52 protein-coding genes (2 of these 52 only partly in view) are annotated in these 57,671 nt (G+C 39.6%); 17 read left to right on the top strand and 35 right to left on the bottom strand.

Features of this window, described 5'->3' with window-relative positions; all coding sequences use genetic code 11:
* The 4 genes in view from FDK13_RS07070 to FDK13_RS07055 are tightly spaced (at most 12 nt apart) and all read left to right on the top strand, a layout consistent with a single transcriptional unit that may run on beyond the window.
* Nucleotides 1–620, top strand: partial view of a peptidase domain-containing ABC transporter gene (locus FDK13_RS07070; protein WP_220417325.1) — the 3' portion only. Its footprint begins 1,279 nt before the window's first position; 620 of the gene's 1,899 nt are visible here — the last part of the coding sequence; its start codon lies off the left edge, out of view; its stop codon occupies nt 618–620.
* Nucleotides 620–1,915 carry an HlyD family secretion protein gene (locus tag FDK13_RS07065; RefSeq protein ID WP_137339264.1) on the top strand — a complete coding sequence of 432 codons (1,296 nt, stop codon included), beginning with the start codon at nt 620–622 and terminating at the stop codon, nt 1,913–1,915. The genes FDK13_RS07070 and FDK13_RS07065 overlap by 1 nt, the downstream gene beginning before the upstream one ends.
* A 12-nt stretch (nt 1,916–1,927) precedes the next feature.
* On the top strand, nt 1,928–2,413 hold the full coding sequence (locus FDK13_RS07060; RefSeq protein WP_137339263.1) for a hypothetical protein: 486 nt from the start codon (nt 1,928–1,930) through the stop codon (nt 2,411–2,413).
* Nucleotides 2,385–3,200 (top strand): tetratricopeptide repeat protein, encoded by an 816-nt coding sequence (locus FDK13_RS07055; RefSeq protein WP_170982733.1) that lies wholly within the window; start codon nt 2,385–2,387, stop codon nt 3,198–3,200. Before FDK13_RS07060 ends, FDK13_RS07055 begins: the two co-directional genes overlap by 29 nt.
* Here the strand turns inward: FDK13_RS07055 and FDK13_RS07050 are convergent.
* From FDK13_RS07050 to accC, 3 genes are all read right to left on the bottom strand, one after another.
* Nucleotides 3,190–3,864, bottom strand: coding sequence for a 2-C-methyl-D-erythritol 4-phosphate cytidylyltransferase (locus FDK13_RS07050; RefSeq protein WP_137339310.1), 675 nt, complete (start codon nt 3,862–3,864; stop codon nt 3,190–3,192). The two genes, FDK13_RS07055 and FDK13_RS07050, sit on opposite strands and share 11 nt — an antisense overlap.
* 99 nt (nt 3,865–3,963) lie before the next feature.
* Nucleotides 3,964–5,013, bottom strand: coding sequence for a tRNA preQ1(34) S-adenosylmethionine ribosyltransferase-isomerase QueA (gene queA, locus FDK13_RS07045; RefSeq protein WP_137339261.1), 1,050 nt, complete (start codon nt 5,011–5,013; stop codon nt 3,964–3,966).
* Nucleotides 5,014–5,289: 276 nt separating this feature from the next.
* Nucleotides 5,290–6,789, bottom strand: coding sequence for an acetyl-CoA carboxylase biotin carboxylase subunit (gene accC / locus FDK13_RS07040; RefSeq protein WP_137339260.1), 1,500 nt, complete (start codon nt 6,787–6,789; stop codon nt 5,290–5,292).
* Nucleotides 6,790–6,978: 189 nt separating this feature from the next.
* On the opposite strand from accC, the gene FDK13_RS07035 reads away from it, so the two are divergent.
* Together FDK13_RS07035 and FDK13_RS07030 are read left to right on the top strand one after the other, a co-directional pair.
* Nucleotides 6,979–8,250, top strand: coding sequence for an aminotransferase class I/II-fold pyridoxal phosphate-dependent enzyme (locus tag FDK13_RS07035; protein ID WP_137339259.1), 1,272 nt, complete (start codon nt 6,979–6,981; stop codon nt 8,248–8,250).
* A gap of 259 nt (nt 8,251–8,509) precedes the next feature.
* Complete coding sequence (locus tag FDK13_RS07030; protein ID WP_137339258.1) at nt 8,510–8,692, top strand: BF3379 family histone-like protein; 183 nt, start codon at nt 8,510–8,512, stop codon at nt 8,690–8,692.
* Nucleotides 8,693–8,749: 57 nt separating this feature from the next.
* Here the strand turns inward: FDK13_RS07030 and FDK13_RS07025 are convergent, their stop codons facing one another.
* The 3 genes from FDK13_RS07025 to FDK13_RS07015 form a co-directional block, all read right to left on the bottom strand.
* On the bottom strand, nt 8,750–9,163 hold the full coding sequence (locus tag FDK13_RS07025) for a MaoC family dehydratase (protein ID WP_137339257.1): 414 nt from the start codon (nt 9,161–9,163) through the stop codon (nt 8,750–8,752).
* A gap of 148 nt (nt 9,164–9,311) precedes the next feature.
* Nucleotides 9,312–9,677, bottom strand: coding sequence for an HPF/RaiA family ribosome-associated protein (locus tag FDK13_RS07020; protein ID WP_310589948.1), 366 nt, complete (start codon nt 9,675–9,677; stop codon nt 9,312–9,314).
* Nucleotides 9,678–9,917: 240 nt separating this feature from the next.
* A complete protein-coding gene (locus tag FDK13_RS07015) occupies nt 9,918–10,220 on the bottom strand; it encodes a DUF4286 family protein (RefSeq protein WP_137339255.1) in 303 nt (100 codons plus the stop codon).
* A gap of 165 nt (nt 10,221–10,385) precedes the next feature.
* On the opposite strand from FDK13_RS07015, the gene FDK13_RS07010 reads away from it, so the two are divergent.
* Nucleotides 10,386–10,805, top strand: a complete 420-nt coding sequence (locus tag FDK13_RS07010) for a cytochrome B (protein ID WP_137339254.1) — start codon at nt 10,386–10,388, stop codon at nt 10,803–10,805.
* Between the two features lie 97 nt (nt 10,806–10,902).
* Here the strand turns inward: FDK13_RS07010 and cysM are convergent, their stop codons facing one another.
* The 11 genes from cysM to FDK13_RS06955 form a co-directional block, all read right to left on the bottom strand.
* A complete protein-coding gene (gene cysM, locus FDK13_RS07005; protein ID WP_137339253.1) occupies nt 10,903–11,775 on the bottom strand; it encodes a cysteine synthase CysM in 873 nt (290 codons plus the stop codon).
* A 171-nt stretch (nt 11,776–11,946) separates the two neighbouring features.
* Complete coding sequence (locus FDK13_RS07000) at nt 11,947–13,149, bottom strand: alpha/beta hydrolase family protein (RefSeq protein ID WP_137339252.1); 1,203 nt, start codon at nt 13,147–13,149, stop codon at nt 11,947–11,949.
* 85 nt (nt 13,150–13,234) lie between these two features.
* Nucleotides 13,235–13,966: an alpha/beta fold hydrolase gene (locus FDK13_RS06995; RefSeq protein WP_229215931.1), complete on the bottom strand. Its 732-nt coding sequence runs from the start codon at nt 13,964–13,966 to the stop codon at nt 13,235–13,237.
* Nucleotides 13,967–14,161: 195 nt separating this feature from the next.
* Nucleotides 14,162–14,389, bottom strand: coding sequence for a PIN domain-containing protein (locus FDK13_RS06990; protein WP_220417324.1), 228 nt, complete (start codon nt 14,387–14,389; stop codon nt 14,162–14,164).
* A gap of 132 nt (nt 14,390–14,521) precedes the next feature.
* Nucleotides 14,522–14,767 carry a hypothetical protein gene (locus FDK13_RS06985; protein ID WP_137339251.1) on the bottom strand — a complete coding sequence of 82 codons (246 nt, stop codon included), beginning with the start codon at nt 14,765–14,767 and terminating at the stop codon, nt 14,522–14,524.
* Between the two features lie 111 nt (nt 14,768–14,878).
* Nucleotides 14,879–16,588 (bottom strand): AMP-binding protein, encoded by a 1,710-nt coding sequence (locus FDK13_RS06980; RefSeq protein ID WP_137339250.1) that lies wholly within the window; start codon nt 16,586–16,588, stop codon nt 14,879–14,881.
* 145 nt (nt 16,589–16,733) lie between these two features.
* A complete protein-coding gene (locus FDK13_RS06975; protein WP_137339249.1) occupies nt 16,734–17,246 on the bottom strand; it encodes a GNAT family N-acetyltransferase in 513 nt (170 codons plus the stop codon).
* 41 nt (nt 17,247–17,287) lie between these two features.
* On the bottom strand, nt 17,288–18,679 hold the full coding sequence (locus FDK13_RS06970; RefSeq protein ID WP_137339248.1) for a hypothetical protein: 1,392 nt from the start codon (nt 18,677–18,679) through the stop codon (nt 17,288–17,290).
* A gap of 43 nt (nt 18,680–18,722) precedes the next feature.
* Nucleotides 18,723–19,862, bottom strand: coding sequence for a hypothetical protein (locus FDK13_RS06965; RefSeq protein WP_137339247.1), 1,140 nt, complete (start codon nt 19,860–19,862; stop codon nt 18,723–18,725).
* Between the two features lie 97 nt (nt 19,863–19,959).
* The gene (locus FDK13_RS06960) at nt 19,960–20,559 is read right to left on the bottom strand and encodes a hypothetical protein (protein ID WP_137339246.1); all 600 of its coding nucleotides are present in this window, start codon (nt 20,557–20,559) and stop codon (nt 19,960–19,962) included.
* Nucleotides 20,560–20,572: 13 nt separating this feature from the next.
* Nucleotides 20,573–21,124: a thermonuclease family protein gene (locus FDK13_RS06955; protein ID WP_229215930.1), complete on the bottom strand. Its 552-nt coding sequence runs from the start codon at nt 21,122–21,124 to the stop codon at nt 20,573–20,575.
* A gap of 116 nt (nt 21,125–21,240) precedes the next feature.
* Here FDK13_RS06955 and FDK13_RS06950 point away from each other — a divergent pair, with 116 nt between their 5' ends.
* Nucleotides 21,241–21,828: a Uma2 family endonuclease gene (locus FDK13_RS06950; protein WP_229215929.1), complete on the top strand. Its 588-nt coding sequence runs from the start codon at nt 21,241–21,243 to the stop codon at nt 21,826–21,828.
* On the opposite strand, the gene FDK13_RS06945 is transcribed toward FDK13_RS06950, so the two are convergent.
* From FDK13_RS06945 to FDK13_RS06920, 6 genes are all read right to left on the bottom strand, one after another.
* Nucleotides 21,829–22,272 (bottom strand): hypothetical protein, encoded by a 444-nt coding sequence (locus FDK13_RS06945; protein WP_137339244.1) that lies wholly within the window; start codon nt 22,270–22,272, stop codon nt 21,829–21,831.
* 10 nt (nt 22,273–22,282) lie between these two features.
* Nucleotides 22,283–23,515, bottom strand: a complete 1,233-nt coding sequence (locus FDK13_RS06940) for a sulfite oxidase (protein ID WP_137339243.1) — start codon at nt 23,513–23,515, stop codon at nt 22,283–22,285.
* 226 nt (nt 23,516–23,741) lie between these two features.
* Nucleotides 23,742–24,527: a ferritin-like domain-containing protein gene (locus tag FDK13_RS06935; protein WP_137339242.1), complete on the bottom strand. Its 786-nt coding sequence runs from the start codon at nt 24,525–24,527 to the stop codon at nt 23,742–23,744.
* A gap of 30 nt (nt 24,528–24,557) precedes the next feature.
* Entirely contained in the window at nt 24,558–25,286 is a 729-nt protein-coding gene (locus tag FDK13_RS06930) for a ferritin-like domain-containing protein (RefSeq protein ID WP_137339241.1), read from the bottom strand.
* 219 nt (nt 25,287–25,505) lie between these two features.
* Nucleotides 25,506–26,528 carry a T9SS type A sorting domain-containing protein gene (locus FDK13_RS06925; protein ID WP_137339240.1) on the bottom strand — a complete coding sequence of 341 codons (1,023 nt, stop codon included), beginning with the start codon at nt 26,526–26,528 and terminating at the stop codon, nt 25,506–25,508.
* An 18-nt stretch (nt 26,529–26,546) separates the two neighbouring features.
* Nucleotides 26,547–31,472: a cadherin-like domain-containing protein gene (locus tag FDK13_RS06920; protein WP_137339239.1), complete on the bottom strand. Its 4,926-nt coding sequence runs from the start codon at nt 31,470–31,472 to the stop codon at nt 26,547–26,549.
* A gap of 1,696 nt (nt 31,473–33,168) precedes the next feature.
* Between FDK13_RS06920 and FDK13_RS06915 the strand changes: the two genes are divergently transcribed.
* A complete protein-coding gene (locus FDK13_RS06915) occupies nt 33,169–33,474 on the top strand; it encodes a hypothetical protein (RefSeq protein ID WP_137339238.1) in 306 nt (101 codons plus the stop codon).
* A 126-nt stretch (nt 33,475–33,600) separates the two neighbouring features.
* Nucleotides 33,601–34,962 carry a sigma-54-dependent transcriptional regulator gene (locus tag FDK13_RS06910; RefSeq protein ID WP_137339237.1) on the top strand — a complete coding sequence of 454 codons (1,362 nt, stop codon included), beginning with the start codon at nt 33,601–33,603 and terminating at the stop codon, nt 34,960–34,962.
* Here FDK13_RS06910 and FDK13_RS06905 read toward each other — a convergent pair.
* The 5 genes from FDK13_RS06905 to FDK13_RS06885 form a co-directional block, all read right to left on the bottom strand.
* On the bottom strand, nt 34,950–37,514 hold the full coding sequence (locus tag FDK13_RS06905; protein WP_137339236.1) for an ATP-binding protein: 2,565 nt from the start codon (nt 37,512–37,514) through the stop codon (nt 34,950–34,952). The genes FDK13_RS06910 and FDK13_RS06905 overlap by 13 nt on opposite strands.
* A gap of 171 nt (nt 37,515–37,685) precedes the next feature.
* Nucleotides 37,686–39,629 (bottom strand): hypothetical protein, encoded by a 1,944-nt coding sequence (locus FDK13_RS06900; RefSeq protein ID WP_137339235.1) that lies wholly within the window; start codon nt 39,627–39,629, stop codon nt 37,686–37,688.
* A gap of 35 nt (nt 39,630–39,664) precedes the next feature.
* A complete protein-coding gene (locus FDK13_RS06895) occupies nt 39,665–41,515 on the bottom strand; it encodes a 3-keto-alpha-glucoside-1,2-lyase-like domain-containing protein (protein WP_229215928.1) in 1,851 nt (616 codons plus the stop codon).
* 425 nt (nt 41,516–41,940) lie between these two features.
* Nucleotides 41,941–42,963 (bottom strand): LacI family DNA-binding transcriptional regulator, encoded by a 1,023-nt coding sequence (locus tag FDK13_RS06890; RefSeq protein ID WP_137339234.1) that lies wholly within the window; start codon nt 42,961–42,963, stop codon nt 41,941–41,943.
* Nucleotides 42,964–43,079: 116 nt separating this feature from the next.
* Nucleotides 43,080–45,407 carry a GH92 family glycosyl hydrolase gene (locus FDK13_RS06885; protein WP_137339233.1) on the bottom strand — a complete coding sequence of 776 codons (2,328 nt, stop codon included), beginning with the start codon at nt 45,405–45,407 and terminating at the stop codon, nt 43,080–43,082.
* A gap of 284 nt (nt 45,408–45,691) precedes the next feature.
* Between FDK13_RS06885 and FDK13_RS06880 the strand changes: the two genes are divergently transcribed.
* The gene (locus FDK13_RS06880; RefSeq protein WP_137339232.1) at nt 45,692–46,456 is read left to right on the top strand and encodes a 3-keto-disaccharide hydrolase; all 765 of its coding nucleotides are present in this window, start codon (nt 45,692–45,694) and stop codon (nt 46,454–46,456) included.
* A 79-nt stretch (nt 46,457–46,535) separates the two neighbouring features.
* On the opposite strand, the gene FDK13_RS06875 is transcribed toward FDK13_RS06880, so the two are convergent.
* Together FDK13_RS06875 and FDK13_RS06870 are read right to left on the bottom strand one after the other, a co-directional pair.
* Nucleotides 46,536–47,237: a hypothetical protein gene (locus tag FDK13_RS06875; protein WP_137339231.1), complete on the bottom strand. Its 702-nt coding sequence runs from the start codon at nt 47,235–47,237 to the stop codon at nt 46,536–46,538.
* A gap of 230 nt (nt 47,238–47,467) precedes the next feature.
* The gene (locus tag FDK13_RS06870) at nt 47,468–48,370 is read right to left on the bottom strand and encodes an EamA family transporter (RefSeq protein ID WP_137339230.1); all 903 of its coding nucleotides are present in this window, start codon (nt 48,368–48,370) and stop codon (nt 47,468–47,470) included.
* A gap of 270 nt (nt 48,371–48,640) precedes the next feature.
* Here FDK13_RS06870 and FDK13_RS06865 point away from each other — a divergent pair, with 270 nt between their 5' ends.
* Nucleotides 48,641–49,837, top strand: coding sequence for a L,D-transpeptidase family protein (locus tag FDK13_RS06865; protein WP_137339229.1), 1,197 nt, complete (start codon nt 48,641–48,643; stop codon nt 49,835–49,837).
* On the opposite strand, the gene FDK13_RS06860 is transcribed toward FDK13_RS06865, so the two are convergent.
* Nucleotides 49,795–50,586 (bottom strand): murein L,D-transpeptidase catalytic domain family protein, encoded by a 792-nt coding sequence (locus FDK13_RS06860; RefSeq protein WP_137339228.1) that lies wholly within the window; start codon nt 50,584–50,586, stop codon nt 49,795–49,797. The two genes, FDK13_RS06865 and FDK13_RS06860, sit on opposite strands and share 43 nt — an antisense overlap.
* A gap of 430 nt (nt 50,587–51,016) precedes the next feature.
* On the opposite strand from FDK13_RS06860, the gene FDK13_RS06855 reads away from it, so the two are divergent.
* Nucleotides 51,017–51,694: a response regulator transcription factor gene (locus FDK13_RS06855; protein ID WP_170982732.1), complete on the top strand. Its 678-nt coding sequence runs from the start codon at nt 51,017–51,019 to the stop codon at nt 51,692–51,694.
* Between the two features lie 77 nt (nt 51,695–51,771).
* Nucleotides 51,772–52,287, top strand: a complete 516-nt coding sequence (locus FDK13_RS06850) for a hypothetical protein (RefSeq protein WP_137339226.1) — start codon at nt 51,772–51,774, stop codon at nt 52,285–52,287.
* An 85-nt stretch (nt 52,288–52,372) separates the two neighbouring features.
* On the opposite strand, the gene FDK13_RS06845 is transcribed toward FDK13_RS06850, so the two are convergent.
* Together FDK13_RS06845 and tnpA are read right to left on the bottom strand one after the other, a co-directional pair.
* Nucleotides 52,373–53,023 (bottom strand): IS3 family transposase, encoded by a 651-nt coding sequence (locus tag FDK13_RS06845; RefSeq protein ID WP_137339225.1) that lies wholly within the window; start codon nt 53,021–53,023, stop codon nt 52,373–52,375.
* A gap of 165 nt (nt 53,024–53,188) precedes the next feature.
* Nucleotides 53,189–53,566, bottom strand: coding sequence for an IS66 family insertion sequence element accessory protein TnpA (gene tnpA / locus FDK13_RS06840; RefSeq protein ID WP_137339224.1), 378 nt, complete (start codon nt 53,564–53,566; stop codon nt 53,189–53,191).
* 165 nt (nt 53,567–53,731) lie between these two features.
* Here tnpA and FDK13_RS06835 point away from each other — a divergent pair, with 165 nt between their 5' ends.
* Nucleotides 53,732–54,493, top strand: coding sequence for a 5'-nucleotidase C-terminal domain-containing protein (locus tag FDK13_RS06835; protein ID WP_137339223.1), 762 nt, complete (start codon nt 53,732–53,734; stop codon nt 54,491–54,493).
* The gene (locus FDK13_RS06830) at nt 54,468–55,403 is read left to right on the top strand and encodes a bifunctional metallophosphatase/5'-nucleotidase (RefSeq protein ID WP_137339222.1); all 936 of its coding nucleotides are present in this window, start codon (nt 54,468–54,470) and stop codon (nt 55,401–55,403) included. Before FDK13_RS06835 ends, FDK13_RS06830 begins: the two co-directional genes overlap by 26 nt.
* 92 nt (nt 55,404–55,495) lie before the next feature.
* Here FDK13_RS06830 and FDK13_RS06825 read toward each other — a convergent pair whose 3' ends face one another.
* The gene (locus tag FDK13_RS06825; protein ID WP_137339221.1) at nt 55,496–55,807 is read right to left on the bottom strand and encodes an EthD family reductase; all 312 of its coding nucleotides are present in this window, start codon (nt 55,805–55,807) and stop codon (nt 55,496–55,498) included.
* Nucleotides 55,808–55,973: 166 nt separating this feature from the next.
* A complete protein-coding gene (locus FDK13_RS06820; RefSeq protein ID WP_137339220.1) occupies nt 55,974–57,203 on the bottom strand; it encodes a multidrug effflux MFS transporter in 1,230 nt (409 codons plus the stop codon).
* Nucleotides 57,204–57,401: 198 nt separating this feature from the next.
* On the opposite strand from FDK13_RS06820, the gene FDK13_RS06815 reads away from it, so the two are divergent.
* Nucleotides 57,402–57,671 carry the 5' portion of an ATP-binding response regulator gene (locus tag FDK13_RS06815; protein ID WP_137339219.1) on the top strand. 1,875 nt of this gene lie beyond the right edge of the window, so the window shows 270 of its 2,145 coding nt (coding positions 1–270); its start codon is at nt 57,402–57,404; the stop codon falls past the right edge of the window.

Here is a 57,671-nt window from a genome sequence, read left to right as displayed (position 1 = left end):
GTGGTAAAACTACCTTGCTAAAATTACTTTTAAAATATCACGATCTCACAGACGGTAAAATAGAAATAGGAAACGGAAATCTCAAAAATTTGAGTTATAATTTCTGGCGCAAGCAGTGTGGCGTTGTGATGCAGGAAGGATATATATTCGCTGATTCAGTGGCCCGTAATATCAGCGAATCAGATGAAAATGGAGGGGTAAACCGTAAAAAACTTGCTCATTCTGTTCATGTTGCCAACATTGGAGATTTTGTAGAGGAACTTCCAAACGGATATAATACAAGAATAGGATCCAGTGGAATGGGTATCAGCGGTGGACAGAAACAGCGTATTCTTATTGCAAGAGCAGTTTATAAAAATCCGGAATATATCTTTTTTGACGAAGCTACCAGTGCATTGGATGCTAATAACGAAGCCGTAATTATGCGTAATCTTGAAGCATTTTTTAAAGGAAAAACGGTGGTTGTTGTTGCGCATCGACTAAGCACTGTTAAAAATGCAGATCAGATCATTGTATTAGATAAAGGAAGTATTATTGAAAAAGGTACGCATGTCGCACTGGTTCAAAGCAAAGGATATTATTATTCTTTGGTGAAAAATCAATTAGAATTAGGTAGCTAATGGAAGAGATTCAGGATGATATAGACCTTAGGAGCGAAGCTGTCCGGGATTTTATGGATCAGCCTCCCAAATGGCTTATCCGATGGGGGACATTGTCATTATGTTTTGTTTTAATGGTGGCTTTTGCCGTTAGCTGGCTAATTCATTACCCCACGATTGTTCGTGCTGATTTTCGACTTATTTCGAATAATCTGCCAAAGCCGGTAGTTCTCAAAATAGATGGGCGCATAGAAGCATTATTTGTCAAGGAAAATCAAAGGGTGAAAGCTGGGGAGATACTGGCTTATGTGGAAAGTACTTCCAGACATCAGGAAATACTTGATCTGGAAAAGGAATTAAATCAAATAAGGAATGTTGTAGAACGGAATAATTTTTCACAACTCGGCGGTATCAAACTAACCAGCTTTGAGCATTTAGGAGAAGTCCAAACTCCATATCAGAATTTTCAACAAGTGTATGTCCAGGTTAGAATGTTATATGCAGACCGGTTTTATGACAGAAAGAAAAAGTTGTTGATGAGCGATATCAAAAGGGCTGAATTAATGGATCAACAACTTAATGAACAACGAAGTATCTATATACGCGATTCAGAGCTGGCCGACCAGGAATACAAAATCAGTAAAAAACTTTATGCAGGGAAAGTCATACCAGATATTGAAATTTACAGAGAGGAAAGCAAAGCCTTAGCCAAATTGCTCCCTGCTAAAAATATAGAAACGTTGCGCATTACGAACGACAATCAGAAGAATACCAAAATAAACGATTTGTTGGAACTGGATCGCACTGTTGAAGAACAAACTGAAAATTTCGGACAGGCACTCAATACACTTAGAAGTGCTATTGAATCGTGGAAGTCCCGCTATTTACTTATTGCACCGCAGGCGGGAAATGTATTTTTTTCTACGACATTACAGGAGAAACAATCTTTTAAAGCAGGAGTAGAAGTTATGTACATTGGTAGCGGAACGAGTCATTACCTGGGAGAAATTCGTATTCCGCAAATTAATTCGGGCAGAGTAAATATTGGTCAACGCGTACTAGTAAAATTTCAAGGTTATCCATTTGAAGAGTATGGAGCCGTAGAGGGAAATGTGACTTCCATTGCCAAGGTTCCGTCTGAGGATAACACCTATTTTCTGGCGACAGTATCTTTGCCTGATGGACTTAAGACAAATTTTAACAAATCACTGGTTTACAAAACCGGAATGGCGGCAGCGGCGGAAATAGTAACCGAGGATTTGAGACTTATTGAAAGGTTATTTTATCAAATCAGACGAATGTTGTTAACACGTTGAACTCTTAATTTTATGAGAATAGTTTTTATTTTCTTTCTAATACTGTCGTCAATAAGTCTGTTTGGACAGAATTATATTATTTCAAAAGGAGAATATATGGATACTACGCTTGTAACCAGTCCCAATTGCAGTCCTCCATATACTATTTATTACTATGATGTTAAAGCGAAATATCCCGTCGGCTCTTTGTCAATTTTAAATGATACGAAGGAATACCTAAAAAAAACTAATAACACATATGACGGAACCGGTTATATCACATTTCGATTTTTTATAAATTGTGAAGGGGTTATAAGTCGTGCGAAGGTTATGCAGACTGATGAAAATTATAAAGCCACACACTTTGAAAAGAAGTTTGTGAATGACCTTTACGGTTTTTTATTGACAATGGGTAAGTGGAAGAAAAAGCCGGAGATTCAGGATATTAAAAATGCAAATTACCTTTCAGTTATTTCATTCAAAATTAAAAATGGTGAAGTCATTGCTATTATTCCTTAGTTTAATACTGACTTTTGAAGCTGTTTCTCAGCCGGTAATGGATTGTAATTCCAAAACAGTTCGGGATAGTTTGGTCGATATTTTTGAGAAAAAAGCTTCTAAATATGGATTTAATCATCCGCATTGGGAAGCGACCTGGGATAGTTTGTTAACAATTTGTCCCAATATTGCGGAAGCATATCATGAAAAAGCGATGCCCTATATCAGGAACGGGGATTATGCAAAGGCATTTGAATTTGAAGAAAAAGCGGTTGACTTGGATCCAAAAAGATGGATTGCTTATTATGCCTTCATGAATTGCATTTTTAGCAAAAACTATGAAAAAGCTTTAATTGAATTCGATCGTGCAGAAAAGCTGGTACCTAATGCAAGTGTGATGGATCATACCTATTCATTTTATCGTGGAATTTCTTATCTGGAATTACAGGAATTTGATAGAGCGGAAGTTGAATTTTTAAAAGATATCCGTCAGCAAAGAAGGGGTAATGAGACTAATGACATCCACTTTAATTCTTTACTCTATCTTGGAATTGTATATAGTGAAATGAAGGAGTTTGATAAGGCGGAAAAGTATTTCAGAGATTGTCTTCAACAATATGAACAATTGCCAGAGGCGAATTATTATCTGGCACTTACGCTGAAAATCGTTGGAAACCGTGATTCTGACTTATATTTTGATAAGGCAAAACAATACTTTTCAGAAGGATATAAAATTAATGAACCAACGGAAATGTTTGTTAATTATCCGCGACAGATTTCTGCACAAGAATTCGCGGTTAAGAATTAAGATAAATCTCAGCCCACCTCAAATCTTCCGGCGTTGTAATCTTAATATTCTCATAAGATCCTTCTGTCAAATAAATCGGGTAACCTTCAAATTCCAGGACACTGGCGCAATCTGTAAATAGCGATTGGTAAGGATTATTAAATGCTTTTTTCATCCAGTCAATTCGAAAAGTCTGTGGGGTTTGAATTAATCTGAAAGCTGAACGGTCCGCAGCCGTATTTTTTTCGGAATTCTCAACAATCCGGATGGAATCTTTTAACGCCACACTTACCACGGCAGTACCAAACTGAGCGGCTTTTTGAAAGCTTTCCAGAATAATTTCTCTACTAATTACCGGACGCACACCATCATGGACTGCAACAAAAGCTTCGTCATTATCAGTAATACTATCCAGACCATTTTTAACCGAATGAAATCTTGTTTCCCCGCCTGGTATAAGTGAATAGGATTCAGAAAATGAAAACTCATTACAAAGTTGATTCCAATACGTAAACTGCGCTTCCGGTAGAACCAGGATTATCTTTAAAGCTTCGGAGTAATTTCTAAATGCTTTAAGCGTATGCATAAGAACGGGTAATCCGTTGACAGGAATAAACTGTTTTGGTATATCACTTTTCATCCGGCTTCCTGAGCCACCTGCTACAATGATGACGTATTCCTGCATAACATAAGTCTTTTGCGTATTCAAAAAAATGTCATTTATCAACACAAAGCTGAGCTCAGATGTTAATAAATGACAAAATTATTTTTATCGATGCTAAGATCAGATGATCAGCATCGCGTCTCCGTAAGTGAAGAATTTATATTTTTCTTTGATTGCCATTTCGTAGGCTTTCATTACCAAATCAAAACCTCCAAAAGCGCAAGCTGACATCAAAAGGATTGATTCAGGAAGCTGGAAGTTTGACAACATGGCGTTGGCAATCTTGAAATCGTAAGGAGGAAAAACGAATTTATCCGTCCATCCTTCTACTGCTTTCAAATGTCCGCTTGCAGAAACAGACGATTCAATTGCTTTCAAAGATGTGGTCCCAATCGCACAAACACGTTTTTTTGTATCCAAAGCAGCATTTACTATGTCTGCACTTGATTGTGGAATACGGTAGTTTTCAGAATCCGTTTTATGTTTTGTCAAATCCTCAACATCAACAGTACGGAATGTACCCAGGCCAACGTGCAAAGTTACAGGAGCAAAGTTAATGCCTTTAATTTCAAGGCGTTTCATCATGGCTTTTGTAAAATGCAAACCAGCTGTTGGAGCAGCTACTGCACCGATATGCTCAGCAAAAATAGTTTGAAAACGTTCACGGTCAGCACTTTCTACTTTACGACGGGAAATGATTTCCGGAGGAAGTGGAGTTTCGCCCAGCTGATCTACCAGTTTCATGAACTCGTCGTTGTCTCCGTCATATAAAAAACGGATAGTACGCCCACGTGATGTAGTATTATCAATAACTTCGGCAACAAGATCGCTGTCGCCAAAATATAATTTATTGCCAACCCGGATTTTACGTGCAGGATCAACCAAAACGTCCCAAAGACGCATTTCACGGTTTAATTCGCGCAACAAAAATACTTCAATTTTAGCTCCTGTTTTTTCCTTTTGACCGTATAAACGGGCCGGGAAAACTTTGGTATCATTAATAGCCATTACGTCTCCTTCATTAAAATAATTAATGAGATCAGGAAACATTTTGTGTTCTATTTCTCCTGTGGCACGGTTTACTACCATAAGGCGGGATTCGCCGCGGTCGGAAGGATGAAGTGCAATCAGGCTTTGAGGGAGATCAAATTTAAATTCGGATAGCTTCATAGCTTGTTAAATCGGTGAAAGTCGATAAGTCGTGGGACAAAAGGGGCGGTCGAAATTTTTATTTTTTTAATATATGACAACTACTGAGTTAACAATTACACTGTATTTATCTGGTCAATAATCATTTATCATATAAAGAATAAATTTTTCAGTTGATACTTAAATATTTTGGTAAAGTATTGCCGAAAATTCTTAATTTTTTATATACTCAAAAATTAAGAGCGCAAAAGTAATGATTTTTTTGTATGAATCCCAATAAAATTCTATTTTTTATAATCAGCTGAGTCGCTGGGTTTTCCATTTTGATTTTGACACCGGTTTAGGATCTTCCTGAACGGATTGTTTTGGTTTTGCATTTTTAATAAAATAGGCACTTAGCAATGCCGCCAATTGTTTGGTATCCCGAGTTTGAGGTATACTCAATAGTTCCGGAGTGAAATGCAGATTCACAAAATTGGTATCGAAACTGCCCGACCGGAAAATATCGTGGTTCATAACAAAACGACAAAATGATAATGTTGTCTGGACGCCGGAAATATGATATTCGTCAATAGCGCGGATCATTTTTTCAAGCGCTTCTTCACGGTTTTGTCCGTAGGTTATCAATTTTGACAACATCGGATCATAATAAATCGGAATTTCCATACCCTGTTCAAAACCATCATCTACGCGTACACCGTTTCCTTGCGGACGGACATAGGTTGTTAATGTACCTACATCAGGCAGGAAACTATTCGCCGGATCTTCTGCATAAACCCTTACTTCAATAGAATGACCTTTTATTTGTAAATCTTCCTGTTTGATCGTCAGCGCTTTTCCTTCTGCGATATAGATCATCTGTTTTACCAGATCCACACCGGTTATGAGTTCAGTTACCGGATGCTCAACCTGAAGTCTGGTATTCATTTCCAGAAAATAAAAGTTTTTATTTTCATCCATAATAAATTCCACGGTGCCTGCTCCATAGTATCCGCAGGATCTGGCTACATCAACTGCACAACGGCCCATTTCTTCACGTATGGCAGGTGTTATGGAAATTGATGGCGCTTCTTCAATTACTTTCTGATGCCGGCGCTGTATGGAACATTCCCGTTCAAACAAATGAATAATATTTCCGTGCTGGTCCCCAAGTACCTGAATTTCGATATGCTTGGGGGAAGTGATATATTTTTCGATGAACACAGCGCCGTCACCAAAGGAAGAAATTGCTTCACTTACAGCGCGGTCCATTTGCTCGTCAAATTCTGTTTCATTTTCAACCACCCGCATACCTTTTCCGCCACCACCGGCACTTGCCTTGATTAATACAGGATATCCAATTTCGGCAGAAACGCGTTTTGCTTCATCACGGTCGTCTATGGCGGATGCCGTTCCCGGGACCATCGGAATATTATAGCTCCCAGCCGCTTCTTTGGCAGCTAGTTTGCTACCCATAACTTCAATGGATTCGGGAGAAGGGCCTATAAAGATTAATCCTGCTTCACGGACTTTTCTCGCAAAACCGGCATTTTCTGACAAAAATCCATACCCGGGATGAATGGCGTCAACATTTAATTGGTGGCAAACTTCCAGAATTTTATCAATATTTAAATATGATTCAGAAGAAGGCGGAGGGCCTATGCAAACCGCCTCATCTGCATAGCGGACATGTGGTGCATTTCTGTCTGCTTCGCTAAAAACGGCAACGGTTGCGATATTCATTTCCCGCGCTGTACGTAGTATTCTCAGGGCAATTTCTCCCCTGTTGGCGACCAGTATTTTTTTGATTTCAGGCATGTAAACAGATCACAATGAGGACACAAGATATGTCAAATAAATTCAAAATTTAAAAGTACTATTTTTATATTTTGGGTAACTTACAATTCCTTGAATATTAGGTTTGTACTTAATGTATTGTTATTTTTTTTATTTTTGCATTAATCTAACATAAATTACAAGGTTGTTACCCACATAAATTAGAAGAGAGTGGACATTTTTGAGAAACTGCACAATAATTCAGGCCCGATCGGAACGCCGGCTAAAATGCTGAATAGCCATCATTATTTTTCATTTCCCATGCTGGAAGGTGATCTGGGGCCGAAGATGCGGTTTATGGGACGTGAGGTATTGAACTGGAGCCTAAATAACTATTTGGGCCTGGCAAATCATCCGGAAGTACGTAAAGTTGACGCAGAAGCGGCGGCAAAGTGGGGATTGGCTTATCCGATGGGTGCGCGTATGATGTCAGGAAATTCGACATTGCATGAAGTATTTGAAAAAGAACTAGCCGAGTTTGTAGGTAAAAAAGATGCTTTTTTATTGAACTACGGATATCAGGGCGTTATGTCGGCGATTGAATGTATCTGCGATCACCGCGATGTAATCGTTTATGATGCCGAATCACATGCCTGTCTGATTGACGGTATCCGTTTGCACAAAGCCAAAATGGGTCAGTATTACAAGTTTAACCATAATGATATGGCTAGTCTTGAAAAAAACCTGGTCCGTGCTACAAAAGCTGCCAATGAAAAAGGTGGCGGTGTTTTGGTGATTACCGAGGGTGTTTTCGGTATGTCAGGCAAAGTGGGTGATTTGAAGGCAATCGTTGAATTAAAGAAAAAATACGAATTTCGTTTGCTTGTTGATGACGCGCACGGATTTGGTACGATGGGTGAAACGGGTGCCGGTGTCGGTGAAATGATGGGGGTGCAGAAAGATGTAGACCTTTACTTTTCTACGTTTGCCAAGTCTATGGCTGCTATTGGCGCCTTTATTGCATCGGATGATCCCGAGATCATTATGTATCTGAAATACAATATGCGTTCTCAGACATATGCAAAAGCATTGCCAATGCCTTATGTGGAAGGATGCCGCAAGCGTCTTGAAATGATCAAGACGATGCCTGAGCTTCGTTCCAAATTGTGGGAAAATGTGGAAGCTATGCAAAACGGTCTGAGAAGCCGCGGATTTAATATTGGAGAAACAGCGTCACCGGTTACGCCGATTTTCCTACACAGTGAAGGCGGAGTTCCGGAGGTAACACGTATGGTTCGTGATCTTCGTGAGAATATGGGCGTGTTTTGCTCAATCGTGGTTTATCCGGTTGTTCCAAAAGGACAAATCATGCTTCGTATCATTCCAACTGCTGCACATACGTTGGAAGATGTAGAATATACGCTTGACGCATTTACAACTTTGGCAGACAAATTAAAAAACAGAGTTTATCAGATTGAAGACGTTCAGGAGGTTGCTGAATAGTTAAAATCGTGTCTCATTGTAGTAAAAGGACGTTTTTTTATTAAAACGTCCTTTTATTTTTCTTATGTAACCGAAAAAAGTTATTAATCGTAATTGACTGTATATCAATAAGTTAAATTGATTTTAAAAGTTAAATTGCATTATAGTATTGTTTTTTTTTGTTTTTTGGGTTGCGGTAATGCTTTTAATTACTAAATTTCGGGCAAAACATGCGTTTTTAGCGTGTTAGAGGCATTTTAAACTAAAAACAAATAAAAACATGGCAAGATTTGATGAAGTTAAAGATTTAATTCTGTCGCTTGAAGGCGATTTTGATAAGTTTTACAATAAAGCAAACCAGGCAGCTGGTACTCGCGTACGTAAAGGTATGCAAGAGCTAAAAACTTTGGCTCAGGAAATTCGTTCAGAAGTACAGAATAAAAAGAACGAAGAAGGAGAATAAGATTTTAATATAAAATGATCAAAAGAGCCGGGTTTGAAAAAGCCCGGCTCTTTTGTATTAAAATTTTTCCTGGTTGATCATCGTGGCAATTCCTCTGGTCACCACTTTTTTAGTATTGACGTCAACAATCTCGGTCGATATTTCAGCGATGTGTTTAACCGGATCAATAGTTTTTATAGTGAACACTGCTTTATAATCAGTTTCTACGAACATCGGTCTTAGATATTCCACGGTCTGTTTCAAATAGATCGATCCGAATCCAGGAAATTCAGTTCCCAAAACTTTCGTAAAAACAGTGGTGCCCAGCATTCCATGAATGATTGGCCGTTTAAAGCTGGTTGTTGCTGCATAATCTGCATCCAGGTGCAGCGGATTGTTATCGCCGGTCAGTTCTGCAAATTGTATTACCTGCTCCTGTGTGAAGCGGAAAGCATGGTCAAAGGCGGAACCAACAACAGGTTCTATATTCATAATTTGAAGTTTAAGATTAAATTTTTTCGCAAAAATCGGTTAATTCACGGATTACAACAAATCCGGTCACTATAATCTGGCCGGACCTTTACAAAATAAAGAAAGCTACCCTTTTGGAGCAGCTTTCTTTACAAACATATATAATTTTTTAATCTTCGATATCTTCCGTTATAACAGCAACTTCGTCTGTCTGTAAAACTCCATCAACCGGTTTTGGAGCCCTTGCCTTGTTCCGCTTGTCTTTAAACTTCTTAACCTGCATTTTCAATGTATCAATTGCTAAATCAGTAGCCTCTTCAAATGTTGTCCCTTGCTCTCTTACGAACATTGTTCCGCCGGGTACATAAATTTTAACTTCAAGAAGTTTGGTATGTAATTTGGCGTTATCACTTTTATCCAATCTTAAAAACACTTCACCACTCGTAATCTTATCGTAAAACGTGTCGAGTTTATCCATTTTTTGTTGAATGAATGTCAACAGTTTAGGGTCAGCGTCGAAGTGAATTGCTTGCATCTGCAGTCTCATAAGCACTTTAAGTTTTATGGTAAAACATTACTTCCAACCGGTCTTCAAATCACATTATTTATAAAAAACAGTCCGTATGCTATGTAAAATAAATCCGAACCGTTCTTTATTCACCATGATTCTGAAGACGAACGGTATATTAAATAAAGAGAAAGATTACCGTAATGTCAAGCGAATGTAAAGGTTTTGTTTAAAAACTTTTTTGCACAATACAATTCAGTCTGATGATCAGGCTTCCTCCAGAAGTGTCCGAAAAGAGACATACTGGCCATTAAACTTTTGATGGTGTTTATCTTGTAATTCGGCCTGGAAATTGGTTTGGTAGGCAAGGAAATCCTCCATAGTACGGAAAATAAACTGATTTGTATAAGTTGCTCCTTCATTATCAATTTCAGTAAGCAAACGTAGCAATTTCGTTTCAATGGGCAATCCGCTGGCCATTATTTCAGGAATGTGAACTTCCTTCATAAATTTAAGCCATTCTTTTTCAGCGGCATGGCTGACATTTACAGTGATGTTAAAAAGGATCATTTTTTTATTTTATTTCAATTTGGAAACTTGTACAAATATTATGCTTTAAAAATTTTTAGCCTAATCCCGGAACTTACCAATTCGGTTACACCTTTTTGTTGTGATATGCTGAATTGACAACTACCTTTGCACACTTACGATTTCACCATAACTTGTTAATAACATATGAACGCTCTTATACGTGCCCATTCGGGCTTACGTTATGTTGTGCTTGGCTTGTTAATTGCCGCAGTTGCCATTGCATATTCGAACTGGCAAAATAATAAACAAGGTGACAGCAAAATTTATTTGTTCGCTTTGATCGCCACGCATACCCAGCTTTTGATTGGACTGGTGCTTTATACTATGAGCCCGCTGGTAAATTTCGGAGAGATCAGTAATAAAGTAATTCGTTTCTATTCTATTGAACACGTTTTCATGATGGTAATCGCGATTATTTTAATCACAGTAGGACGCGTTCGCTCAAAAAAATTGGTTGGCGCAGATAAACACCGTACCGTTTTGTATTTCTACGGAATGGCATTGATCATCATTCTGGCGGCTATTCCATGGCCTTTCAGGAACTTAGGCGCAGGATGGTTCTAAGTAGCTATCGGCTTTCGGCGGTCGGCAATCAGCTGGCCGCCACTAACTATTTGATATGATAACTAAAGTCGAAAGCTGATTGCTGACGGCTGATAGCTCACCCAAACAAATCACTTGACAGATATCTGTCGCCTCTGTCGCAGATTATAAATACGATAGTGCCTGAATCCAGTTTTTTGGCAAGTTCCACAGCAGCCCAGGCGGCGCCGCCGCTACTCATTCCGGCAAATACTGCTTCTTCATTTGCCAGACGGCGTGTCATCAATACCGCATCTTCCTGAGTCACTTCAATAACCTGATCGACACGATCTTTTTCGAAAATTTTTGGAAGATATTCAACCGGCCATTTTCTGATTCCCGGAATGCTGGATCCGTCCGTTGGCTGGCAGCCTACAATTTGTATATTTTCATTTTGTTCTTTCAAATACCGGGAAACGCCCATAATGGTACCCGTTGTGCCCATGGAAGAAACAAAATGTGTTATTTGCTGATCAGTATCGCGAAATATTTCTGGTCCGGTTGTTTTATAATGCGCTTTCCAGTTATCAGGATTGGCAAATTGATTGAGCATCAGATATTCCCCGGTTTCAGCTTTTTCTTCTGCATAATCACGCGAAATTTCCATGGTATCCAGAAGCGTTACTTTTGCACCAAAAGCTTCCATCGTCAAAACCCGTTCACGCGTAGAATTCTGGGGCATGACCAATTCAATTTCAATATCAAATAGTCTGGCAATCATGGCAAGCGCAATGCCTGTATTTCCACTTGTGGCTTCAATCAGTTTGGTGCCTGGCTTTATTTCTCCCCGGTCCATTGCACCTTTAATCATGCTGTAAGCTGCACGATCTTTTACGCTTCCGCCAGGATTATTTCCTTCGAGCTTGCCGTAAAGTTTTACTTTCGGATTTGGATTGATACGGTTTAATTCAACTAATGGGGTATTTCCTACTAAATCAAGAAGTGTAGACATGGGAAAATTAAAAAAATGTGATGTTAAAGTGCATTGTCATTTTTGTTATGAACAACATCGCACATCACCAATCCGGTTCATTACTGACCGGTAATTAGAAACGAAGGAAAAGTAATTAGTATCAACAACCATATTTGTCTGATAGACTTAATTGATTGCAAATATAATATTTTATTGGTACTTCGAATCGGTAAAGAATGTCAAAGTTCCTGCCAGAAATGTAGTGATGGAGGATGAATGAGTCCCCCCAGGAATGGTAATCAACACGACGTCAGCAGCTCCACGTTTTTTCATAGCCGCTTCTGCGTTGACTGAATTAAAATAAAATACTAAGGGATCCGCATCGCCGTGGAATAAGCGGGTAGGCGTATTGGGTTTCCAGTCGTAAACATCATTGTCTCCGATCGCAGTAATAAAACCTGTATCAGTGCCTGTATTTACGGCTGTTTTGAAGGAGTCATTCAGTATTGTATTGAAACTGACATTGATTGGATTGGCAATACCAAGTTGCTCAATCTGGGCTGCGTACGGATCTTTAAAGTAATATGTTTTTGGTTTGTTCAGTTTATAAATCCTGTCGTAAGTAAGCATTACCCACAAATACAGAGAATTATAAGAAGCAACCGTATTTACAGAACTGTTAATTACATATTTCATAAAAGCGGTTTTGTCATAAGCACCTGCACCGCAGCTCGATGCTTTCAGATTAAATTCGGACGAAGCTTCTTCCTCGATTTTTTTCTGTAAACACATGGTTGCATAACCGCCCTCAGAATATCCTGCAACGTATAATTTTTCATTCCATTTTACGTCAGTCTGTTGTTTCAGTAATTCTTTTGCGGCGCGTAACATATCCAAGGTTGAAGAGGCAAGGCTAGCGCGATGCTCGTAAGGATGGGGGAGATCTTTCGTAGCTCCATATCCGATATAATCCGGATAAGAAATGATATAACCCATAGAGCCAAATACGGATCCAAATGTTGCAGCTTCTGATCCACTCTGGAAATTTGAAGGTGCTTCATCATCCGTCGTAATAGTACCATGTTGAACGCTGATCATTGAAATGGACTGATCGGTAACTGGTAATAACATTGCCCCGGAAGCAGTTATAGCTGTGCCGTCGGTATTGGTTGTTTTATAAGTTACTTTGTAAACTTTTACATTGTATTTTGCATAACCTGCCAAAAGGGGATAGATTTTGGCAATATCATCCTTGGTAAGATCCTTAATAAAAGTACTTGATACCAGGTATTTGTTTTCGACTGGCGTTACGTCCTTATTATCATCGTTACTACAAGCAGTAAAAAATAATAAAGCCCAAATAAGAAATAACCAGTTTTTATGGAAATAGATTGTAGAAGTGTTTTTTTGCATATCGTTGAAAGAAATAAGTCAGTGTTACGTCAGAGATAACGAACACTGACTTATTTTTGATAAATATAATCTGATTTTCTTGTAATTATATTTTCGTCATATACCAGCTTATCATACGGGCAGAGGCATCGGGGCGTTCAACCATACCCATATGTCCGGCTTCTGCGAGGATAAACGGATAACTCTGTTTCGGATATTCCGACAAACTGATGCAGCTTTCGAAGGGGATCAATTTGTCCTGCATACCAATAATAAACAGAACAGGAAACGGCATCGTAGCCAAAACTGCTGTTCTGTCCTTACGGTCACGCATTGCATTAATTCCTGAAATCAGCGCTTCGGCTGGTATTTTTCCAAAACGGGCAATGTGTTCTTTAATCTTTTCAGGATAAAGTTCTTTAAAACGATCTCCGTATAAATTACCAGCGGTGTTTTTCACAAACATTTCTGTTCCGTAATTCCGCAATAACTCGATTGTTTGGTTTCTCTGGTGTTTTTTTGATTCGTCATCCGCGTAGGCAGTGGAATGAAATAATCCAAAACCTTCCAGCATTTCCGGGTATTTTTCGGCAAAGGCAAGTGCAATATAACCGCCCATGGAATGACCAATTAGCGTGCATTTTTCTATGACTGCATTGGTCAGAAAGCGGTGTAATTCGTCAGCGTATTCTTCGACGGTTTTGCAAAAAGTAAAGAGGGAGATATTCGGCCTTACAACGGTGTAGTATTCGTTTATAGAGGCATCAACACTATCCCAAATGGAATCGTCTACCCCGTGACCATGCAATAATACCAGTGTTTTTCTGTGTAGATTCATAGTTACTTATATTCAACGTTGGAGTTATTCTTTTGTTAAATATACGCAAAGCGTTCTCTAAATTCAGGTTTTGGTGTGAATTGATTGTTAAATGTGGAAAGAACTGGGGTTTATTTAACTATTAAATGAAAGGGGCGAAGTTGGTTTTGAATAGCCTCATTTTCAACAATACTCCTGAATATACAATTTATCAAATTACATTTTATGAAGATTGACAACGTCCAAATCTTTTAAATTGGCAAAATCTTTCTCATTATTTGTAATTAAAGTATAGCCATGCACCAAGGCAGTCGCAGCAATAATTGTATCAGAAAGCTTGATTTTTTGTGTTTTTCGTAATGATACGCAAATATCAATAATGACTTTATCTATTTGAACAACGGTTGGCCAATGCAATGAATTCTTCCGTAGCTTTTGTTGCATTTTTGTACCCCAAAAATTCTATGTATGTAATAAATGAAATTGTAAAGTCTTGGTTAATTACATCAGCCAAAAATCGTAACCCGCTTTCAGGCAATTTTTGCATCTGGGCATCAATAAGTGTGTTAGTGTCTATCAGAAATTTCTTTCCCATTCGTTACGACTTTGCGTTACATAATCCTGCATTTTTTCGCCGTCTTCGATACTCAAAGTGCCGAAGAAGTCAGACGGCTTTTTTTTAGGTAGAACAGAAGCGGTGGTTTGTTTTACTTCATCATCAATATAAAAAAACACATGCACTTCCTTTCCAACATAAGCGTCAGGAAGCGACACCGACATATCAAATTTTGTTTTATCTGGCGTTATTACGGTTTGTATCATTGGAATTCTATCTAACAAATAAACAATTCCTAAAAATGACTCTTTTTGTCAATGTATAAAAAAACTATGCAATATCAAGATAATCAAGGAAACAATCTTGGTATTAAGAACTCATTTGTTCAACTTCGCAATCTCTTCGTCACGTAAAACGCGCCTTAAAATTTTACCAACATTTGTCTTGGGTAATTCCGTTCTAAATTCAATTTTTTTCGGGCATTTATAAGCCGTCAGGTTTTCTTTACAAAATGCTCTTATCTTTTCTTCTGTAAGTTCAGGATCTTTTTTAACGATAAACAGTTTCACAAGCTCCCCCGATTTTTCATCAGGAATTCCTACACAGGCCACTTCCAAAACTCCCGGACATTGTGAAACTACATCTTCCACTTCATTAGGATAAACGTTAAATCCTGAAACCAGGATCATATCTTTTTTTCGGTCAACAATTTTAAAATATCCATCGGCATCTTCATAGCCCAAATCACCGGTTTTGAACCATCGTTTTCCGTCTTTTTCAAAAATTACCAAAGCAGTTTCGTCAGGGCGATTGAAATATCCAAGCATTACTTGTGGACCAAAAGCGCAGATTTCTCCTACTTCTCCTGTATCAGCCCATTCACCGCTTTCTCGTAAAATAGCCATAGCCGTACTTGGCCAGGGAATTCCAATCGTACCGATTCTGTTTTCACCAATTAATAAATTCGATGACAAAACGGGAGATGTTTCCGAAAGTCCATACCCTTCACAAGCCGGACAACCTGTGGCTGCCAGCCATCTTTCAGCAACGACTTTTTGCAAAGCCATCCCCCCAGCGGTTGTTGCCTTTAACTGACTAAAATCAATTTCTCCGAAACGAGGATTATTCAGAAGTCCGTTAAACATGGTATTAACTCCCGTAAATACATTAATTCTGTATTTTTTCAGGTCGTCAATAAAGGCGTTCATATCCCGGGGATTGGTAATCAATATATTCAGTGCACCAATTTTGATTCCTGTCAGCGCATTTACGGTCAGTGCATAAACGTGGTAAAGTGGAAGCGCCGCGACGAAAATCGGAATTTCCATTTCGCCCATTACCGGTGTTATCCAGGCACTATTTGCTTCAACATTAGCAATTAAATTACGATGCGTCAGCATGGCACCTTTTGAAACGCCTGTTGTTCCGCCTGTATATTGAATAAAAGCTACATCGATATTTGAAACCGACGGTTTGGTATAAGTAAGTCCGGAACCTAGTGAAAGTGCTTCATTGAAAGAAACTGCACCGGCAATGTGATATGCCGGAACCATCTTTTTGACATATTTCACGACTGCATTCACTATCAGTTTTTTAGGGAAACCCAGCATATCACCTATTTCAGTGATGATTATATGTTTGATTTCCGTATTAGCAACAATTTTTTCAAGATGGGCAGCAAAGTTGGCAAGAATGACAATGGCTTTAACACCGGAATCTTTAAACTGATGCTGCATTTCACGAGGTGTGTAAAGCGGATTGGTATTTACAATTACCAAACCTGCTCTTAAAGCACCAAACATCGCCACAGGATATTGCAGCAGATTGGGCATTTGTATTGCAATTCTGTCACCTTTTCTCAATCCCAGATTTTCCAGGTATGCTGCAAAATTTCTTGAAAGTTCATCCAGTTTGCCAAAAGTCAGCTCTTTGCCCATATTGGCAAAAGCGGATCTGTCCTTATACAGCCGGAAACCGGTATCCATTAATTCGATTAAAGAAGAATAGGCATCAGGATTTATTTCGTAAGGAACGCCTTCGGTATAATATTTCAGCCAGGGATAGGTTTCTTTTGACACGGCAATCATAAGTTCAAATCAAATATGAATGAAAATTCTTTCAGGAATTAAGTTAATCAATTGAGACAAATAATTATTGAAGTAGTCCAATTTAATTTGTCGCATTGTTATAACTTCATTTACAGGATGAAATACTACTCTGAAAATTATTTAATTATCTTTTGGAAAGTTCCCAGCGCCAAAGCAGACCTTCGTCCGGGTCGTTAACGTTGTCGTCTGTTCTTTGGAAACCCAGTTTTTCAAGAATATTTACAGAGGCATTTTCTTCGGCCAACGTATGTGCCAAAATTTTAAGTACACCGTTTTGTTTAAAAGCGTGGTCTACAAGTGCTTGTGCAGTTTCATATCCCAGTCCCATGGACCTGTGAGTTGTCGCAATCTCATAACCGATCTCTACCACTCCGTTTGAATCCGGTTCGCCTTTGTAGCCGCATGACCCGATCAGAATATTTCCGGGTTTGTAAACAATAAGATAAACCCACCATTCGCGTAGCGGAGGGTGGGCTTTCCAACGATGATAAGAAGGTGTAAAAGTATCACGGAATTCGGTCCACTTTTTTGGGACGTTAACACCCATTACGCGGGCAAGGACATTGTTGCCCATACGGATCGCGTCAAAAAGGGTATCATCACAAGCAACAATATCTAAACGGGGGCTTTGAAGCATCTTTTAGTTAAATAGTCAATCAAAAGCCCAATTTACGAAAATCACTGTGAATTGTTTTCATCAAACCGATCGGTGATCGCTTTGCGGATAGCCTGATGAGGGCGCATACCTGAATTATTGGAACGCGTCACAGAACGATCAGAGGCATTTGAACGAGCACGTAAGGCCAGATTTGAAACGGTCATATGCCCCGTTCTCCAATGTTCATATTCTTCCTCGCTCATGATATCGCGGGTAACCTGTCCGTGTGCATAACCGTCTCCAAACGATTGAATGCGACTATCTGTTAATGCAAGCTTACGTTCTTCTTCGAGATGTTCAATTTCTGTACGAATTGAAGCCTCTTCTTGTTTCAGTTCTTCCCAGGTTGGAAGCACGGCAATGTCATTTTCCAGAATACTTTTCTGAGCAAGTTGTTCTGAAATTGTGGCTTGTAATTCGTCCAGTTGTTTTTCAATCTTTTTTTTACGTCTCCTCAATTTCCATAACTTTGGATCAATTTGAAGCCATCGCATCCAGAATCCCTGTAAAACAGGTAAGGCCATTCCCAATGAAACTGCACCTGCAATGGCAAACAAAACGCCACTTAACACAAAGGACATTAATGCCCAGGGACTATTAACGAGATCAAGATTTAACTGATCAGAGTTTTTAAGGGCCTGCTCAATTTTATTCGTTAATTCGGGGCTGTTGATTGGCGCGCCGGTCAATGGATCAACAGCATTTAACTGCAAACCCTTAACCGATTTATTAATTGCTTCTTTTAATTTATCGGTACGGTAAGCTTCATAACGGAACCATCCCAAAACAATCAAAGTCACGATTGCGAAAATGGATAAGATCAGTTTAAAGCGGGCGTAATTGGATTTTGCTTTTGGAGAATCATCTTTCTGATAGGGTTCTTCTACCAAACGGTCGTATGCAGGTTTTAGCAAAACAGATAACATCGCAAGACCAATCGCAAAAGCCCAGGCCTCATTCGGGTTACGAATGTTCAATGCATACGCTACAATTTCATGCGAAATAATAAGGTCACCGGCGATGAAAGAAATACCGGCAGCCAGAAATATCAATCCTGCAATAAGAGAATAATACGGAGCAGAACTTACCCGTTTCTCTTGAAGTTTTTCAGATTGTGTATCAATATTGGAAACGGAAGAGTCCAGATCCTTCATTTTTTTTGCAGTCTGGTTAACACCCATGAGCTGCTCCTGAAGTTTGTCAAAAGATTGCTTATGGGTTTGAACCGTTTCCTGTCTTTTATTTTTAATGGAATCCAGTTCTGATCTTTTTTGATTCAGGCGATCCAGAACCCAGTCGTGGCTGACATTGCTCGACAAGTAGGCTTCATAAACCTGGCGGTCCAATCCTTCAAGGCCACTGCTGTAACCATGCTGATAGTCGCTGTTTTGATTAGGCTGTTGCTCGTCCATAACTTTGAATATTTAGTAAGAATTAGAGATTGGCGCAAAAAAATCATTCCGCGCTTTTTCTGATGTCTTGTAATTGCTTGTTTGTCAATTGATTCTTCATGCGGCGTGCCAAAGAAAATTCACTTTCGAAAAGTTTGATCAGCATATCTCTTTTTGCATAAATCCGGTCCCGTTCTGTTTCCGACTGACCTTGTTCACGTAAAATCTGCCATTTTTTTACACGCAATTCGTCCACTTCATGTTGTAACGATTGGATTTCACTTTCCCAGTTTTGAGTATTATTTACAGTTTCCTGATGGTCACGTCGGATACCGGACAAAGCGTGCAAATCATTTCTCAAAATGGTTACGTTACTTAGAAAAAGTTTTCCGGCAAAAAGGAACAGGAAGAAGACAAAAACGAATAAGGCAATACTCTGCCAGATTCCCTGATATGGCAAAACATTGGCAAACACAAACAATGCGGCTGCAAATGGTAACCCTATTTCTTCCAGTAGTGAACGCCACGAAACTTTCGAATCCGTATCATGAAACATGGAAATTCTTCCAAAAAGACTAAACATCCCGGCCAGAAATACGCCAAGCGCAATCCATGAACTTTCTGCAAAAGCAGGTTTCAGAGATTCCTTGATCAGGAAAAAATTCCCGATACACATAGCGACAGAAAGTGATAGTCCGATTAAGGTTCTTGGCAAATGATGCTCGCCATCGGATTTTGTCACAACCAGGTTTTTTAACTTGTTTTCAAGTTCTTCAATGCGGTTGGTCTTTTGTCCGATAAACAGATTTTGCTCCTGAATACGCTCGTTATGCTGCTCAATGCTGCTTAAATGCGACGCGGCAAGATGGGAAAAGTACTTATGGATAATGTCCGTTTTCTCTGTTGGGTCAGATTCTGACAAACCGAACAAAACGCCTTCATCGCGTAAAGTATCTTCGTCTTCCAGCCAATAAGGAATGACGACTTCCGTTCTGACAGGTGTTACCGGAGTTTGTTCAGGTTGAGGATTATTAATATTTGCTGTCACCTTACTGACAGAAGGATTCAATGAATTTTGAGGCATGGTGTCTTTGAAGCTCACAGGAGTTTCGGTAGGTGATTCGGGTTCTTCATCATAAAAATATTCTTCGTCATCCTTCGAAGAACGGAACCAGTTTGTGATACGTTCAGTGAATTTGGCCATAGTTTGTCATGGTTTAGCCCGCAAGTATCCATCAAAACTGAGAAATTGACAATATTATTGTGATGACTGGTTGTTTTAATAAGTAAATCGCTCAGGATTAAGTCTTTGGGAACATTTGTTTCAATGCAGTCCACAGTTTCTTTTTCAAAACGACATCGGCTTCGATAACAGCTAATGGGTCGGTCAGAAGAAACCAGATTCCCTCTACTTGTTTGGGTGTATAAGGCGGCAGAAGCAGATCAAGCCGAAGTTTAATGAGGGGAACGCCAAAAGTTATGAAGTAATTAATCCGTTTTTCGGCAAGCACATTTCTTGCGTCCGGACCTGCCAGGAAACTGAAATTAAGAATGTCGGAATTTTCGGAAGACTGGCCTACAGCTTTTAAAATATTATCCAGAAACAAAGCTTCCGAAACCAGCATTCCTTTTTGTTTGGGTTCGTCAATTAGTATTAAAACTTTATGATGAAGTGCCGGAAACCGGACAGTCGGAGCGACAGGCTTGGCGGGTTCTATATTGACTTTTACAACAGGTTGAGGTATTATTTCCCTCACCGGGGTAGCGATCGGCGTTTCAATTTTAGCAGGAATTATCTCGGGAATTACTTCTTTTTCTTCGATACGGACAATAATCTCTTCCTGTAATTGGAAAAGTGTTTCGTTTTGATATAAAATTTGAAAAAGTGCTGCTGAACCCATTTCCTGTTCTTATTTATTGAATACTCCAGATACCCAATTTTTTCTTTTGTGCGTCAATTTCCAGATTGGCATATTCTATGCTGTTTGAATATTTTTTGAAGTGAATAGCCAATCCTTTTTTTACAAGTTCTTTATTTAATACAGATCCGTTTGGTAAAATAACTTCACCCAAAAGGCGACCGTAACGGTCAAATTCTCCTGTATGTTTTATCGTTACAATCTTGCGAAAACACCGTTCGGAAGTATATTGTTTTGCTATTTTGTAAAATGGTTTTCCTCTTTCAGGAGAATTAATATGCAAAAAACGAATTCTTACCGGTTTGCCCTGGCGAAATCCTGCCTTTTTTCCATCAAAAATAAATTTCAGTTCAATCGTGTCTCCATCCTGGATTCCTATTACCTCAGCTTTTAACGGATTTGGTAAGTTACTGGATTTAGGAATGTCCTGTTTTTCTCTTTCCGTCAGATATTCTTTCTTTTGAAAAGATAATAAGCCAGGCAATAAAAGGATGGCAATCAGGTAATGTATTAGTACTCGGGATGTTGTTACTTTAAAGAAGCGCACGCGTAAATAATAATAATAAGTTTAAAGCTTAAAGGTAAGCAATACTTTGTGATCGGAGACTTTATCTTATTTGTTTTATCTTTGAGTAAATGCATTTAAACTTCAACGCACAGCTTATGACAATTGACCAACTGGATCCTGCCGGCACTTATACGTATGCAGATTATCTTCAATGGACATTTGAGGAGCGTTTGGAAATTATAAAAGGAAAGATTTTTAAGATGTCTCCTGCACCGGCTAGAAGACATCAGAAAATTTCATTTCAAATTAGTAACGGGATTTATAATTATTTAAAAGGTAAAAGTTGTGAAGCGTACACCGCTCCGTTCGACGTGCGCCTTACACCATTAAAAAGAAATGCAAAACCTGATCAGGTTTACACAGTTGTTCAGCCAGATATCTCAGTAATCTGCGATTTAGATAAACTGGATGACCAAGGCTGTATCGGGGCACCTGAATTAATTATTGAAATTCTTTCTCCCGGAAATTCCAAAAAGGAGATGAAAGACAAATTCGAAGTTTATCAGGAAAATGGTGTTAAAGAATATTGGCTCGTCGATTCAACTGAAAAAGCAATTTTTGTTTATGTGCTCAACGAATCTGGTATTTTTATTGGTTTAAAACCATTAATTGATGAGGAAATCGTCACCTCTTCGGTTTTACCAGGATTTGAAATGTTGGTAGGTGAAATTTTTGCTGAGTAACTAATTTAATTTTAAATCGTACCACTGGATACCTTTCAGCGGAGCACGGCGCGAAACCATTTGAATCGGTGCATAATTCTTTTCAAGATAATCCAGTACCTGTTTTTCAGTATCGCCCAATTCCCACAAATTATGATTCGCCTGCATCCAGCGAATCTTTTGTTTCCATCCGTCTCGTGTAAAATGATTCGCCATAATCAGTTTTGTAGAATGACAACCCGTACACTGAGCTTTCACCATGTACAAGTTTTCATCTACGATCAATCCTGTTTCAGGATCTTTTTTTGTTGTATCTGAAAGTGCAGCATGGGAAAGAGGCTTAATGTTTTTCTTCAAACTTACATTATAAGAATTCTGCGCTTCTCTGCGAAAAGAGCTTAGTGTTATTCCCAACACGAGAAAAATGATAAACGTTATTTTTATTTGATTGGATGAATTTTTCATAATCTGATGCTTAGCCTACTTTCACAGCAATTCTTTCACAGGCATTGTTAAGATAGCCACCCGGATTCCAGGAAGGAATTACCATGGGTTGAGCAACGCCGGCATCGTCCGTAGCTTTTACCCATACTTCATAATATCCTTTCACAGGAAATTTAATACTGGTATTCCAATGCTGCCAGGCCAGGCGATTAACTGGCGCTTCAAGTTTACAACTTTGCCAGGTAGCTCCAAAATCTATTGAAACTTCTATTTTCTTAACGGATTTATCACCAGCCCAGGCATGTCCTCGCAACGGTAAAATTTCCCCGGACGTAATGACAGCTCCTGTTTTTGGAAAAGTAATGATTGACTTAACCGGCATGGATTCGATGATCCTGAAAAATTCATCGGTTGTAGGAAGTTCAGTTCCGGGCGCGACAGGATTTTTCGGCATTTTATAACTATGCCCTTCCATTTTAGCACCATCATGCACTTTATTGCGAACAGAAATCCGGCTCAGCCATTTCCCTGAAACGGAGGCCGGCCATCCACCGATCACCAAACGTAAAGGATAACCGTGAAATTCAGGGATATCTTTTCCATTTAATTGCCAGGCGATTAAAGTTTCATCCTCCATGGCCTTTGCGATAGGTACCCCTCTTGAAATAGCTTCTTTTTTGGGATCCCGGCTCAAATGCAGATCCTTACCGTGATAGCCGATATAAACAGCGTCACTTTTAATGCCAACATCTTTTAAGATATCTTTCAATTTTACGCCCGTCCATTCTGCACAGTGCACCGCGCCTTGTCCCCATTGATTGCCTGATGCGGCTGGGTAGTAGCCGGAGCGCCCGTTTCCACCGCATTCCAATGTAAGCTGGTAAGTATAATGTTTGAATTTCTTTTTTAATTCTTCAAAAGTGTAAGTTTTTGGAGCAGCAACCGATTCTCCGTCAATTGTTAAAGTCCAGTCTTTAATGTCAATGGTTTCCGGAATCAGTCCGTTATTCCGGATAAACATTTTATCAACCGGAGTTACCCGGTCGTCCAGTAAATTAAGTGGAGATTCCACATTCCAGGGTTTGTCACCCTGAACGATCATATCTGTATTTTTGCCTTTTAAAGCATCTTTTTCTCCAAATGCAATGGGCAGGTATTTTCTGGGTAATTTGTCGGCAAAAACGATTTCACTGCCCAAAGTAGTTGCTATGGCGGCAAGACTGGTTTTTTTCAGGAAACCGCGTCTGTTAAAATATGACTTCATAGAATCGGATACTAACTATAAAAATTATAAGGTCAATTTAAAACAAAGCTCGTCAGGAAAAGTCATTAAACCTTTAAACTTACTCAAAAAAAGGCCATCCTACCTAAGGACGGCCTTCTAACGTTTCAAGAAAAATAGCGTGTTTCACTGATTTTGAACTTCCACTCTCACTAATCGTGCATGTATATGTTCAACAGGAATGGGGTTTTCGTATTACTTTTAAATGTTATAAGAAAAGGCCTGCAATGGCAAGAACCTGATCTTTTGTAAGTGGTTCGTCAAATGCCTCAGTAATGGCAGCATCCGATTTTCCTGCAAGTCCTGTCAAGTTAACACCACCTTGGGTTTTGTTATCATCTCCTGCATATACTGCTGCCGGTGCGCCTGCTGCATTGGTAATCCATGATTTTATTGCTGCGTTACCCGTAGCAGCACCGAGCAGTTTGCGGACAATCGATGCATGTCTTGCTTCAACGGAATGTACCTGCAAAGCATATTGCAACAAATCAGGATCGGCCATTAAACCACCGGCCTGGCCTTTGTATGCTCTTACACCGGTATCTTCCAAAGCGTGTGAAACGGTAAGGAATGTGTTATAATCAGTGAAAACGGTTGCGAAAGCACCTTTTCCTGTAAAATCAAAAGTTGGTTTGGCTACTGCTTTTGCACCTAACGCTCCTTTAAGAAAAGCAACGTGCTGTGTTTCGTGTTTACCAATTTGAGTGAAAATTGCTTTGTCAGTAGAAGGAATCAAACCAGCCGCAGCATTTGCAGTTTGGTAAAAACCATCTTCCAGATATTCAAGTGTCAAAGCAAAATTTAAGATATCAATTGCACCGGCAGATTGTGCATAAGCTTTGTTAACGATTGAAGCAAAAGCGGTAGGAACGGCTACTGCTGCAATTTTGCTGCCAATTTTGCTCATAAAATGACGGCGTGTAGCATGTTCCAAGCGGCCCATTGCATCACCATCTATTTTTTGAATTTCATCTAATATTTTGAAAATGTCCATATCGGTCAAAAGTTGAAGTCTGTTGGGGAATTATTTAGGTAAGTTAGCTCCGCTGATCTTGGTTTTTACGTAGGGCTGAACAGCAGCAAGAATAGTTGCCGAGGCAGTCGCTTTGTCTAAACCATTTGAATCGATCTGCGTATCACTTGCGAAATCGGCTGTTTTTGGTGTTAGCAAATCGCTGATCGCAGCTGCATGACGGGCTTCAACCGAAACAATTTTTCCAGCCAAAAGAAGATAATCTGCTGATTTAATAAATTTACCAGCTCCGTTATAGGCCGCAACTCCGGTATCTTCAAAAAGTTTTGCTGCTCCAAGAACTGCGGCGCGGCTTGTGAAATCTATTTTTGAAAAATCTACTTCAAGTCCAGGGATAATCTGTGTAGGGGCGGCAGCTGTAAGAGCGGCTTTGAAAAATTCTCTGTGAATAACTTCGTGATCGCGGATATCTGTTAAAATGGTAGTCTCCGCAGCAGTGATTCCTGTATATGGAGTTTTTACAACTTGTTCGTAAAATGCGGCTTCCAATTGTTCAAGAGCGTAAGCGTAGTTAAGAATTCCTACATCACCTGAACCTAAATCAACAGTAGTTCCGTCAACGGGAGTGATCGTGTCATCATCGTCATTTTTACAAGCTCCGATTGCAAGTGTGCCAACTGCCGTTGCAACACCTGCTGAACGCAAGAATAGTCGTCTGTTCAGAACTGATTTCTGGCCGTCCTTTTCAGAATCATTTGGTGAAATTTTATTTTTGATCATAGCAATTAAAGGTTACGATTTCCTTTCGCCCGTCGAAAAGATTATTTGAAAAACCTACGCCTGTAATTTGTCTTTAGATCAATCCATAGTGAAAAAGGTATAATTAATTTACTATTTATCATGTTTCTATTTTGTGATCAGCAGTTACTACTGCACACAAAAAAGCCTCTGGAATAAATCCAGAGGCTTTTTGCATTCATTAAATTGTTCTTCCGTAGTTTATTGTTTGATAACTTTGTGGGAAATCACAGCTCCGCTTTTGCTTACCATTTGAACAATGTAGAGACCTGCCGAGAGGTTTTGAACGTTGATTTCGCTGCTAGGCGTAGCGGACGATTGATATACAGTTCTACCATTTGCATCAAAGATTTTGACGTTTTTCACCAGGCTGAAATCATCTGTTTTAATGATCAGTTTTTCAGCAACCGGATTAGGATAGAAAGAGGTTGCAAGATCTGATGCAAAGGTCAAAGACTGGATTCTGCTGTAAGCAAAAGTCGCATCCCTATCAATCATTTTCAGACGGTACAGGTTTTCTCCGTTCAGCGGTTTGGCATCTGAAAAAGTGTAATTTTTTAGCGTAGTACTTTCGCCATTGGATTTCTGTGTTCCGATCAAATCCCAGTTTTTGCCATTTTGGCTTCTTTCGATTTCAAAACGGTCACTGTTAGTCTCCGCCGTCGTTGTCCATTTCAATTGAGCGATTGAGCCCTCTTTTGTGGCGGTGAAGGAGGTTAGGGTGACTGGGAGGGCGGTTTGGATTGAGGCATTGTCGTCAGAAGTGGGCTGACTCTGCGACTGAGCAATAGCGTTTGGCTGAATGTTAACGTTGGCTGAAATAGGTGTAGCAACTGCTGTCACAGCAACACTGATCAAAGCAAGTGTTGAAGTAGGAATAGCTACATTTAACTTTTGGAGACCAGTGTAAGTCTTGGTGCCTGCGTCATACGTTATATCGAAATAAGTAAGGATTTCTCCAGACACTGATGATACGCCATCAACGTTTGTAGGTACCACTCCGCTACTTAGTCCTAATGTAAATCCCATCCGTTGCGTAGGACCTGTGCCAGGAATTGATAAACCGGCTGTCCCGATATTAAATGAAAAGGTTGCAGTGCTGCCAACAACCGCTGGGCTGGGAGTAACCGTAGGATTTGTTACGGCCGGATTTTGCTGAGCAAAAAGTGAGGCGCTCAGTGCCGTACAAATCAAAATGATAAGTGCTGTTAACTTCGTTCTCATAGTCAGAAATGATTTAAATTATAGATTTTTAAAAAAAACAATTGACTCAGAATCACTATTATTTAAGTCATTGATTTCACCACCACTTCCTGAGTCAATGAAGGAAGTAATATTAAGCACGCCGGAAGAAGAGCCAGGAGTAATTGTACCTTGTAGTCCAAAAGATCTTAGGTCTGAATCTCCAATAACAGCCGACGTTTTTAGTATGTAGAAAGATGAATTAGAACTGCCATCGAATGTCCAAACGCTATTTTGAACCGCTTTTCCTCCAACAGATATTGCTGTTGCACTGAATGTTAAGTTGATAAGTTGGTTTTTGGCAACATAAACCGTTATCACACTTCCATTAGTAATAGCGCTAACCTGCGGTACATTATAGATATCCGCCACTACACTTACACTAGTTTCACCAGTTGTTGATAATGGAGATGCCGTTAATATTGTTACCAAATCAGGCACCGCTCTTACCAAAATATGAAGTGTTGCAGTTTTACAGCCCGATACACCATCACAAACTTCGTATATAAAGGTGGCAGGACCTGTGTAACCATTTACTGGAGTAAAAGTATAGCTTCCGTCTTGTGCCAGTACTAATGTTCCAACATTCGCAATGGTCGTATTTTGAGCAGTAGCTGTCAAAGTATTTCCATCAGGATCTTTATCATTTGCTAAAACTCCGTTCGCGGCAGATACTGTCAAAGTTGTGTTTAAAGGCGTACTCGCATAATCATCCGAAGCAATCAGAGAATTAGGTGCATTAGGCGTAAGTACCGTGATCACCACATTTGTGCTTCTGCATATGCCGGAAGGAGATTCGCAAAGATTGTAAGTCACGATATCCTCACCATAGAAACCAGCCGCTGGAGTGTAAACCATATTTCCACTTCCATCAATGGATGCAGTACCATGTGCAGGTTGTGTTGGAATCGTTGGCGTTCCAAGTGTTCCTCCCAAATTACCAGGACCGTCGTTAGCCTTAATATTAATGGTAACGGGTGTAGGTGTTGTATCACTACCTTTTACAGATGCAACATCAGGATTAACAACCGGTGGATTGGTATTTACGTTTGGATCAAGTACAGTTATGGTAAGGGTTTCCGTTCCACAGCCTGTTGTCTGTCCTTGCGGGCAAACCGGCACTTCGAATTTGTATGTTCCGGGTAATGGCGATGTGAAAGTATAAGTACCATCGCTGTTTACAGTTGGAATATTAGTATTTGGATTTCCTGCATCCGCAACCGGTGTTCCATAAGTAGTGCCTGTTGGTACATTATCATTTGTACTAACATTTCCTACGGCAGGGATACCTGGATTGGTTACTGCAAAATCGGGATTTGTATCAAGCACTGGTGTTTTCACTAAAACATGCAGCGTAGCAGTAGCACAAGCCGAAGGTGTTCCGTTATCACAAGTGGTGTAAATAAAGTCAACCGGGCCGGTGGCGCCAGATGCAGGGACGAAGGTGAAGCTTCCGTCAGCCAGCAAAGTAAAGACGCCTTTTGCATTGGTAATACTTTGCGGCGTTACGGTATGCGTATTTCCTTCCGGATCTGTATCATTTGTTGAAACGTTTCCAGTTGCAGTAATTCCCGCAGCAGTACTCACGTAATCGTCGGCAGCAGAAGTTGTATTTGTTGCACCTGGCTGTTTTACTGTAACATACACTGTGGCAGTTGCACAAAGATTGAGGCCAGGCGTTTCGCATACCGTGTATGTAAACATATCCTCTCCATAATAACCGGCAGTTGGTGTGTAAACAACATTTCCTCCAACCACTGAAACCGTTCCATGCGCTGGCGTAGTAGGTGTCGGATCACCAAGTGTTCCGCCTGTATTTCCCGGACCGTCATTTGCTTTCACATTAATTGTAACTGAAGCCGGAGTCGTAGGGTCACCGGTTACAGCAGCGATATCCGTGTTAGCAACTGGTTTGTTTGTCGTTTTGGTAGGATCAGTTACGGTAATAACCAAAGGAACAGACGTACAGCCAAGATCAGGAACACAAACCGGAACCTGATATGTGTAAACACCAACCGCAATAGGAGTAAACGTATATGTTCCGTCAGGATTCAAGGTAAAGATTGCTCCTGCAGGATTACCGGCATCAGCAGTTGCTGTTGGTCCGTAAGTTGTTCCTGTTGGTACTTTATCATTTGTGCTTACGTTACCAGGAACCGGTACATTGATCTGAGTTACGTTGAAGTCAGGGTTTCTGACAACATTACAACTTAGTGCGCCACCGCTTATAGTACCTCTTGTATCAACAAATGCTCCGTAAACATTTACAACATTGATGACACTTGCCAATGCTGCAAAACTTATTCTGATTTCATCAAATGGTTTTGTGGTAACAAAGCTCGGGTTGATTACAGCACCTGTTCCAACCGTTACAATATTGAGCAGGTTAAGGTTAAGCAGAGCGCTGCCCGCCTTTGTTTCCTGCAACACGCCATCGTTATAGGTTTGAACCGTAATGGAGTTAAGAAGATCCAGCTCAACAAGGTTGTTTACGTTTCTGATCGTAAAGCCGGCTGTGGTTCCTGCCGGATAAGTAGAAATCGGGTCGACAACAGAAATTGAAGCACTGGCACCAACATTTGCAACCACTGAAACTTGTGCAAAATCAGTTTTTGACGCAGAGATAACATTCCAAGCATCTTGTACATTACATAAAGCACAAACTGCACCTGCAACACCTGTTCTGGCAGAATTAATTACTACCGGAAAATCGGGCTGTGTAAGAAGGAAGCTGTTATTACAAGCAATTGTTCCCTGGCACAACTTATCAAAAATGGCACCGTAGATTTTTATATTACCAAGATTCGCACCTGCCAGCTGATTGAAAGAGATTTTGACTTCATCATAAGGCACCGTTGCAACAAGTCCTACGATCTGGCGGCTTGTACCGGTTAGCAAAGAGGAGGCAGCGCCAACGATCAGGGCATCTCCGGTTCCAGTTTGAACCAGTGCACCATTGTTGTAAAGTGAAATCGTGGCATTGCTTAATGCTCCTGCTGACAATAACGTTGTTGTTTCAACATCAAAACCTGCAAAAGATGTAGCAGCGTAAGTTTCCAAAGCATTAGCTACGGCAAAACTTCCCGAACTAGCGGCACCGACAGCCATAATAATCGTCGCAGCATTGGTAGGATCACTGTCAATAACATTTTCAGGATTATTAACCGTACATGCAACGCAGGCAATAGAAGTAATACCTGTATTTTTTCCATCAACAAAAACAGGAAAACCGGGATTCGTTACGCTCGTCAATGTATTACAAACAAGCTGATCTGCAACGCAGAATCTTGTGAAGACTGCCCCGAAAACCTGAGTAGTTCCAAGGTTTACACCAACTGTTTGGCTAACTGTCAATTGAACTTCATTGAAAGGCAGTGAAGTGAGGAATCCAACAACCTGTCTGCCTGTTCCGCTTAACAAAGGAACAGAAGCTCCGGCAGTACTTCCATTTTCAAAGAAATCGCCGGTTGGGACACCGTTAAGATAAGTAGAAATACGCAACCCGCCAAGTACAGAAAGACCAGCTAAGGCGGGGCTGTTGATATCAAATCCGGCGAATGTACCGGCTGGGTAAGTGGTTACGGCATCCTTAATAGAAATACTTCCTGAACCGCCTACACCAACCGTTAAGGCAATTTCGGCATAAGTGGCCGGATCGGTATCAATTGCATTTTCTGAATTATTTACAGATCCAACTGAAATTCCTGATATCCCGGTATTAGGTCCGTTAATGACAACGGGATAATTCCCGAATCCGCTTGTCAAATGTGTTGGTGTATTACAAACCAGTGTCGGGCCTGCGCAGAATGTTTCAAATACGGCGCCGTAAATTCTTGTTGTTCCAAGACTTGCACCAGTAAGTGTCAGCGTAATTTTTACTTCGTCAAATTCTTTTGTTGTTATAAAACCAATCTTTTGACGTGTATTTGATCCAAGAAGAGAAGTAGAAAGTGATATTAAACCATTCCCCGAGAAACTTTCTTCAGCAGTAGTATTCCCGTCCTTATATGTTGAAATGGTCAACCCGCCCAATACATTTGCCTGAAGCAAAGCAGTATTTTGAATATCAAAACCAGCATAAGTTCCGGCAGGGTAATTTGTTTTGGGATCTGCCACCGAAAGGCTTGCATTTCCACCAACACTTAGTAAAAATGCTAACTCAGCATAAGAAGCTGGATCGTTGTCTACTGCATTGATTGCATTATTTACAGATCCAATAGATATTCCTGATACTCCGGTATTCGCAGCATTAATAATTGCTGGAAAAGCTGGCGCGGCCAAAGATGTAGGTGTGTTGCATACCAGTGCAGTAGATGTAGCTGCACACAACTTTTCAACTATTGGATAGTAAACGTCTACTGAACCAAGTATTAGACCATCATAGGAAAACCGTATCCGGTCAAAAGTTTTAGTTGTGTAAAATCCTAATTTTGAAATTCCGGTAGTTATCCCGCCGGAAAGAAGATCGGTACCTGATTTACTATCCTGCTCAGTATTACCAAGATAAGTGGTTATTGTAGCTGTCCCTAATATGGATGACAATGCTCCCTCGTTCACTGCAAATCCTGCAAATGAGCCGATTGGGTACACGTTGGTTGTAGTCGCGTTATTGTCTTTTACCTGTATCCAGGCGGATCCCCCAATTATAAAACCAAAATGCGACGAATTGGTGAGATCGGCATCAGTAATGTTGCCTTTATTCGAAAATTGGTCTGATTGTACAATTATACCTGTCTGACTGGATGTCACAGTCAAACTGTTAAATGCGGAGCTTGTAATCGGCATGAAAGTATTACAAGTTGCGCTGCTTGCTTGTGCAATGGCATCTATTGACAGCATTACAGAGGTAAACCCTAGTAAAACGGCAAAAAAGCAGGCATAAGCCCTGCTTCTCGCGAAAGCGGTTGAATTTAAAAAAGATTTCATGGTTTCTATATTAGGAGGTTTAAGGGACTTGGACCAGTTGACTTTGATGGATTATCTGAAAGAAATGATCAAATGACGTGAGCCTGAGCTTACCCGCTGCCGGATATAAAGAAACCGATTTAATTTCGGGTGAATGGTGACGAAGTGATACACTGGTGGCCCAGTGTATTATCTTTCTTCGCATGTGGAAGATAGAAGTGTTCATAACGGTATTATTATAGTGAGAAATATTTAGTAAAAGCGCATTGTATTAAATTGGGCACAATTCTGACTTTCAGGTTAAACATGTGTTTGAACCTGTTACATAAAAGCTGCCGACAGCGAAGTTTAGAGCAAACTTATGGGGGGTGAGCAACAATGAAAATATGAGTATGCCAAGAGAGCTATGCTCGGATATTTATCATATTTTCCGCGACTGTTAAGACGAGGGGATAGTAGTGATGTGCATTTCATATTGTGTACTATATATGGTGAGAAATATGTTATCCGGTATTAATAGAATTGGAACAGACATTAAATGTCTCTCAAATCAACTTATAGCAACTATTCCAAAGATCATGTATATCTTCAAAAAGGTTCAACTGTCACTAACTGACAGTTGAACCTTTTTGAAGATATATGTTATTTTTTCCTATCCTTCGTTTTTTAAATTTAGTACCTTTTAATCATTGTGGAGTTCCGGCCCTGATTGATTTCAGACCAAATCGTAAGCCAGCAAGTTGTAAGCTTATACCGGCATTTTATGTGGGTAAGGTTACTACAACGGCTCATAATCGGATTGATATTTTTAAGCCATTACTTTTTAATATAGGGTAATATTTTCATTGTATCACTTTTCAATTAAATCACTGATTAGGAATATCAAACTAGTGTCATTCCGCTAAGTACTTTATTCTATCATAAACATAGTAAAATTTCTACAATAAACTAACACAAATTTAGATTTTTTTACTGAAAAAATATTTAGCGGTAAAGTAAGATGCAGGGATATGAAAAAAAAACTTAAATATTGAAGAATTTCTGGATAGCTGGTAAGTCGGTCCGGGAAGTGGAATGCAGTCAAAAATTTCATTTCCTTACTGGCGGAAAAATTAAAGTTTGATCCAAAGAAATCGTGTTTTGCAAAAAAAACATCAAAAACAAAAGCACAGCATAGATTATACCGAACTTTTGTCTTTGATGCCAGTGCCGAAAACGTAAAGATTTTTAATATAACGTTGAGTAAAAGTTTGTGTAATATTTTTTAAAATTTAATGGTTCAAAATTCTATAGTGACTCTGTTAAAAGGAAGTCAAATATTTATTTGCGAAAAAAGTAATATTTGTTCTACAAAGACGTTGTAAAATAATTCGCTGTAAATATATAAAAATATTTGTGATAATATAAATGCCCGGAACAAAAAATATAATTTTTTTTTGTTCGCAAAATCGTCATTGCCGTTAATAAAGGATTGTTATGATATGGAGACTTTGTAAAATATCAATTTTATTTTATAATTTCTCGCTTGATTACTACTTGTTGTTATGATCTGTTATATTAATAGTGTTAAATTTTTTTGTAACTAATTTATATACAATCATTTATAAATATATTTCGATATTTTCATGTATTTTGTAAACATGCTGTGCACCGGTATTGATTTATTATTAAAAAAGATCGCTTAAAAATTAATTTGTCAAACGAAATTAAAGAGATCATGAAAAAACTAATAATGGCGACCATGGCTTTATCAATGGGATTTCTAATTTCTTCATCGTTTTCTAATGCCTTTGCTAATACCGGCGTAGAAGTTTTAGTACAAGATAAAATGTCGGTAAAGCCTGAAGATTTACCCGAGCCGGTTAAATCCTCACTCTCGGCCGGTGCCTATGCCGGTTGGGATATTACTGAAGCATTTCTCATTACCAAACCGGATAAGACTCAGTTTTTCGAGATTATTGTAAAAAAGGGAAGTGAAATGTCAAAAATTAATCTGGATAAAGACGGCAGGAAGGTTGAATAGACGTTTTAAGAAAGAAAACGCCAAAAAGCAGGACATTCTCCGGCTTTTTGGCGTTTATTTTTGCAATTTTGCATTTCCTCAAATCGTTAGATAAAGAAATTTTTAATATTTAATCCATTTTGCCTTATGGCTCACTTGCTCCTTGTTGAAGACGATACTACATTCTCTAAACTGCTAAGTAATTTTCTTGGCAAGCATGGCCATGAAGTGCAGGTTTGCTCAACAATAACGGGAGCGAAGGAAGCAATACGTTCAAGTGCTCCTGATGAATATGCAGTACTGATGCTGGATTATCGACTACCTGACGGAAACTCCCTGGATCTTTTGAAATTGCTTAGAGAGGAAGGAAACCGAACGCCAGCTCTTATCATGACCAGTTTTAACGATATAAGGACAGCGGTAACGGCGATGCAGAGCGGCGCTTTTGATTACATTACCAAACCTGTCAATCCGGAAGAATTGTTAATGGTTTTGAAAGAGGCACTTAACAGGAAAGAAACGGTTTCTGTAAAGACCACCAAAAAACCGGAAAAGCAGTCGCTCGATTTTATTGAAGGAAACAGTAAGATTTCAAAACAGCTTTATGAGTATGTCAGGCTGGTGGCACCTACGGATATGTCGGTGATTATTCAGGGCGAAAGTGGTACTGGAAAGGAGCATGTTGCGAAATCTATTCACCGTTTGAGTAAGCGTAGCGATGGTCCGTTTGTAGCCATAGATTGTGGTTCTCTATCAAAAGATCTGGCTGCCAGCGAACTTTTTGGACATAAAAAAGGCGCTTTTACAGGAGCATTGCAAGATAAAATCGGCCAGTTTGAAGCAGCTGACGGAGGCACATTATTTTTGGATGAAATCGGGAATCTTGGTTATGATGTACAAATAAAATTGCTTCGCGCTTTGCAGGAAAGAATCGTAGTACCCATTGGAAGTACAAATCCTGTGAAAGTGGATGTGCGGTTAATTGCTGCTACGAATGAAGATCTGATGGTTATTTCTCAGACCGGCGATTTCAGGGAAGACCTCTATCATCGTTTGAACGAGTTTAAAATTCAGGTACCCGCACTTCGTGAAAGAGGTGAGGATCTTGCCGTTTTTATTCAGCATTTTGTTGATAAAGCCAATGAAGAGTTAGGGAAAAATATCCGTGAGATATCTAAAGAAGTGTTGGATATTTTCCAGAAATATGATTGGCCGGGTAACCTTCGCGAGCTCAATAATGTGATAAAAAGACTTGTACTTTTGTCGAAAGATGAGATTGCGGATCTGAAAGCATTACCACAGGAAATGATTACGTCGATGGAAGCAGTGCCTGCTCCGGTAAAATTACCAGGAGGCTCAGACCTGAAATTGTTGCAGGAAACGCACGAAAAGGAAATGATTGAAAAAGTTTTGCAGGATGTTCGTTACAATAAAAGTAAGGCAGCCAAACTTCTTAACATTGACCGAAAAACGCTTTATTATAAAATTGAAAAGTATCAGATCGAGTAAGAAAGGATTTTCTCATCAATTTGTTCAATTAATAAATCAGCCTCTGTAACTGTTTCATTCAGTTCGGAGGCTGAAAAGTTTTCAGGGTTTTCTCTAAGTGAAATTTCGATTTTCCTGAATTGGACAGAGATTTCCGATGCTCCGATCTGTCCGATCCGGCCCGATAAACGATGTGCTATTTCGGTAATGTTTTCAATGTTGTCACTGGAAATTGAATCTTTCAATTCCGTTAGATCATTTCGGGTATCTTTTACGAACTGTTCCAGAATTTCTTTTAGCAATGTTTCGTCGCCAAAAGTCATTTCTTCCAACACACTTAAATCGGGTGCACTTGACAATTTTTCGGAGTTTACAACAGGTGGGCTGATAGGAATTTGTATAGGCTGATTATCTGAATTTGCCTGTAACAAATCCAGAATTTCATTGGAATGGAACGGCTTCATCAAAATTCCGTCAAATCCCATTTCAAGAAGTTTACTCTGTTCTTCGGGCAAGGCCTGTGCAGTCAAAACATAAATTTTTACTGATTTGGAAGCTACTTTTCTCAAACGCTGGCACAGTTCGGCTCCGTTGAGGCCGGGCATACGCATATCCGTTAGCACAACGGTAACATCTTCATCCCATTTTCTTTCGAGCACTTCCTCGGCAGAAGAGAAACATTCGTGCGCGACATGATGTGTTTCCAAAACCGAGGCGCACCATTTTAAAATGAATGCATCGTCATCAACAAGCCACACTTTACCTGTTATATTGTACTTTTTTTCCAGTGATTGATCGGTAATTCCTGTCGGTGTTTCTCCTTTTGGAAAATCCGTATTAACGGTAAATGTCGTTCCTTTATTTGGGGTACTGTTTACTTCAATGGTTCCACCCATGGCATCAACCAATGCTTTTACAATACTCAATCCCAAACCGGTTCCTCCAAAACGGCGTGCGATGGAAGGATCTGCCTGTTCAAACTGATTGAAAACACGGTTCGCCTGTTCTTTTGACAATCCGATTCCGGTATCTTCCACTTCAAATTTTACAGCAATATTAGTTTTTATTTCAGTGTGTGTTACCCGTAAAGTCACTTGGCCTTTTTCGGTAAATTTGATAGCGTTTGTCAACAAATTATATAAGATCTGGCGAAGCCTGAAGGGATCTCCTTTTAAATATACATCGCCACCCAGTGTATTTTCCAAAGATAAAATCAGCGATTTGGAAGTGGCCGTTGGGCTCAACATTTTTACAACTTCATTTAGCAATGGCGTTATGGCAAAAGTTCGCTCTTCAAAGGTGAACTGATCTGAAATAATCCGGCTGTAATCCAGCACTTCATTGACCAGATACAACAAATGTTCGGATGCCGAGTGAAGTGTTTCGAGATCTTCCTTTTTTGGTTTTTCTTCTTTTTTTAATGCTTCCGCATAACCAATAATGGATTGCAGCGGAGTTCTTATTTCATGGCTCATGTTAGACAAAAACCGCTGTTTTGCCATGCTGTGATATTCAGCTTCTTCTTTTGCTTCTTCCAGGGCGTAGCGGTATTTGCTGCTTCTGGTTATATCTGTAAAAATAAAATAAGCCAGCAAAGCAGTAAGGAAGAAAAAGCCGATCATAATGTATTCGATCTGGTTGATGCTTTCTCCTACCATATTTTGGGTTTGCAGGCCATCTGTACTGGCCTGTCGAACAATCTCGCCCTCTACTTCCTGCATTACATTTCGTAATTGTCCGACGAGTTCATTTCCAGCGGTCGTCAATTCATGTTCGCGGTTCACAAAACTATTAGTCCGTGCGCGTTGCGATTTTTCAATAGCCTGCACCGCAACACCAACTTGTTCATAGGTGCTGTCTTCCCGCGCCACGGTCAGCGTATCAATATGTGAAGTAACTTCTTCTTTTCTGACCACTTTTGGCATAGCGACCGGTGGAGCAGTTTTGACTTTTTTATTACCAAAAACCCTGTTAAAAAATCCTTTTTTCTCTTCTTCGGGGGCTGTGGAAACGACAGGTTCTGTGTAAACTGTTGTTGTAGTCGTTCTTCTTTCGGTAGTAATTACAGTGCTGTCCGGTTTCTTTCTTTTTTTGGTGGTAATCAGGCCGGAGATGCTGTGTACCTCTTCTGAAAGTGCTTTATTGTTAACAAGCTTGGACCGAACCCTGACATAGTCGCTATAAATACTGTCGCGGGCAATGAGAATACTTTTCATCGAGTCAATCCGCGTTACCTGCAACGGCGTATCCCTGCAAAAGAAACTCAGTGTATCCAGCGTACTGATGAGTTGTGCAGACTGACTCAGAAATTGCTGTTTGACAGAATCTTCTTTTTCAGGAAGTGGTCTTGCGTTTTGCAATTGATCCAGTAAAAGAATGTCCTTGAAAACCTTATTTACGATTCGTAATTTTTCACTGGGGGTGGAAAGAATTTCCAGCTTTTCCAGCATATTTTCGAAAGCGATTTTACTAACAACCCATGAAGATCCCAATGCAATAGCGGCCACGAAAAACCCCAGCAGCACCTTGCCTTTTACAGACTTTGTAAATGATCTGTTTCTTTTTGAAGACATTATAAATTTATCATCGTACCTGTTAGTAACGCAATTTTGCAAAAAAAACGTTTAGTTTTCCAAAGAATGCATTTCTGGTCAATTTTAGAGAATCAGGTTTTCGTTTTTTATAACAAAAAAAGCAGGCCACCTCAATGAGAAGCGGCCTGCCAAAAATATTTTCTAAAATAATTATTTAGCCAAAGAATTGATCCAGGCGGCAATTTTCATTGCATCTCCTTTTGGAACCTGTGGCATTGGAGCCATCGGTGTAGCAAAATCCGGCCAGTTTTCTGGTTTTGGAGCGTAGATTAAATCAACGATCTGCTGATTGGTATACTTACGTTTCGCTACATCAACATAAGCAGGACCTACTACTTTTTTGTCGGTTGCATGGCAAGCCAGACAAGTATTTTTAGTTAATAAAGGTTTAACTTCTTCCCACGTTGGTGCTTTTGCAGCCGATGCAGTTTTCGCTGGCGCGGCTTTTCCTTTTCCGTCCGGAGAAATATGTTCTTTTACTGGTGCAGCTTCCGTTTCTTTTACATTTCCTGATCTTGTCGTTTTCAAATCAGCGGCTTTCAATTTCTCGCCGTCAGGAATATTGTTCAATGTATAATAAGCATCCGGGTGAACAAGTGACCAGTAATTTCCGGCAGCACGTACACCTTCAAGCTGAATTTTGTGAACATAATACTGACGCATTCCTTCCAGAACAATTCTCACTTTTTTGCCATCTTCCGATACTTTCACTCCTTTTACAGTTACTTCTTCTGTGTTGATCGGAGGGCTCCCGTATACAGGATAATGTTTGTACAAATAGCTGCTCACTTTGTAAGAATCAAGATCTTCCGCAGATTTACGGTCAACCGGCAACGTGAATTCAATTTCAAAACCGTCTGGCTGTGCTTTAACCGTATACATTTCAAATGGCATTTTACCATTCCAAACCAGACGTTGCAATCCCTGGTTAGCATCACCTGCTGAACCCCATCCACGGTTTGTTTCACCCACGAACATAGAGCCGTCTTTGTCAAAAGCCATACGCAAAACACCTGATTGGAATCCGCTGCGGAAACCGATCGATGCACCCTGATATTCACCTTTTACTTTTTCAAGAACCAGACGCATGATGTTACTTTGTCCCTGATCACCCACGAAAACCTGGCCTGTAAATGGACCAAAGCCACCTTTTGTTTCGTCCATGATCAATTCAGAAGTCGAAACTCCGTGAACACCGTATGGCAACCAAACAGCCGGAAGCTGAACCATTGGATATTTTTCTTTCAACTGATACAAAAACTGCGGTGTTTCGTTACGCGTATTTTCAGGTTTGATCGCGCGGTCGTTTGCATCTCTTTCTTTGCGGTTATCGCGTTCTGCAAAGAATTGTTTTTCAGTAAGTTTAACAGGAGAATTTGGTAATTCAGCCCATTTTAAACCAGCGGGATGACCCATAAATCCACCTTTTTTCACAGGAAAAACGCCACCGGTTCCCATCCAGTCACCCTGGTTGTCGGTATACCAAAGTTCGCCAGCCAACATACTGATACCGGCAGGGGAGCGAACACCCGTTGCGTAAGGCTCAAACTTTCCATCCGGCGTGATACGGAAAATCCATCCACGGCCTGGAACACGGCTTTCGCCTCTCCACCACTCTTCGTCACCAAAGGCTACGTTTCCACTCACGAAAAAGCTTCCGTCTGGAGCAACTTTCGGGCCAAAAGAATATTCGTGGTAATGTCCTGATAATGGCCAGGCGTAAACTGTTTCGTAAATATCCGCTTTTCCATCACCGTTTTTGTCGATCAGTTTTGTCAATTCGCCACGTTGTGCGCAATACAAAACACCGTCTTTGTAAGCAAGGCCAAGAATTTCGTGAAGTCCTGTTGCGAATTTCCTGAAATAAGGTGTGCGGCTCGTCGGGTTATCCACGATCCACACATCTCCGCGGCGTGTTGAAATTCCCAAAGATCCGTTTGGCAAACTAGTCAAACCACCCACTTCCAATACAATTCCCTCAGGAATCGGCGGCGTGATGATTTTGTAAAAATCCTCCTCTTTCGGCGATTCCTGAGCTTTTACCATCGGTAGAGCCGCCAAAATGATTAATGCTATTTGAGCAATTTTTTTCATTGTTATTATCAGCTTATAGCTTTGATTACTTTGATTTAGAATAAGATGGCATATTTCAGATCACCATTTTTCACCGGAACAATCAGTTCCTGGTTTCCATTGACAGTTCTGATCTCAGGTTTCACCGTTTTGTCGGTAATCTGGATAAAGTACGCTTTGTTGTTAACCGCATAAAGGCCTTCCGAAACTTTTTCGATTGAAGTACCTTCTGCCAGTTTCGCTACAAGATCTTTTGCCGGATTTGTAACTTTTACTTCACGTTCAAAATATTGATCGTTAACAACCGAAAGATGATCCGAAACCGTTGAACCGAAAGCCAGATAATTGAAAGTAGGAGCGTCTGAATCATCCAATGAATATCCTTTTGGACGGTAGCCGCTTCCGGTCGTATCAGCCACCCAGGCAGATTGTCCGTTGATTTTTCCTAGTAACATATCATTTCCTAAAAGCGTAACGCTGCCACGTGGACGGGAAGATCCATCTCCACGGTCGTGCCACATTGGCGTTGCGTCAAGGAACTCTCCACGCCAAACCTGTAAAACAGCACCTTTTTCAAGGTCATAGGTATAATGCAGGTTTGAAGGACTTCCTACTGAAACTGCGTGTACGATACGGATATTTTTTGCTGTCGGAGTTTTTTTGAAATCCATGAAACTGCGCATTACTGTGTTAGTAGGAGCTGTCACAAGAATTGGATCAACACCGCCGCCTGTCGCACCGGAACTCAAAGTGTTCAAAGAAGTTTCTCTGAAACCAGGGCCGGAAACCCAAAGTCCAAGAACCGGTTTCATCCAGCCTTCTGTTTTGTTGTTGAAAAGTTCAATGGTATGATCGCCTGCTGCTAATGTTGTTTTTGCCTGGCGGAAGCTGTTGTTATCTCTTCCTTCTAATGGAAGAACATCTTTGCCGTCAATTTTAACATATGAATTACCGGCAGCCTGTAATCTGAAATTATATTCACCTGCCGTTGGTGCATTATATTTTCCGTTATAAACGAAAGAGTAGTTGTTCGCTTCTTTCAAAATCTCCCAGGTAAGCGCGTCTGTCTTTCCTGATTCAGCTACTTTTTGTTTTGATAAATCCTCTTTTTCAGACAGATTTCCGTAGTAAGTTTTGTAGGTAAGGTCTGATAACGTTCCCGGCTTTTTGTCAAAATTATTGATCACAATATTTTTGATAGCCAATGAACCGTGGTCACCCTGAATACGGATAGGGCCCATCGCTACATCTTCTGCTGTGAGAGAACCGCGTGTAGGGCCGCTCACGGCAACATTTTCATGGATAAGAACGCCGTTCAGAATTATTTTCAAGAACACAGCGTTTGAAATTTTCTTTCCGCTCGCATCGAAACGAGGAGCCTGATAAGAAATTTTAATATTTTGCCACAAACCAGGTGCTTTGGCTACATTAAAACGAGGTGCATAACCTTCGTAACCTTTTTCGCCTTCCGGTTTTGAATCGTTCCAGCGTTCATAAATTCCGCCATTGTCGTTGTATTTGGCTGTTTTTTTGCCCCAGCTATCAAAAAGCTGAACTTCATAATTTCCCTGAAGATAGATACCGGAGTTGGATTCTTTTGTCAACATAAAATCCATTTCAATATCCAGATCTCCATGTTTGAAGTTTGATATCAATTCGTATTCCTGGCCGTATTTTCCTTTTTCGTGAATAGAGGCTAAAACTCCTTTACCGGGTTTGGTATTCAAAACATTGACTTTGGAAATATCAACAGAGGCGTCACCTACAATTTTCCAATTGCCGGCTTTGTTCGTAAATGCGCTAAGGTCGTTCAGAGGAATAGCCTCCTGTGCAAAAGCAGATTGCACGGCTATCACTCCCAGACCCCAGGCGATAAATTGTAAAAAGAAACTGTTAGGTTTAAACATACAAAAAGTAAGCTTAATAGGTTTATAGATAAAAAGAGGTACAAATTACGATATAAGAATCGGGAAAATCACATTTCTTTTCAGGTGAAAAAACATTTATCAATCATTTTAACACACTATTCCATAATACATAAGGAAAATTTCAGGTTGAATTATTTTCAATCAGAACCTTCTTAAAATCAAATACGATTAGTCTGAATATTAACAGATCCAACTTGCGGTTTGTTTAAATGAACCGCTGTTGGATCTGCCGGAAAAAGTTAAACGTAAGGAATAATTATGTCTTGATGATTTTGGGCATCTTTTTCAGAGGAATTTGCAAGGTGATTTTAGCTTTCAACACTAAATCGGTTTAGCAAACTTACTTAGATATTAATAATTTTTCAATAGCAGTTATGAAAATTACATTTTAGCAGCAAGGATTTTCAGTAAACCGTTTTTGTTGAGGATTCCCGGATAATCAATTGGGCAGGAAGAATGATTTCGTGAATATCGGTATCTTTTTCTTGTAAAGCATTCAGCATAAGCCGGATAATATGTGTGGAAAGCTCAGGTACGGGCTGTGCTACAACTGTAATGGAAGGGCTGTAAAATTTAAAGAGATCCTGATCGTCAAAGGAAACTACGGCAATATCGGCCGGAATATTTAGCTTCAGACTTTTAATCGCCTGCAAACCCCAGACACCGATATAGTTGGTAGAAAAGAAGACAGCGTCTATTTCTTTATTGGTACTTAAAAAAGAAGCGATCTCGCTGACATTATTTTCGGGGGTGTAGTAGAAATTTAGTTTTTTGACAAATGATTTGATTCCTGAATCTGCAATGGCCTTTTCATAACCAGCCAAACGGTCAGCCATTTGAGTCTGATCGGAATTAATTGTTACAAAAGCGATATTTTTAAAACCATTGGAGATCAAATGATTAATTGCCTGAGAAGTGCTGTTCAGGTTTTCGATCCCAACATAATTGCATTTTAATTTTGGCAAGTTTCTGTCAATCAAAACGACAGGGATCTCTTCATTAATAAGGGATTGTATTTCATTTTCAATGCCTTCGGGCGGCGTAATAATGTAGCCGTCGATGGATCTGTCGCGGAAAAGCCGGATGAGTTCGATGGCTTTTTCTGTTTTGTTATCCGTGCTGCAATAAATAATCCGGTAACCTTTGCTATGCGCTTCTTCCTCGATCAATCTTGCAACCTGGGCAAAAAGAAGGTTGTTGGAAATATCTTCCACCATCAGACAAATGATTTTAGATTTGCCGGTCCGCAATCCCTGAGCCATCATATTAGGTTTGAAATTTACCTCTTCGACAAACTTCAACACCTTTTCTGTTAGCGCTTCACTTATTCTTTTTTCCCTGGCCTTACCGTTCAGAATGAAAGAAACCGTCGTAATTGATATTCCCAATTCTTTTCCGATATCCCGAATGGAAAGTTTTTTACTCATTTTAAATAGGGGCGGACGTTAATTTTAATAAAATAGAAATTCACTAAAAACGTGGTTCTCAATGAATTTTTACTCCTATATTTTTATGTAAAAAATTCAGAAAGCAATATACACAATCATTTCTTAACTGATTCTGCTGTTACTCTTTTCTTATTCGGCTTGGCGCCCATAAAGAAATTAATCTTGCCGCCATCCATGATTTCCGCATGAGTGATGTAATTACGTGTCAGAACTTTACCATTCAGTTCAATTTTCTGAACATAAACATTTTTGTCGCTCTGGTCTTTTACATCAATTTCAAAAGTATTGCCATTTTCAAGATTAAGCTTCGCATTTTGTACCGTCGGACTGGTGAAAATATATTGATCAGAACCAGGCGCAACAGGATAAAAACCTAGTGAACTGAAAATAAACCAGGCGCTCATTTGTCCGAAGTCATCATTTCCCCCCAAACCATCCACCGACGATTTGTACATCGCTTTCAAAATCATCCGGGTTTTTTCTTCCGTTTTCCACGGTTGGTCCAGCCAGTTGTATAAATAAGCTACGTGGTGAGATGGCTCGTTTCCGTGAACATAATTTCCAATAATACCATCGCGGGAAATATCTTCTGTATTTTCAAAATATTTATCCGGCAAATTCATACTGAAAAGTGAATCCAGGTGTGCCGTAAAACGTTTTTTTCCACCCATCAGCTCGATCATATCGGCCGGTGCCTGTGGAACGTACAAACTGTAATTCCAGGAATTTCCCTCAATAAAACCTTGTCCGTGCGTATCCAGCGGATCAAAGTTTTTTCTCCATGAACCATCATCTAATTTCGGGCGCATGAAACCGATGGATGCGTCATATACATTTTTGTAGTTACCAGCACGTTTAATGAACTCTTCATAAATGTCAGTGCGGTTCAGTTTTTTAGCCATTTGTGCGATACACCAGTCGTCATATGCATATTCCAAGGTTTTGGAAACGGACGATGAATTTTTGTCGTCCGGCACAAAACCTTTTTCCATATAGTAATTCAGTCCGTCATAATATTTATTTCTCGCTGTTGTCACACAAGCGTCCAAGGCTTTATTGACATCAAAATTTGCATTGCCTTTAATCACCGCATCCGCAATAACAGGAACCGAATGGTAACCGATCATACACCAGTTTTCATTTCCATAATGCGACCATACCGGCAGCATTTTATGCACACTTTGATTATAATGTGCCAGCATAGATTTGATCATATCCGTGTTTCTGGCAGGCTGCAAAACATTGAAAAGCGGATGTAGTGTTCTGTAAGTATCCCAAAGTGAGAAACTTGTGTAGTTTGTGAAACCATCTGTTTTGTGCACACTTTGGTCAATTCCTTTGTAGGAGCCATCAACGTCCATGTAAGTTGTTGGTCCTGAAAATGAATGATACATCGCGGTGTAAAAATTCACCTTGTCATCTTCATTGATCGCTTTGATCGCAACTTTATTAAATTCTTTGTTCCAAAGTACCTGCCCTTCCTGTTTTACACGATCAAAATCCCAATGCGGAATTTCAGCGTTCATATTCGCTAATGCGCCTTCTGTACTTACCGGAGAAATGGCGAATTTGATCTTGATTTTCTCATTTTCAGCAGTCTGGAAATCGAAATACATTTTCAGGTTTTTTCCGGCAACTTCCGGGAAATTATGCGCCTGATCGAATTTGCCCCAAAAACCTTTGTAGACATTTTTATCGTCAATTCTGGTTCCGTAATTCTTGAAAGGTTTACTGAAAGTCATCGCGAAATAAACGATCCGCGTTCTGGCCCAGCCGTTTGTCTGGCGAAATCCGGTGATCAGCGTATCATTTTCAACGCGGACGAAAGTCCAGACATTTTTATTGTCATATTGATATAGTCCCGCAACCAAATCCAGGATCACATGCGCCTCATCTGATTTTGGAAAAGTATACTGATGCATACCAACGCGATTGCTGGCGGTTAATTCTGCAGTAATATTATGATCGTCGAGTTTTACCTTATAGTAAGCAGGTTCTGCAATTTCGTTTTTGTGAGAAAAAGCTGAACGGTAGCCGCTTTCAGGTTTTTCTTCCGTGCCAGGATTTAATTGCAGTTTTCCGGTGGTTGGCATAATCAGGAAATCTCCCAGATCCGAATGTCCCGTTCCGCTGAAATGCGTGTGGCTGAAACCTACGATTGTTTTGCTGTCGTATTGATAACCCGCGCAGAATCTGTAAACATCCGCATTGTATTTCCCATTGACACCGTAAGGCAAAGTATCGGTATCAGGGCTTAACTGAACCATTCCGAAAGGAACGGTCGCGCCCGGATACGTATGTCCCATTTTGGCCGTTCCAACCAGCGGATGTGCATAAGGGACGAAATTTTCTGTTCCTTTTTGCCCGAAAGAAGTTAGCGAGGTAAATAAAAAGGCAGTTGAAAAAAGTTTTGTCAGGGTCATTTTACTGTTATCATTTATAAAAAATAAGGGCATAAACTTGAAGGTCAGTATTTAACTTTATGTTAAAAGTAGATATAAATCGATTTAGCAAACACAACAGCAATTTATATTTTTAAAATTTGTGCTAATTATGCAATTTAAGACACGTAAATTTGAAATCTCTGACCGAAATTCACGTTTTCATGAGCCTGTCAATGGAAGGAATTGGCGCCCAGGTTAAAAATCATGAGTAAATCAGTTCTTTTTGAATCTTATAATCCCAAATAAAAATCGATTGATAATCTATGAAAAAAATTACAATGATCGTGGCTGGTATATTGACAACTGCCGCATCGTATGCACAATTACAGCCCTCGAAACAAACTCCTGAATCTAGCGAATTATGGACTCCGGTTCCTCGTCTTGTTACGCCTGGAAAAGCTGCTGCTACCGGTTACGGTTTTTCAGCGCCTTCAGATGCGATCGTTTTATTTGATGGTAAAAATCTTGATCAATGGGTTTCTGGCAATGAAGGCGGCGGTGCTGCACCATGGACCGTTGCCGATGGCGCATTAACTTGTGCTCCTAAAAAAGGCGATATCGTTACTAAGCAAAGTTTCTCAGATTATCAGCTTCATATCGAATGGCGTGCTCCTGCAAAAGTTGAAGGAAACAGCCAGGGACGTGGAAACAGCGGGATTTTTATGCAGGGAATTTATGAGCTTCAGGTACTTGACAGCTACAATAACCCAACCTATGTAAACGGACAGGCTGGTTCTATTTACAAACAAACAATGCCGTTGGTTAACCCGGTTGTAGGGCCTGGTGAATGGCAGACTTACGATGTAGTTTATACTGCACCGCATTTCAACAAAGATGGTCAGATGGTAATTCCTCCATACATCACAGTTCTTTTGAACGGTGTTTTGGTTCAAAATCATACAGCGATACAGGGAACAACACCTTACATTGGGCAGCCGATGATCACGCCTCACGGACCTGGCCCGATCAAATTACAGGATCACAACAACACGACTAGCTTCCGTAATATCTGGATCAGAGAAATCTAGTATCTGAAAATATTTCAATGAAAAACGGATGTCAGAAATGGCATCCGTTTTTCGTTTTTATCAATATTGAATTAACCACTTATATTTCGCTGCAAAATTGCAGGAGCAGTTTTAATTGGTCTTCGTTTTTAAAATCGATATCATTTTTTCGAAGAAATTCTGTTAATACATCTTGCTGTTTTGCATAGATCTTTGAGAAACCGGATCTTTTGGCAACATGAAAATTGCGGTTCTGATCAATCAGGTAATAGGTGGTTTTGTATTTATATTCCGGATGTGACGCATTATTCTGCCACTGAAATTCCCCGTTTTGGTTATTAATCAATAGAGAAGAAGGAATTGCACTTTCACTGGTAGCCGTTAATTTTCTTTCCGACATATTCGCTGAATTTCCTTTTACTGCCAGGTATCTCTTTTTTGCCAAAAACACATTATTGAAATTTCCAACAACTTCCATTTCTCCGTTTTTGAGCTGACTGTAAAAGATATTTTCTCCAATGGAAATGTGATCGATGAATTCTTTGTTCGTGATCAGCAGCGTATCGCGGTTGGTAGCGATATACTGGACTTCACCGTGCAGATAGTTATAATTGAGTTTTACCCTCGTATGTTTTCCATTTTTGAAAAAAACTTTGCCGTCTTTAAATTCTTCAAACTGATAAACTCCTTTGGGGGAAACAGAAATCCTTTTGCTTTCTTTTTCTGAGCCGGAAGGCATTGTTTGAGAAATAAGATCAGAGGCCGGAACTGATAGCAATAGCACAAATAGCAAAGTTTTCATATAGAGGATTGTTTTAGTTGGAAATTACAAACTTTCAAAAATCAGGCACTGATAACGATTACTTTTTAGCGGCAAACACAAAAATGATGGTTTGACTTAAAGATGTGATTTGTAACTTTTTATACCCCTTTTTACAAAAGGATTTGTTAGATAGGAAAGAGTGATCCACTGTATATGTTTGTGGATGTAAGGAAGTGACGATGTGAAGTGAATATGGGAATTTCTAAATTTCAAAGAGCCGCAAACTCCTTCTTACTTTTAAAAATATGATTCTTATTAAACATAACAATTGCAACCAGAATTAATCCATAAGCAGCTAACTGTAATCCCGTAATTTCTTCTTTGAAATAAAATACTGCGATAAAGAAACCGATCAGTGGATTGATATAAAGCAGAATCCCCATCGTTGAAGAATTGACACCTTGCAAAGCATATAAATTCATGAAGAGTGGAACAATTGTAAATACAATCGCGATGACTGCAATCATTAAATAAAACGAAGTTTCACTGGGAATATCCGCACTATAAGTCGGGTAAAATGGAAGTAGAAGCAGAGACGAAAACAGGATTTGAAAAGTTAGCAGCAGGAATTTGTCAAATCCAGTACTTTTTCTTTGACTTACCAAATATAGCGCATAGGAAATCGCGATGATCAGGCTGTATAAAAGATCTGTTACGTGGCCGATTGATAAGAGCGAGCAGCTGAAAGCACTTAATGCGACGGCTGCCCATTGCCAGCGATTCAGTTTTTCATGCAAAATAAAATAAGCCAGAACGGTCGTCAGGATTGGACAAACCAGATAAGCCAGCGATCCGGCTTTTACGCTGATATGATTGATTGCATAAATAAAAAAGAACCAGTTTCCGGTCAGCAGCAAACCTCCAAGCAAGGTTACAACGACAACTTCTCTTTTCTTTTTCTGATTCAAGGATTTGAAAAACGCATAATTTTCTCTCAAAACTTTTTGTCTGAAAACCAGGCTGATAACCAGCATCAGCACAGCGCAAAAGAAAACACGGTAAAACAAAATATCCAGGGATGCATAGTCATGTAAAGCTTTAAGCGCAAAACTGAAAAATCCCCAGATAGTAAATGATGAAAGCGCCGTGATGTAATATTTTGAAGATTTCATTCCAATCGATTCATTGAGAGCCACAAAATTAAAAGATGTGAGCGAGTTCCTAGATAAACCTGTTTGAAGAAGTTTCGTTCCGTGTAAGCGATCCGGAATCGAATAAATTCTTGTTTATTAATTTCCCCATATTTTCGGAGAAATAAAGTTGAATAAATAACCAATGTAATTTAACTGGTTATTATTTAGTACTTTATCCATACAAGCACTCGTTTGTGATACTTAGCACGACAATTTTATTAAGTTAAGCAGGACTATTATTTATTACTTATGCGATTATCTTCTGGTTTAGCCCGGTCAAAATACATTTCGATTTCCATTCTGCTTGTCTTTGCTATGCTTCAATCTTGTAAAAAGGATGTTGAAAAAATGACGAAACAAGAGCTTGTGAAAGAATTAAGCAAAGAAAAAAAATATGCTGAACTTCTGGAATATGCGGGAAATACAGGAATCAAAACGGAGAAATTTGCTTTTAAAGAATCGGACGCGCCGGTATTTGCGTTGCTCGAAGAAACCGGTTATGGTCATCAGCCTTCTTTGAGGTATATCAATAAAAAGGTAAAAGCAGATACGGTTGATTTAAAAGAGGCTGCAATTGCTTTGGTAAAAGGGGAATCTTTGGAAAAGGTAATGGAAAAACTGGAACCTGAATATCCGGTTTATAAAAATCTGAAACGCCATTATGCAAGATTAATTACTGAAAATAAAAAGGATAGCGCCGCCTTGGTTGCAGAATCTATCAATGCCTACCGTTGGATACACAGACAGGCTGGGGATGCCCCGCGATTGGTTATGGTCAATATCCGTGGTGCATACCTTACGGGAATGGATGCGGATGGAAAAGATGTGATCACAATGCGCACCGTTGCAGGAAAACGGGATACACCAACGCCAACGATTGATACCTATGCTACAAGCATCGTGACGCACCCATATTGGAACGTTCCGAAAAGTATTGCGATAAAAGAAATTTTTCCGAAAGCGGCCAAAGATGAAGATTATCTGTCGAGAAATAAAATAGAAGTAATTGATAAAAAAGGAGAGGTTGTTGACCCAGAGGATGTTGATTGGGAGTCGATGACGCCCGAAGAATTTCCTTATCGTTTTCGTCAGGAAACCGGAGGAGATAATTCGCTGGGGTTATTAAAAGTCGAAATTAAAAATCCGCTTGCCATCTATTTGCACGATACCAACGCCCGTTACCTTTTCAATACAGACCAAAGATGGAGAAGTCACGGATGTGTCAGAGTACAGCATCCGACGGAACTTGCCAATTTTATGGCAGGCGAGGAATTACTGGATAATGATTCGTTGATGGAACCGGATACCATTTCAATTCCTCCAAAATGGCATAAATTAAAAAGAAGAATTCCCGTATTCCTTTTATACCTCGGAGCTGATTGTAACGAAAAAGGGGATCTGCTTTATTTTGCTGACGTGTATAAAAGGGATTCTCCCCAAGTCTGACCTTTTTCTTTGATCAGATTGATGCCGGATAATAATGCCGAAGATTTGAAATAACGTGGGTTTTGAGAATAAATAAATAGCCCGGCTCCGTCGTATAAAAGCTGGATCAGTTTTTTGCTGTCAGCGATAGAAACGGCGGGGCATCCCTGGCTTCTTCCCAAACGACCTGTGTTTTTGATAAAATCTTCACTCACATAATCGGCACCGTGCATTACGATGGCGCGTTCATAGGCGCGGTCGTTGATACCTTTTTCCAAACCTTCCAGACGCAGGGAAAGTCCGTGTTTGCCCTGATAAGTTCCTAATGTCCGGTAAAAACCCAGGCTGGATTGAAAGGAAGAATTATCATTCGAAAAGTTTTTGGCATACTCCTGACCTGAGTTTCTGCCATGAGCAACAAAGGTATTCAGTATCAGTTTTTTCTTGATAAGATCGATAACATATAGCCTTTTTTTACAGGACGACTGGCTGAAATCGGCAATGGCCATGATCTGTTTGTCAAGCTTCATTTTATGGAATCCGTACCATGCATACAAAAATGCAGTCTCGGAAAGACCTTGATTTTTAAGATCAAGAGAATCATACAAAGTTGCCCATTCCGGTTTTGCAACGGAATCAGAATTAACAGAAACGGTATCTTTTTGAATCTGGTAAGAAGAAGAAACGAAAAGGGGATTAATTTTTTGAAAGCCAAAGGAAACGCTAAGCGCAACAACCATTACTAAAACTACAACCTGTGCTTTTGTCATCTTGAATACTTAATGGTTTGAAATAAGATTCAGTTAAGAGGACCGGGAATACGGTATGTCACAAAACGTTGTAAAAGGAAAAAGCTTGTTTCCGGTTAGGAAATACATTTCAACGTGTGTGTTTATTTAACATAACATCTGCCGGAATTGGTTCCGAAGTATCATTGGAAGCCTTTCATTTAAAGTGAAGTTTTGTTTGAAAATTATAAGTAACAGGATTTAAATTTATGTAAAAAAATGCCTTTTAAGATCGATAATCCCTTTTTGCAACAATATTTCATTATTTCTTCAAGTACCTAAATCTATGTAGTTAATTTTAACGTAAATACTAAATATTTCAATTGCTGATCATTCAATTGGACGACAGGAATTTTATTTACATCAATTTTTTAGAGTATCCGGTGATATTTTGCCCGTACAGTAAATGAATATGAAGAAATGGAGGATATTAGTTGCAGACAGTCATACAATTATCAGAATTGGACTGTTACAGTTGGTAAGTGAAAATTTTGTTAGTGAAGAACTCATTGAGGCAAGGTCTGCCAATGAAACATTACTTGCGATACGAGCAAATCCCAGTCTTGACCTGATAATAATCGGGACAAATCTTGGGCAGCTTGATGAGCTTATTGGTAAAATTCGGGAACTGTCAACAAAGGTCCGGATTTTAGTATTTGCTAAAAATCTCCATTATCCACATGCAATCAGTTACTTGATAGCAGGGACAAATGGTTTTCTGACTCAGAATGCGTCTGCTGAGGAAATAACCAAAGCGGTTGTAAAAGTACTTGGCAATGAACGGTATTTATGTCTGGAATTACTGGAAGCAATGGCTCAGGAGACTTTTCTGAATAATGTGCACCGGAGAAAAATTTCGCCTCATAAAAATAAAACGGATACACCCAGTTCTTTGAATGACAAGCTTTCAAAAAGACAAAAAGAAATTGTTGATTATCTGATCAAGGGAGAATCTGTGTCCGCTATTGCAATCCATCTTAATATAAAAATTTCTACCGTTGGAACTCATAAATCCATCGTTTTTGAGAAACTTGGCGTTAAAAATGTCCTTGAACTTGTTGAGATGTACTATGGAGATCTCGTTGTTTGAAAGATAAATCTTTGAGTCGGTGGCATGATATTGCTATATCCTTTACTAAAATATCAAATCACTATAACCGGGAATAAATGGGAAATGAAACTACTCCTTTCAAAAGACAATGGGCAAAATGGAGATTTATCGGATTGGCTATAATCGCGCTTGCGATCTTCGTCAAGTTTTTTGTTCTGAAGGATGAGGAAGAGGAAACACTGGCGCCAATTGTAGAAGTGGATATCAGTAAAGTGGCTTTCAAAAGTGAAAAGGAAGTTGAAGCGGTTCTTGGAAAAGGCAAGCTTGACAGTTATTGGCGGGATGCCAATGCAGGCTGTGATAAATGTCCCAAGGTGATTTACAGGGATGGTAAAATAGAAATTATTTACATCAATGAAATCGCTGACCGGATCACAATTAATAATCTTTCGGAGTATGCTTTTAAAAATCACGTTGTTCTTGGACTGCTGGATTTGAAAAGAGACATCGATCCAAGTTTTGAAAACGATGAGGTAAAGCGTTGGGATAATTATGAAAAATACACCCAGATCGCTGCTTTCGCTAAAAAAGATAAAATTGAATACATATTGATAAAAAGCAAATCAAAATAATCTCGCGTTATAATAGAGTGAAAAGAAGTCTTCTTTTAAAAGAGGACTTCTTTTGTTTGCTCTTTCCGCTTAAAAACTGGACTTATTACGCAGCGATTTGAAAGTTAAAATATTCTTTTGGTGTTTTCATTTTTAAAGCTGAATGGGGAGCAAAATTATTATATTCATCTACCCATTTTTGTATTTGTGACATCACAACAGTTGGATTATCGAGACAATTTTCAAAGACGTAATCTCTTTTAAAAGTACCATTTAGTGCTTCACACATCCCGTTTGATTGTGGTGAGTATGTCGGTGTATTACAATCTTCAATATTCCATTGTTTAAGACTTTTTCTCAGATTTTTCTCTATATATTCCGGTCCATTATCATGTAGTAATTGAAGCTGTCCTTTTGGCGGTATACTTTCACCAAATCTCTCAAATAAGGCATTCTGTACTAATAATTCGATATCACATCCTTGAATATGCATGCCTGCTTTCCAGCTAATAATTGATCTGTCACAACAGTCGATCAGAAAGGCCAGTCGAAGCTTTTGACCATTCCAGCACTTAATGGACGTTATATCGCTAGCCCATCTTGTATTGGATTTATCAACAGCTATTTTTCCAGTATGAACCCTGCTGTTTCCTCTGGTTCGAAACCGTCTTAATAGTAAACCTTCCTCTTTCATAAAGCGGTGAACCATATATTTGGATAATGTAACACCATAATCCCTTTGTAAAATAGCTCGCACGAGGTGTTCCGTAGGTTGACTTCATGCTTGATATTGATCGAATATGAGCCTTAACCGCATCTGAAAGGTGTTTTTTTACAATTTTCTTTCTCATAGGGTAAGGCTTGGGTTGGTAATAGATGCTGGATTTGGCAACTCCCAATATTTTGATAATCCGATTCATACTTAATCCGAATTCCCTGGATAGCGATTCAACTGCCGGTTTCGTTGTTGATCCATCTCCAGCTTTTTTTTTAGAACCTTTATGTCAAGTGTGGCCTCTCCCAAAGCCTTCTTAAGTTCATCATTTTCTCGTCGCAGGACTTCTAATTCCGTTTTAGAGTGCAGCTGACCATCATTTTTTATACTCATAACTGCTCCTGATTTTGCATCCTTACGCCATTTATACAACTGGCTTGATATTAGACCATGCCGACGACAAAACTCGGGACAAGACAAGCCAGATAATTCCCATTCTTCTACTAAGTAAGCTTTTTGTTGCGAGGTAAGCAATTTTCTTCCTGATGAACTCAGGCGTGCATTCTTAATCATTTCTGATACCATTTTGTTTCTCGTTTGAGGCTACAAACTGGTCCAATGATTCAAGCGGTTAGGAACATGTTTTAGAAACCAGATTAACTTCATATTAATTTTTCATCAAATTTATTTGCATCACCAGAACCTGAACAATTGCTGTTACTTTTGTACTTCAATCCGATCGTTTCCGTTATGCTTTCTTCAAAAAATTACAGGTGTGTTGTACTGAGCTTGGTTTTAGGGCCATTGTTATTGTCTTCGTGTAACCGCCATTTTACAGTTTCAGGGAATCAATATAAAGAATACGCCATTGATCAGTCAGCCGGTGTTGATTCGTCATTGGTCAAATATTATTTGCCGTACAAAAAACAGATGGATGCGGAAATGAACCGCGTTATTGGTCGCACGGATCAGGAATTGACAAAAACGTCCGATCCTGAAACGTTGATAGGCGATTTTTTCTCGGATGCAATTTTGATGGAAGGATTGAAAAAAGATCCAACAATCCAGTTTACTTTATCAACAAAAGGAGGATTAAGAACCAGTTTCCCAAAAGGTGATATAATGGTTTCAAATGTTTTTGAATTGATGCCGTTTGAAAATGAACTGGTCGTGTTGAAATTATCAGGTACGTCGGTTCAAAAGGTTATAGATTTTATAGCAAAATCGAATGGGCAGCCCGTTGCTGGTATCCGGTTGAATATTAAGGATAAAAAAGCAGCTGATGTGATGATTGCCGGAAAACCTTTTGATATAAACCAGAGTTACAATTTATTGACCTACGATTATCTGGCAAACGGAGCCGAAGGGCTTGAATTTTTAAGTGAAGCAACGGGCCGGAAAAGTATTGATAAAAAGGTCAGAGATGCGTTAATCGACTATATCAACGGCCTTACAAGTGCAGGAAAAACCATAAATACTCAATTAGATGGAAGAATTGTTGTCAACAACTAATCGCCGGGATTTTCTGAAAAGCGGTAGTGCGGCGGCTGCTTTACTGGCATTAAGCGCTTCGCCTTTTGCCGCTTTTGCAAAGGATGAGACGGTACAGCTTACGATTTTGCATACCAACGATGTTCACAGCCGCATTGAACCGTTCCCTATGGACGGATCGCGGAATCAGGGCATGGGAGGCGTGGCAAGACGTGGCGCTTTGATAAATAAAATTCGTTCTGAACAAAAAAATGTGCTTTTGCTGGATGCAGGAGATGTTTTTCAGGGAACGCCATATTTCAATTTGTTTGGTGGAGAACTGGAAATGAAGCTCATGAGCGACATGGGTTATGATGCGGCAACGATGGGAAATCATGATTTTGATAACGGTATCGATGGTTTTGTAAAACAATTGCCTCACGCAAATTTTCCGTTTCTTGTCAGCAATTATGATTTTCAAAATACAGCTTTAAAAAACAAAACTCAGCCATATAAAATCTTCAAAAAACAGGGTATCAAAATCGGTGTTTTTGGTTTGGGAATTGAACTGGCGGGTCTGGTTGATAAAAAGAATTACGGAGATATTATTTACCAGGATCCGATTGCAAAAGCCAATGCAACAGCGGGTTTATTGAAAAATGACCTGCATTGTGATCTTGTTATTTGTCTTTCACATTTAGGATATAAATACAAGGAAGAAAAAGTGTCGGATCAAATTTTGGCCCAATCAACAAGAAATATTGATCTGGTGATCGGTGGACATACCCATACTTTTATGAAAGCTCCCGAGGATATTAAAAACCTGGATGGTAAAATTACGACCATTAATCAGGTCGGTTTTGCAGGAATTAATCTTGGAAGACTTGATTATTTTTTCCACCGCGGAACTGGCAAACGTGTTATGACGGCCAGCGTTTGTCCGGTGCACTAACATTCTCTTGTGTAATTTTTTCAGTTTGAAATAAAAGAATAGCCTGGCCGTATTTCGCGATCAGGCTATTCTTTTTATATAGTAAATAAATTCTATTCAACCCTGCTGAATTGCATGATCGGTGTAACACTTGTAAAATTTGGAATATCGGCAATAAGGATTGGCCCTTCTGCATCCAGTCCTGTTTGTAAAGAGTGAAGATCGCTGAAATGAATACCGCAAATAAGCGCATAGGCAGGCTCAGAACCCGGAGCCGCGCCGGAAATTCCTACTTCAACATCTACTTTTAACAATCCCCATGGTCCGAGTAATTCTTTGACCATCGGCGTATGAACGTCCAGATAATAAGCCAGATTGAAATCGTCTTCGGCAGCGTGCGGGTATAAAACGGTAACTTTAAACATTGTTTTGTAGTTGAAGTGATTAAGGATTTTGAACAGTTTCGTAAACTGATCTGGTGACGGATCAGTTTACGAAACTGGATATCAATTTAGTCCAAAGTTTTGAGAAATGTGCGGAAAATTAAGCAAGGTCGTCGATCAGGTTTCTTCTGATTTTCAAAATAAATTCTTAATGAATCAATCCACTATCTGCTCCTGCTTCCACTTCTACCGGTTGTGTTATCATCTGTCTTCCGACAAGAAAAACACAAAGTGCAAGCGACGAGGATCCTGCCATGGCAAATGTCATCGGAAAGGTTGATGGCTCTTCAAATAAACTTACGACAACAGAAATAGCAGCACCCATTCCCATCTGGATCGCACCCATTAGCGCAGATGCGCTTCCGGCATTTTGGGAAAATGGAGCCAATGAAAGTGCCGCGGCGTTGGGATAAGTAAGTCCGATGCAGCACAGGAAAAGAAACAAAAGTATAATAATAAGCGTTAAGGTCAGCAATCCGTTGTACGAAGCAAACAGCATTGCCAGACTTATAAATACCATGCAAACCAAAGCGATGTTGATAACCTGCTCGCTTTTGTACTTTCTTAATAACAAGGTATTTATCTGACTGGATCCGATAAAACCAATCGACAAAAATGCGAAGATCCAGCCATAAACTTTTTCATTCGTGTGGAATACTTCCATGAAAACCAACGGAGAGCCTGATACATAAGCGAACAAACCGGCAAAAGCAATGGCGCCGGTAAACGAATATGTATAAAACTGCGGCTCACGGATTACGGAAATAAAATTTAAAATGATGGGTTTTGGTTTTAGCGATAACGTGGTGTCAGGTTTAAAACTATCAGGCAGCCATAAAACCGAAGCTGCAAGAATTGCCAGACCCATTCCGGTTAAAATTAAAAACACTGCCTGCCAGCCAAAAGCGGCTGTTACATATCCGCCGACCGTCGGTGCGATCATGGGCGATGCACCAACAACCAAAAGGAGCAATGAAAAAACTTTCGCGCTGTCTTTTACAGGAAAAAGGTCTCGAACCATCGCGACAGAAGCAACTGCGGCGGCGCAACTGCCGATTGCCTGTACAAAACGCGACAAAATGAGCATATCAATTGTAGTAGACATTGCACAGCCGACAGAGGCCAGAATGTAAACGGTGAGTCCGATAAACAAAGGTTTTTTTCTTCCAAAACGATCCAGCAGTGGACCGTAAAGTAACTGTCCCGCAGAAATTCCAATGAAAAATCCGGATAGCGAAAGGGAAACTTTTGAAGCTGTTGTATGTAAATCCTTTGCAATCGCAGGAAAGCCGGGAAGATACATGTCAATTGAAAATGGACCTAGTGCGGTTAAACTGCCTAAAATAAGTATGAGGTAAAAGTAAGTTCTATTATTCATTTGTTGGACAAATTGGATACTGGACTGGTTTTGATAACAGTGATAGTACAAAGTCGGTTCGTGGAATACTAAATTACGGGTAGAAGCCTTGTTTTTCAGGCTTGTAGAATAATTTTTGTAAAAGTACGCTAAATCGATTTTTCTTGTAGAAGTAAAACTAACCCTTAACTTTACTCTAATAAATGATCATGCTTAAAGATGAAAAGTGACATAAGAACAGTTTCCCTAAAATCCTTTGCCTGGACAATAACCCTGATATTAATTTTAGCCTCTTTTGTATTTATAACGCTGATTACCAATTCAAAATCCGGTATTGTTCAAAATAATATTCGTGTACTCAGAAATGGGAATGACAATTACCGTAGAATCGATACCTGCATTTCCGTTTTATATGTTGCCGAAAATAACAGCCGGCTTTATGCTGTCACTTCGGATGAAAGATTTCTGGATCGTTACACACAGCAAATG

Origin of the sequence: Dyadobacter frigoris (assembly GCF_005280585.1) — a bacterium.
Classification (GTDB): domain Bacteria; phylum Bacteroidota; class Bacteroidia; order Cytophagales; family Spirosomataceae; genus Dyadobacter; species Dyadobacter frigoris.
This window is presented reverse-complemented; position numbering and strand designations above follow the sequence as displayed.

Coding starts and splice junctions, on each gene's coding strand:
- FDK13_RS07065 (WP_137339264.1), top strand. CDS start 620: ATGGAAGAGATTCAGGATGATATAGACCTTAGGAGCGAAGCTGTCCGG.
- FDK13_RS07060 (WP_137339263.1), top strand. CDS start 1,928: ATGAGAATAGTTTTTATTTTCTTTCTAATACTGTCGTCAATAAGTCTG.
- FDK13_RS07055 (WP_170982733.1), top strand. CDS start 2,385: ATGGTGAAGTCATTGCTATTATTCCTTAGTTTAATACTGACTTTTGAA.
- FDK13_RS07050 (WP_137339310.1), bottom strand. CDS start 3,864: ATGCAGGAATACGTCATCATTGTAGCAGGTGGCTCAGGAAGCCGGATG.
- queA (WP_137339261.1), bottom strand. CDS start 5,013: ATGAAGCTATCCGAATTTAAATTTGATCTCCCTCAAAGCCTGATTGCA.
- accC (WP_137339260.1), bottom strand. CDS start 6,789: ATGCCTGAAATCAAAAAAATACTGGTCGCCAACAGGGGAGAAATTGCC.
- FDK13_RS07030 (WP_137339258.1), top strand. CDS start 8,510: ATGGCAAGATTTGATGAAGTTAAAGATTTAATTCTGTCGCTTGAAGGC.
- FDK13_RS07025 (WP_137339257.1), bottom strand. CDS start 9,163: ATGAATATAGAACCTGTTGTTGGTTCCGCCTTTGACCATGCTTTCCGC.
- FDK13_RS07020 (WP_310589948.1), bottom strand. CDS start 9,677: ATGCAAGCAATTCACTTCGACGCTGACCCTAAACTGTTGACATTCATT.
- FDK13_RS07015 (WP_137339255.1), bottom strand. CDS start 10,220: ATGATCCTTTTTAACATCACTGTAAATGTCAGCCATGCCGCTGAAAAA.
- FDK13_RS07010 (WP_137339254.1), top strand. CDS start 10,386: ATGAACGCTCTTATACGTGCCCATTCGGGCTTACGTTATGTTGTGCTT.
- cysM (WP_137339253.1), bottom strand. CDS start 11,775: ATGTCTACACTTCTTGATTTAGTAGGAAATACCCCATTAGTTGAATTA.
- FDK13_RS07000 (WP_137339252.1), bottom strand. CDS start 13,149: ATGCAAAAAAACACTTCTACAATCTATTTCCATAAAAACTGGTTATTT.
- FDK13_RS06995 (WP_229215931.1), bottom strand. CDS start 13,966: ATGAATCTACACAGAAAAACACTGGTATTATTGCATGGTCACGGGGTA.
- FDK13_RS06990 (WP_220417324.1), bottom strand. CDS start 14,389: ATGCAACAAAAGCTACGGAAGAATTCATTGCATTGGCCAACCGTTGTT.
- FDK13_RS06985 (WP_137339251.1), bottom strand. CDS start 14,767: ATGATACAAACCGTAATAACGCCAGATAAAACAAAATTTGATATGTCG.
- FDK13_RS06980 (WP_137339250.1), bottom strand. CDS start 16,588: ATGATTGCCGTGTCAAAAGAAACCTATCCCTGGCTGAAATATTATACC.
- FDK13_RS06975 (WP_137339249.1), bottom strand. CDS start 17,246: ATGCTTCAAAGCCCCCGTTTAGATATTGTTGCTTGTGATGATACCCTT.
- FDK13_RS06970 (WP_137339248.1), bottom strand. CDS start 18,679: ATGGACGAGCAACAGCCTAATCAAAACAGCGACTATCAGCATGGTTAC.
- FDK13_RS06965 (WP_137339247.1), bottom strand. CDS start 19,862: ATGGCCAAATTCACTGAACGTATCACAAACTGGTTCCGTTCTTCGAAG.
- FDK13_RS06960 (WP_137339246.1), bottom strand. CDS start 20,559: ATGGGTTCAGCAGCACTTTTTCAAATTTTATATCAAAACGAAACACTT.
- FDK13_RS06950 (WP_229215929.1), top strand. CDS start 21,241: ATGACAATTGACCAACTGGATCCTGCCGGCACTTATACGTATGCAGAT.
- FDK13_RS06945 (WP_137339244.1), bottom strand. CDS start 22,272: ATGAAAAATTCATCCAATCAAATAAAAATAACGTTTATCATTTTTCTC.
- FDK13_RS06940 (WP_137339243.1), bottom strand. CDS start 23,515: ATGAAGTCATATTTTAACAGACGCGGTTTCCTGAAAAAAACCAGTCTT.
- FDK13_RS06935 (WP_137339242.1), bottom strand. CDS start 24,527: ATGGACATTTTCAAAATATTAGATGAAATTCAAAAAATAGATGGTGAT.
- FDK13_RS06930 (WP_137339241.1), bottom strand. CDS start 25,286: ATGATCAAAAATAAAATTTCACCAAATGATTCTGAAAAGGACGGCCAG.
- FDK13_RS06925 (WP_137339240.1), bottom strand. CDS start 26,528: ATGAGAACGAAGTTAACAGCACTTATCATTTTGATTTGTACGGCACTG.
- FDK13_RS06920 (WP_137339239.1), bottom strand. CDS start 31,472: ATGAAATCTTTTTTAAATTCAACCGCTTTCGCGAGAAGCAGGGCTTAT.
- FDK13_RS06915 (WP_137339238.1), top strand. CDS start 33,169: ATGAAAAAACTAATAATGGCGACCATGGCTTTATCAATGGGATTTCTA.
- FDK13_RS06910 (WP_137339237.1), top strand. CDS start 33,601: ATGGCTCACTTGCTCCTTGTTGAAGACGATACTACATTCTCTAAACTG.
- FDK13_RS06905 (WP_137339236.1), bottom strand. CDS start 37,514: ATGTCTTCAAAAAGAAACAGATCATTTACAAAGTCTGTAAAAGGCAAG.
- FDK13_RS06900 (WP_137339235.1), bottom strand. CDS start 39,629: ATGAAAAAAATTGCTCAAATAGCATTAATCATTTTGGCGGCTCTACCG.
- FDK13_RS06895 (WP_229215928.1), bottom strand. CDS start 41,515: ATGTTTAAACCTAACAGTTTCTTTTTACAATTTATCGCCTGGGGTCTG.
- FDK13_RS06890 (WP_137339234.1), bottom strand. CDS start 42,963: ATGAGTAAAAAACTTTCCATTCGGGATATCGGAAAAGAATTGGGAATA.
- FDK13_RS06885 (WP_137339233.1), bottom strand. CDS start 45,407: ATGACCCTGACAAAACTTTTTTCAACTGCCTTTTTATTTACCTCGCTA.
- FDK13_RS06880 (WP_137339232.1), top strand. CDS start 45,692: ATGAAAAAAATTACAATGATCGTGGCTGGTATATTGACAACTGCCGCA.
- FDK13_RS06875 (WP_137339231.1), bottom strand. CDS start 47,237: ATGAAAACTTTGCTATTTGTGCTATTGCTATCAGTTCCGGCCTCTGAT.
- FDK13_RS06870 (WP_137339230.1), bottom strand. CDS start 48,370: ATGAAATCTTCAAAATATTACATCACGGCGCTTTCATCATTTACTATC.
- FDK13_RS06865 (WP_137339229.1), top strand. CDS start 48,641: ATGCGATTATCTTCTGGTTTAGCCCGGTCAAAATACATTTCGATTTCC.
- FDK13_RS06860 (WP_137339228.1), bottom strand. CDS start 50,586: ATGACAAAAGCACAGGTTGTAGTTTTAGTAATGGTTGTTGCGCTTAGC.
- FDK13_RS06855 (WP_170982732.1), top strand. CDS start 51,017: ATGAAGAAATGGAGGATATTAGTTGCAGACAGTCATACAATTATCAGA.
- FDK13_RS06850 (WP_137339226.1), top strand. CDS start 51,772: ATGGGAAATGAAACTACTCCTTTCAAAAGACAATGGGCAAAATGGAGA.
- tnpA (WP_137339224.1), bottom strand. CDS start 53,566: ATGGTATCAGAAATGATTAAGAATGCACGCCTGAGTTCATCAGGAAGA.
- FDK13_RS06835 (WP_137339223.1), top strand. CDS start 53,732: ATGCTTTCTTCAAAAAATTACAGGTGTGTTGTACTGAGCTTGGTTTTA.
- FDK13_RS06830 (WP_137339222.1), top strand. CDS start 54,468: ATGGAAGAATTGTTGTCAACAACTAATCGCCGGGATTTTCTGAAAAGC.
- FDK13_RS06825 (WP_137339221.1), bottom strand. CDS start 55,807: ATGTTTAAAGTTACCGTTTTATACCCGCACGCTGCCGAAGACGATTTC.
- FDK13_RS06820 (WP_137339220.1), bottom strand. CDS start 57,203: ATGAATAATAGAACTTACTTTTACCTCATACTTATTTTAGGCAGTTTA.